We start from the raw sequence: 57671 nt of genomic DNA, 5'->3' as shown, positions 1-57671 counted from the left end.
CCATCAATAAATGGAGATTCACCGTAAGTGTATTCATCACAGTAACTTCTGATGGTTTTGCCCCCACGATCTTACTTAAGGGAGCTGCGAGCCTTTCATGATAATCCCACCATGGTTTTTCAGCTTTAAAATGCCCTTCAACCGCCAGAGATGCCCAGTCATTCATGATCTCATCCACATACTCCTGCGTTCTTTTAGGTTGTAATCCCAGCGAATTTCCAGTAAAATAAAGTGCCTCTTCACCATTTATCACCGGAAAATGAAATGCTTTTCTGTAAACAGCGAGTTCATCTTCCTTATCCATTTTTTGCGCAAAGGCTAATGTATTCTCAAATAACATAAGTCTAGTTTGCCGTAAAAATACGATTTGATTTCGATCACCACCAACCCAAAATGTTAATACCGACACTTGTCAATGCCAACAATTATTACATTTGTAAAAAAATCTGATCATGCATTTTATTTCACCGGAACTGGAGGCTTATGTAAGCGAACATTCACAGTCTGAACCACCCCTATTACAGGAGTTAAGCAGGGAAACACACCTGAAGGTCATACAGCCCAGAATGCTAAGCGGACACTTTCAGGGAAGAGTCTTAAGTATGCTTTCAAAGATCATTCACCCATCCTATATTGTTGAAGTAGGTACCTACACAGGGTATTCTGCACTATGTCTGGCAGAAGGTTTAGCCCCGGAAGGAATCTTACATACGATCGATGTGAATGAAGAACTATATGATTTTCAAAGAAAATATTTTGATAAAAGCGAATACGGATCGCAGATCATTCAACATTGTGGTGACGCTACGGAAATTATCCCGACGCTTAAAGACGGTATCGACCTCGCATTTCTGGATGCCGACAAGATCAACTACCCGAAATATTTTGAAATATTGATCGGTAAGATGAAAAAGGGAGGGATCATACTTTCTGATAATGTACTTTGGAGTGGAAAAGTACTGGAGAGACCGAAGGATAATGACAAACAAACATTGGCGCTACTGGAATACAACCGAATGATCAAAGAGGATGAACGGGTGGAAACAGTCTTATTGCCTATCCGTGACGGACTAACCGTTACCCGGGTAAGGTAGTTCGTTCCTTTTATAATACCCCTTATGGATTCTGAAACCGAAATATGCGAGCATCACTCCTGTTAAAACGCCCATCAATATATCTGATGGATAATGTACCCCTACATAGATTCGGGAAAAACTGAAAAGCAAAGGCCAGATAAATAATAATGCGGCCCATGGAAATTTCCCCCGGCATATCAGAAACACAAACGTAGTCAGTGTAAATGAGTTGGCGGCGTGTCCTGAAAAGAAACTGAATGACTGCGTTTCAAAAAGTACCCGCAACATCGAAGACAGGCCTTCCACGTTACTCGGCCGTATCCTGCCCACAGAAACCTTGACCAGCTGTGTTAACAACAATGACACTGAAACAAGTCCTAATGTCATGGTCATACTGAACCAAAGGCGGTTATCCCGATAGGTTTTCCAGATCATCCAGAAAAAAAGAAGGTACACCGGAACCCAGAATTTTATCTGAGTCAGTGCACCCCACATATAGTCATAATCATTGATACCGAGATTGTTCAGAAAAATAAGGAGTTCCTTATCATATTCGAGTAATTTCTCGAGCATCAAAGTTTGCGTTTAACAGAGCCGGTAAAGTCGTCGATGTTATCCCTAACCTGATCGATCTCCTTTTGAATATCCTTGGCAAAGGTAGTATCTATCCCCTGTTTCTCTGCACTACGCTGAATTTCATTCTTAACTTCGTTCGTCGCATCCTTCAGTTGCCTCATTCCTTTACCGAGCCCTCTGGCGATCTCGGGCAGTTTATCTGCTCCGAATACCATAATTACGATAAACAGAATAAACACAACTTCCGGTCCACTTATAAATAAAAACATAATTTCAACCTGTTAAGCGTTAGTAACCGTGGCAATTTTCGAAAGGTACAAATATAATGAAGAATGCTTCCAATAGCGAAAAAGAATTTTACCAATCATATGCATTATGGTATTCTCTTCCACTAAGAATATCCAGCATATCCTCTTCCATGGTATTGATTGGATATTCGACTATTCGATTAATTTCCTTTCCATTCCTGTAAAAGATGATGGTCGGAACATTCGTAATATTGAGATCCTTTTCAAAATTCTCAGGTGTGGTTTTATCATGAGTCATTGTAATGATCTCGATATCCATCTGATCATAATCGGTCATGTCCAATACTTTAAAGAAATACGGCACCTCTCGCTTAGAATCCGCACACCAGGTACCCATGAACAATTTGAATTTAATTCCCTTCAACAAGGGCTTAATAGAATCAACCACAACGGCATCGGGTTCCGCTTCTTCATAATTCAGCCTGAACCATTCGTCGTAAGGCGCTGCTTCTAGCGTCTTTCGTTGTTGGATTCCTGTCAGCACCGGGGGTGTTTGCTGTTCAGTGGTATCAACCGTTTCGATTTCTGCCTGAACGATCTTATCTGCATTTGCAGGAAGTTCACCACATGACCTCAACAAGATCATGGGTAAAGCAACCGCAACGTAGAAAATCTTCATACAATATTAGTTTTTCAATTTTTAAACAAGTGATTTTTGTGTCATAGCCTCCGGCTGGGGCACTCCCATAAGCTTCAGGATCGTAGGTGCAAGATCACCCAGGATTCCCGGAGAAACGGTCTTTATCTCCTCATCTACGATGATGATCGGTACCGGATTCGTGGTATGTGCAGTATTTGGAGATCCATCAGGATTGATCATACAATCTGAATTCCCATGATCCGCAATGATAATTGCTGTAAACCCACCTTCCTGTGCTGCTTCCACCACATCTTTAGCGCAGGCATCTACTGCTTCACATGCCTTAACCGCGGCTTCGAATACTCCGGTATGTCCTACCATATCGGCATTGGCAAAATTCAGACACACAAAATCGGTTGAGCTTTCCTTTAAACGCGGAACGATCTTATCCCGGATCTCGAATGCACTCATTTCCGGTTGCAGATCATAAGTTGCCACTTTCGGAGAAGCACAAAGTATCCTGTCTTCCCCTTCGAAAGGTTCTTCCTGTCCTCCATTAAAAAAGAAGGTAACATGAGGGTATTTTTCGGTTTCAGCGATTCTAATCTGTTTTTTTCCGGCCTTGGATAGTGTCTCTCCTAAAGTATCATTGAGATTGTCTTTATCATAGATCACTTTAACATTCTGAAAGGTATCATCATAGTTCGTCATGGTAACATAGTACAGATCCAGCTTATGCATATTCTGCTCATGAAAATCCTGCTGAGTTAGTGCCTGTGTGATCTGACGACCGCGATCGGTTCTGAAATTAAAGCAGATCACAACATCCCCGCTTTCGATATTTGCAATAGGTTTACCTGCATCATCGGTAACAACAACAGGTTTTATAAATTCATCGGTAACCCCTTCATCATAACTTTTTTGAATGGCTGCAACCGGATCCTGGGTAGCTGTACCTTCACCGTTAACCATCAAATCGTAGGCGAGCTTTACACGCTCCCAACGTTTATCCCTGTCCATGGCATAATAACGCCCTATGATCGATGCCAGTTCAGCACCTGTTTTTTCACAAGTATTTAAAAGATCTGTAATATAGCCTTTACCACTTTTCGGATCTACATCACGACCGTCGGTAAATGCATGAACATAAACTTTATCGAGACCTGCTGTATGCGTAACCTCCAGTAATCCCTTTAAATGATCGATATGGGAATGTACTCCTCCTCCACTTACCAAACCGATAAAATGCAGTTTCTTATCATGGATTTTAGCATAATTGATCGCTTCCTGAAGAACCGGTTCTTTTTCAAGAGTATTGTTTTTTACCGCAAGATTGATCTTGGTAAAATCCTGATATACGATTCGACCGGCACCGATATTCATATGTCCTACTTCACTATTTCCCATCTGCCCTTCAGGAAGACCTACATTGAGTCCATCAGTACGTAAAGTGGCGTTAGGGTATTTGGTATATAAGGAATCGATAAAGGGAGTATTGGCATTGTCAATTGCAGAAACTTTCGGATCCGGAGAGATGCCCCACCCATCCAGGATCATCAAAATAACTTTTTTATTCATAGTACTTTTTCTTCTCCATCAAAGATACTACTATGTGATCATTATTAAAAGAAAGCAAGGCTTCACTTCCTTCAAAATAAACGTATTTATAACAGTTTTAAGAAATCTGCATGAATCACTCACAATTACGATAAATTATGCAGTCTTAAACCACATTCATTACATTTTGCAGAACGATCTTCACTTGCCGGGTTAAAGTAACCAAAGCCAAGCCTGCATCAGCGTTCTTAGGAAAGTGAAAATTAACAATTTCTCAATATGCTGATTATCAGAACAGATATAACGTTAAACTATCGTTAAAATACTGAGGATAGTGAAACATTCTTCAATCCAGAGCGTCTTTTAGATGTAACCAGTAAACTTATTAATCATGAAGAAGTTAGCATTAATTGCGGCTTTGGTACTATCAGCGACCATGACGTACGCAAACAGCTCGTCTGAAACAGACAAAATCATCGATCCAAAAACAACAGTAACCGCTTACAGTGTTTCGCCTTTTTGTGTGGCCATTGTAAAAGGTGACCTGGAAACTGTAAAAAAACTTATCGAGCTGGGAGCAGATGTCAATGCAAAATCCAAGGGTATGACTCCGGTCATGTACGCTGCCAAATTCAATCGGGTAGAGATCCTTGAATTACTCATTGCAAATGGAGCGAATCTAAAAGCTAAAGACTCAAAATTGGGTTATACCGCTATGGACTTCGCTGAGCTTTCCAATGCCAATGAAGCAAAAGACGTTCTTGAAAAGGCGTTGAATTCCTAACAGGAGTTTTTTTAATTAATTTGGTTTAGCGATCAATAAGAAATCCCGCATTTGCGGGATTTCTTTTTTAGAATTCATAGCCCGTTACCAGACGATATGTAAATGCATAAAACAACATCATCAGGCAGGAAACGCAAAACCAGGTCATGAACTTAAGTAACCATACAAGATACTTATTGTTCAGGTCAGCGAATGAGTCGACATAAATTTCTTTGATTAGTAAAAGTGTTGTCATAAAAAATATTTAAAACTAATTAAACAAAGGGTTTACTAGCTTTAAATAGATTTGTTGCAAAGCAGACAGGGAACAAACGACGAAAACAGATTTCACCGTCATTCAAATCTATCAAAAATTCTGGTTATGAGAAAATTATCTTACAAAGTTCCGATGAATGACAAATATTACAGACAAGATAAAAGCTACTGTACAGTACCGTATTTTCTTATAGCTTCTTTGATGTTTTCAATTCGGTTTTCGGGATCAGGATGCGTACTCTGAAATTCAGGTGCACGATTCGGACCTGAAAGATCCCGCAAAATTTCCTGTACCTGAATCATGCCTTCCGGGTCATATCCGCTGCGAACCATGAATAACACTCCCATATCATCAGAGTCAAGCTCATCCTGTCTGCCGTACTTGAGATTAATGAGATTTGCCACCATCGCAGCCATCTGTGTAGTAGAGGCATCACTACCCACTGCGACACCGCTTAATATTCCTTGCGTAAGGTCCTGTTTTGAGATTTGATCGGCACTATGCCTTCCAACGACATGGCCTATCTCATGCCCTAGAACTCCGGCAAGTTGTGCTTCGGTTTGTAAATGTGAAAAAAGTCCGAAAGTTATAAACACCTGTCCTCCCGGAAGTGCAAAGGCATTGATCGTATTTGGATCTGCAAGCAGGTGAAAATCGAATTGATAAGGAGTTTCTCTGGCTACACTGTTCTGCACTAATTTCTGACCAATGGCATCCACCAAAGCCTGCGCTTTATTATCCGGGTAAAGCCCGCCATATTGAGCCGCCATTTCAGGTGCGCTCTGCAAGCCGAGGGCAATTTCCTGATCGGGAGTGATCGTTATATGTTGTTTCTTTCCCGTATATGGATTTGTATCTGTTGAAGAACAATACTTAACTACCGCAAATAAGATCACCACGGCAGCGATCACCAGTCGAATTCCACTCCTACTACGCATCTTTATAAATTTTAAATTGCAGCAGGCTAGTCAGGGATCACACCTAAGATACAAAAAGTCAGTTTAATAACAACGGATTAATATCCAGTATATTCTCCTTTTCATAGCGCTGAATGAAAGCGTCGGTGAGAAATTGATACCCCATTAATTTCTCTTCTGTAAGTACTTTTTTGACGTCAAGTTTACGGTATTGCTTCAACATTTCGCGAGAAATCGGCGCATAACTATAATGCCAGGGCTCATATTTGAATCCTTTACGATCCGGTTTATTCGTATAGACGATATAAAAACCATAGTCGGCTGCATGAGCCTCCAGCCAAACTCTGAGTTTTCGATAAGGTCCTTCTCCATGAAACTTCTCAGGCACCAGCACATCGCCGGTTGCGGGCTCACTCCCATCGATGATATCGATATCGGTACCCCAGTGGTGGCGGGAAGTACCCGGAATGGTAGACCATTCAATAATCTTATCAATCGCTTCTTCCGGCTTTAACCCTTCGGTGGTATAGGCTTTATACTTTCGCTCCCAGATCCCTTTCTGACGCGCGTAATTTCTATACCCGGAAACAACATTTATATCGATTCCCTCCTTAGCCGCAGCCTCTTTCATCTTCAAAAAAGATTCGTAGGCTTCTTTTCTCAATCCGATTGATTCACCACCATATAACGCTGGATCCCCCTTACCAATAAGTTCATCTCTGGAGAACTTTTGATCGGGAAGAATTATGGACAAAGCCGAAAAAAGGAAAATAAAGGAAGTGATAACAAGATGTTTCATGATTCAGATATTGGATGAAATTTAAAATTATTTGGATTCGCCACTCATAGCTTCCGAGTCTAAGATAACATTTTTTTAAAGCAGACACTGTTCTCCATGTTCGTATAAGGCTCAAAATTAGGAATCACCTCATAACCGCATTTTTGATATAACCGGATCGCTTCCGGTTGTCTTTTCCCGGTTTCCAGGACACAACCTTTATACCCCGATTCAATTGCCCATTCTTCCAAAGCGGTGAGGACTTGCGCTGCCAAACCTTTGCCTCTGTAATCCGGATGGGTAAACATCCGTTTTACCTCAGCAAATTCATCATCAAAAGCTTTTAGAGCTCCACAACTTACCGGCTCTCCCAGAAAATACACCATCACCACCTGATCCAATTGTTGTGTTCCATTGAACTGATCATAAAAGGAATGTTCTTCTCCATCCCTGATCGCAAGATCAGCATTTAACATAGACACCAACGCTAAAAATTCCGGATCCTCATTCGTACTTCGTTTGATCTCGATCATATCTTAAAAATCCTTTTTAACCATTAAAAAATGCGGACCGAAAACCGGCACCTCAAAGCGTTCCCCGACAATCTCATACCCTAGTCGCCTGTAGAAACTAACCGCCTTTTCCCGGGCATTGAGCCAGATAAGACCACACCCACGATTTCTGACCTCCTTTTCGGCGTAGATCACCATTTCCTGACCGACTCCTTTCCGCTGAAAATCGTCAAGTACCGCCATGCCTCTTAACTGGTATTGACCAGCTTCCGGAAACACTTTATTATGATTCTTCACCATGGTAACTGCCCCAGCCATTCTGCCATTGAACGCACTGCCTACATGAACAGTAGTAGCGTCGAAGTCTTCCGGAAAAAAACACGATTCATAAGGCATTCCCTTTCTCAATACCGGATGTCTGACAGTCCTTACTTCATCAGCATTATAGCTACCAGTAACATAGGCAGGGTTTTCGATCTGAAACAAAGCTGCAGGAATACCGTCATAATCAAAATCTTTAACAAAGGTCATCCCTAATCCTTCCAGTATCCTTCTGGATACCAGATTATCCACATGGACATGGGCGTATATACGCGGAAGTTTCATCTCTTGAAAACCATAGGTAAGGGCTGCAAGTGCCGATTCACTGCCATAACCGTTGCCCCAGAATTTACGATAGAAACGGTACCCTAACTCGGTAACACCTTCATCGGGATGATACCGCAATCCGCACCAACCTAAAAATTCATGATCCTCCTTACGGATTACAGCCCAGCGTCCAATTCCGTACTTTCTGTACTCTTCATATTTGTCAAGAAAATCACCTGCCTCCTCCATGCTGGCAAAGGCACTATCACCTGTATATTTGATCACTTCAGGATCATTGTTCATCGAAAAAAAATGTCTGGAATCATCCAGAATGAACTCGCGTAATATTAAATTTTCAGTCTCGGTTACGATTTTCATAGTTCCGAATTATTCAAGGGAATTAAAGTGTTCTAAAGGTACACAATCTAGTCTTTCATCAGATCAGGAAATCACTTTGCCATTAGATTTCCATACATCGAGTTTGTCTGATCTAAATTCATTAAAAAAATCAATTTTCTTTCCTCAAATCTATATTATTTCCACCCAAAACATAAGACGTTGTTAAACAATACTTTACAATACGAAGACAATTCTACGAGCTGACAATGCCTTATTATCTAAGGGCAGTTCCGATTTTTTTTTCAGAAACAGTGATATTTTATTTGGAAAGAATTTCGGAGTTTCTTTATCTTTGCCCCACGAATGCGGGAGTAGCTCAGTTGGTAGAGCGTCAGCCTTCCAAGCTGAATGTCGCGAGTTCGACCCTCGTCTCCCGCTCAACAACCGGTTTAAACAACCGGTTTTTTTATGTCTTATTGTTTGAATATCTTTAACTGCTTGCTAACAATTTGGCTAAATCATATTTATTATCTTTATTAAGATTTCTTATTCCGTCAAATCCGGTCAATGCAATTTTATAATGATATCTAATCGATGAAGCAATTCTACCCAATTACCCTTTTTACCTTAGGAACCCTACTTGTATTTACTTCCTGTGCCAGGAATAAAAGATCGGTAACCAAACAGGAATTAAAGATCGCTTACAATGTTCTTGCTGATCAACTCAATGATAATTTCGAGGTAAATGTCATGAACACGGATGGCAGTGATAATCGGGATATCACTCAATTACCCGGAGTGGAATGGACCTACATGGCTCATGGCAGTGATCTGTACATTATTTCAGACAAGGATACCTGTCAGCGTTGTTTCTTTCTATACCGAACCGATGCATATGGATCACATTATGAAAAAGTAACGGATTTCAGAGTTGCCGACAGCTGGATGAGTACAAATGACAACGGCAACGAAATCATAGTTAAGCCGCATTCCACTGTTGATTCTGTATTCTATATAATCGATTATTCAGGCAAGATCAAACAAAAACTCACCACGGGGCTTCCTTATTCGTCAGACCCATTGTTCATCAATGATGGGAGGCAGGTTATTTTCAGAGGTGGCAAAACTCCCTCAAAGCGTATTGCCGGTTTTGATGAAGAATTATACATGATCGAAAGAAATGGAGAAGGCCTGGAACAAATCACTCACTACCCGGCAACCGACAGTACAGCTGGTCAGTTTGGATATCGCGCAGGACCCCCGCGCCTCCATCCTTCCGGTGAATTTATTTCCTACCAAAGCAAACAAAATGGCACCTACAGCATCTATACCCTGAACCTTGAAGACGGTACCACCAAAAAACTTGACACTATTCAGGAAAATGCAGGATGGCATGACTGGAGTCCGGATGGTAAACTTCTGGCCGTTGAATTATTCGACAGTGAATTCAAACATTTCAATATCGGACTTATGAATTGGGAAACGAAATCGTATAAAATCATCACCGATACCCTCTACCGGTTTCAGCAGGCACCGGTCTTTGTCGTTTCACCACCCCCGATGAAATAGAAGCCTGAGGCACTCTTAAAAAATGACAACACTACCGGCCGGAAGTTCATAGGCAGGTTTACCCTTCTCAAAAATCCGTGCAGACAGATCACCCTTCAGCGTGATAGTTTCTCCTTCTACCTGTAACCAGCTACCTTCACGCAGACCAACCACCGGTTGTGAGTTCAACGTATGAAATTCATTTATCCTGGTCTCACGCGTTTCCCCCATATGCGTATTCCCCTCTATCGGATCCAGGTAATGCGGATTCAGATTAAATGGAATCGCACCAATCGTCTTAAAACTCGACGGATATATGATGGGCATATCATTGGTCGTCTGCATAGTGAGGCCGGTGATATTCGACCCGGCACTACTCCCCAGGTATTTCATACCCGCGAAAATACTTTCACGTAAAGGTTCCATCACCATGAACCTATAAAGTTGAGAAACCAGTAAAAATGTATTTCCTCCACCGGTAAATACGGCTTCTGCTTTACGAATCGCATCGACCGGATCATCAAATTCATGCAACCCCTTTACAGCAATACCGATCTTTTCAAAAACAGAAGCAGCACGCGCTGTATAATCATCATGGGTAATTCCGGAAGGCCGTGCATACGGTATGAAGATCAATTCGCTGGTACCTTTAAAAAATACCTTAAGCTCATCCAGTAAATATTCCAGATATCCGCTGCCATGTACTGTAGATGTACTGGCGATGATCATTTTACGATTATTCATAACGCTCGGGTGTTTTACAGTACAAAGATGCCCCGAAAATCGTGGAAATAAAAACAGTGCCTCAGATATTTAACAAAACTTATCTTATAGCAGTCGGGCTATTTTGTAAATTTACTTCCACGATACTTTTAACATAAGTTTATTGCTTCCCATAGGATGAAATCAATTCGTATATGGTTACTTTAGACCCTTATTTTCAACATATGCAGCGAATAATACTGACCATAGTATTGCTTTTTACCGTAAGCCTGACATTCTCACAATCAGATGAGAGAGGTTTGATTCTTGGTAAGGTTATTTACATGAATACCAATGTTCCCAATGAACACGTGATCAATGTCACTTCAGAAGAATCAACCATCACCGATGAAAATGGAGAATTTCAAATCGAAGTCAAGGAAGGTGATGTACTCGCATTTACCGCTTTAAACTACCAGCTGAAAACCGTAACTATAACCGCAGCGATGATCGAAAAGAACCGACTGCTGATCGAGGTGGATGAAAAGGTTACCGAATTGGATGAAGTAGTGGTCACCTCTGCAAATCCGGAAAAATTTCTGGAGCTAAAAGGAGAGGAGTTCAAACAAATCGATTACGAAAAGGACGCATCAACACGACTTAAAAATTATTCACTCTCCACCTCAGAGCGGGGCATGGAAAATGGCTTAAACTTCGTCAATATTTTTAAGGCGATCTTCAACTCGAAGAATAAGCAAGCTGACACGGTTGAAAATCAGATCAAGGTGAGCGAGGTACTAAGACAGGTTTACGATGACGAATTCTTTGTCGTGGACCTCAAAATACCCCAAGACAGGATCAATGAGTTCCTGCTCTATGTCGACCAGCATACACCTCCGAGATCTTTACTCTCGAAAAATAATGAATTTGAACTCATCGATTATCTTGTGAATCAAAGCCGGGATTTCAACAAACTGGAAACCTCTGGAAATTAATCGATCGATGCAACCTGCTTTTTTTGAAGCACCCTAACTATAATTGCTATGAAGAAATTCCTCTTTTTACTGATCATTCCATTAGTATCCTTTACAACCTTTCATAAATATTATGTCAGTGTTACGGATGTAAACTATTCAGAGAAAGACCAGGCAGTACAGGTCATTTCTAAATTCTTTACCGATGATCTGGAAAATATGATGGATAAAAGATATGGCATAAAAGCATCGTTGAACTCTGAATATGAACATACGAACGCCGACAAATTTATCAACCGTTATTTGAAAGATAAACTTAAGATCTATATCAACGGAAAAGAGATGGATTACAAATTTTTAGGTAAGGAATATGACCTGGATCTGACTAAGTGTTACCTGGAGATACCGGGAATAAAACCGGAATCGCTGAAGTCTATTACCATAACCAACACCGCTTTGTCGGAATTATTTGAAGATCAACAGAATATAATTCACATAGATATAAAGGACCAGCGCAAAAGTTTTCTGTTGCACACGGAAAATGATAAAGCTATGTTAAAATTTTGAATGCATTAAAAGTAAACTTCTGAAAATTTATATTTTCAGCCCTTAATTTCATTAATATAATCATGAACAATTTGAAGTATCTATTACTGGCGGTTTGCCTGTTGGGGTATTCTTTTGGTCAGGCTCAGGAAAAAAAAGCTGAGGAAGCCAAATCCGGACACACCAACACCAGCAAATTCAAACAACTTTACGAAGAATTCGCTTCTCCTAACATGTTCAGAACTGCAGCGGGAGCTCCCGGCCCAGCTTATTATCAGCAACAGGCTGATTACAAGATGGACGTAGAACTGGACGACGAAGTACAGAAGCTTTATGGTAATGAGACTATTACCTACACTAACAATTCACCAGACCAACTGGAATATCTCTGGGTACAACTAGACCAGAATGTTCGCACAAAAAATTCTCCTGCTCTTATCCGTAACGGACAGAACATGAACGAAACTGACAGAGTAGAACGCTTTGCTGACAACTATCTTACAGAGCCTTTCGACGGAGGTTTCCACATTCAGGATGTTAAGGATGCAAAAGGGAAAAAACTACCTTTCACAATCAACCAGACGATGATGCGTATCGATCTTGACAAGCCACTGGCTGCAGGAGAGAAAATGGTATTCAGCATCAAATGGTGGTATAATGTAAACAACCACGTTGTAAACAGAGCAAGAAGTGGATACGAAGAATTTGAAGATGGTAACAAATCTTATGTTATGGCTCAGTTTTTCCCTAGAATGGCTGTATACAATGATGTTGAAGGATGGCAAAACCACCAGTTCTGGGGAAGTGGTGAGTTCGCACTTACTTTCGGTAACTACGAAGTAAACATCACCGTTCCTGCAGACCATATCATGGAAGCAACCGGAGAACTTCAAAACGCTAAAGACGTTCTTTCAAAAGAGCAGTTCGAAAGATTTGAAGATGCTAAGAAATCTTACAAGAAACCAGTTTTCATCGTGACTCAGGACGAAGCAGAAGAAAATGAAAAAGGTTTCGCTAAAGACAAAAAGACATGGACTTTCAAAGCGCAAAACGTAAGAGACTTCGCTTTCGCTACTTCAAGAAAGTTCATTTGGGAAAGACAAGCAGTTAAAATGGGAGATCGTACTGTTATGGCAGTATCTATCTACCCTAAAGAAGGTAACCCATTATGGGAAGAATACTCTACAAAGGCAGTGGTACAAACCCTGACTTCTTATTCAAAACACACATTCAACTATCCTTATCCTAAAGCGGTTTCCGTACACGCCAGAAATCAGGGAATGGAATATCCTATGATCTGCTGGAACTACGGTCGTCCTAATGAAAAAGGAGAATACAGTGACCGTGTTAAATTCGGTATGATCAGTGTGATCATTCACGAGGTAGGTCACAACTTCTTCCCGATGATCGTTAACTCTGACGAGCGTCAGTGGGGATGGATGGATGAAGGTCTTGATACCTTTATGCAATATCTTGCAGAGCAGGATTTCGGTGAATCACATCCAGAAGCGATCAAAGGATATGATAAATATCCATCGCGCCGTGGAGATCCAGCAGGAATTACCGAATACATGAAAGGTGATCAGGATTTCATAGCACCTATTATGTCAAATCCAGAGAACGTATACCAATTAGGAGCTAATGCATATGCAAAACCAGCTACTGCTCTTAACATTCTTCGTGAAACGGTAATGGGTAAAGAACTCTTTGATCATGCATTCAAAACCTATGCACAAAGATGGATGTTCAAACACCCGACTCCGGAAGATTTCTTCCGTACTATGGAAGATGCATCTGCAGTTGACCTGGATTGGTACTGGAGAGGATGGTTCTATTCAACTGACTGGGTTGATATAGGCGTTAAAGAAGTTAAAAAATTCCATGTTTCTTCACAACCGACTAAAAAGATGAAACAAGTAATGGAGCAAAGAGGCTATACAGAAGCTGATTTCCCACCACTCGTTTATATGGTTGATGAAAGCAGTGAAGAATATACTGAAGATGTTGCAAAACGTTCTGATGAGGAAAACTATAAAGTCCTTAATGAATATGTAATGGACAATTTCTCAGCTGAGGAAAGAGCTAAACTTAAGCAACCAAAATACTTCTACGAAGTTACTTTCGAAAAACCAGGAGGAATCCCTATGCCGCTAATCGTTGAATACAACTACAAAGACGGTACTAAGGAAACCATCAAATATCCGGTTGAGATCTGGAGAAAGAATGACAAAGAAGTTAAGCGCGTTATGGCAACCGAAAAAGAAATCAGCAGCATCGTAGTGGATCCAAAAGGAGAAACTGCCGACGTTGACACTGAAAACAATCAGTGGCCACGTAAGCAAACTGATTCTGACTTCGATAAATTCAAGCAAAAAGTACAGGGGAACTAATCCTCTTACCCATAAATTCAAAAGCCGCCTGATGTCTATCAGGCGGCTTTTTCTTTTTCCATAAACCCCATTATCTACTACAAAAAATTGAGTCTTTGAAGATCACTTTCACTACAGCACTCTCAAGCTTCATTCTGGAAAAGCACCATGATAGCGACAACCTTAAACACCGCCAGTTACTAAAGACAGGATCATTTCGCTCCTGCATGCAAGCAGACCAACGCACACTTACCAACCCGAATTCCACGCAAACGTTATATGTTAATTTTTCACTAAGACCAGCAAAAAATGATAGTAATACTATTAATTTAGCGAGTTCAAGTTTTAAAACATGGAAGCACTACTAACAAACCTGAAAATCAGAATAAGCGACAAGATCTACATCAAGGATCCTGAATCTTCGGATCTGGGCCGAAAAATACTCAAGAACAGTATCGAACTTCTGGATGAGCTTGGGTTTGAACAGTTCACTTTCAAAAAACTAGGTGCAAGGATTAATTCTCCTGAAAGCTCCGTCTATCGCTACTTTGAAAACAAACACAAGCTACTCCTCTACCTCACGAACTGGTATTGGGGATGGATCGAATACAAATTGGTGATCGAAACCTATGGTATTCCCGAACCAGCTCTCAAACTCAAGAAAGCGATAGAAGTAGTGGCAGATGAAGTGAATATCGATAATCGATTTGACCATATCAATGAGATACTCTTACACAATATCGTCGTATTCGATTCCAGAAAAATTTTCCTTACCAAGGATGTAGATCAGGAGAATACGGAGGGACATTTTATGTTCTATAAACAGCTCGCCAAGCGGCTTACCGATATCGTACAGGATGCAGATCCTGAATATAAATATGCAAAGACGCTGGTCACCATCATATTGGAGGAAACCATGAATCAACAATTCTTAAAAAAACATTTCCCCACTATAACCGATTGTAATGAAAACGTATCCGTTACGGAAGTATTAACACATATGGTATTCAACAACCTCAATATCAATAATGAATAAGAACGAAACTCCAACCCCCTGGAAAAGATTTGTCAATCTGCTAAAACTTGATAAAAAGGATATTTATCAAATATGTTATTATGCGATATTTGCAGGTTTAGTCAACCTGTCGCTTCCCCTTGGAATCCAAGCGATCATCAACCTGCTTCAGAGTGCACAGGTAAGCACCTCATGGGTTGTTCTTGTGGTCGTGGTAACCCTTGGAGTAGCCTTTGCCGGAGTTTTACAGCTTATGCAACTCAGGATCATTGAAGATATTCAACAAAAGATCTTCACGAGATCGGCTTTCGAATTTTCATACCGATTCCCAAAGATCAAAATCAGTGAACTTCAGAACTATTATCCCCCGGAACTTGCAAACCGGTTTTTCGACACCATAACGGTACAGAAAAGCATTTCGAAGATCCTTATCGATATACCCGCAGCTTTATTACAGATCCTTTTCGGACTCATACTGCTGTCATTTTACCATTCGTTCTTCATCATTTATGGGTTACTCCTCATCGTATTCATCTACATAGTTTTCAAGTTTACAATGCGACAGGGACTCGAAACCAGTCTTGATGAATCAAAGCACAAATATCGTGTGATTCACTGGATTCAAGAGGTCGCCAGATCCATTATCAGTTTTAAACTTTCCGGGAAAACCAGTCATGCCATGGATAAATCGGATACTCTGGTCGACCGGTATATCGATGCGCGTGAATCACACTTCAAGATTCTCATGTTACAGTTCGGACAATTGATCGGTTTTAAAGTACTGGTAACCGCCGGACTTCTGGTTATCGGCGGTATGCTGGTGCTCAATCAACAGATGAACATCGGACAGTTTGTGGCAGCTGAGATCATAATCCTTCTGGTGATCAATTCCGTTGAGAAGCTGATCCTGGGGCTAGAGATCGGGTATGATATGCTAACCTCTCTGGAAAAGATCGGACAGGTAGTAGATAAAGAACTGGAGCCACAACCGCAATCTACGGAATTCAAGATCAATGGCGAACTCAGATTACAACTGGAAGATATCATCTTTCGTTACAACAAAAAGGAAAAGCCGCTATTAAATGAACTCTCCCTGGAGATTCCACAAGGTTCAAAGATCATCATCAAGGGGGCTCAAGGTTCCGGTAGGTCGACACTCCTTCATTTGATCGCCGGACTACAGGAACCTGAATCTGGAAATATCTATATCAACAATATGTCTATAGATGGTATAAGTCCTAATTCCTACCGGGGAAATATAGGACAGATCATCGCAGAGGAAACTCCATTCGAAGGAACTATCAAAGACAACATCACCTTTGGATCCAAAAACATAACTGAAGAAGACCTCAAGTGGGCCATTGAAAATACCGGGCTTACTGAATTCATCAAGAAACAACCAAAAGGCTGGAATACGGTGATCTACCCTGAAGGAAGACAAATCCCGTCCACGATCGCTAAAAAGATCGTAATCGCACGTAGTATCGTAAAGCGGCCTAAGTTGTTGATACTCGATAAAGCGCTGGATTCCTTCCAGGAGAAGGAAGCAAGAAGAATCATCGACTTCCTTACCGCCCCGGAACATAATTGGTCCTTAGTGGTCGTGACAGAAGACAACTATTGGAGTACTAAATGTACGATCCAATATAACCTGGAAAACGGAAAATTATTCAGATTCTAAAGAAAACGTATATGCTTAATATATCCTCAAACCAATTAAACAAAACAGTGGACATCAGTCAGTATAAGTCCTCTAAGAAAGTGTTCGGGAAGGTTCATTACAAGATCTTCCGAAAGCTTATCGGAATATTCTTCATATTATGTTTTCTGGGACTATTCCTCCCCTGGACGCAGAATGTGACCGGTTCAGGCTATGTCACCACGCTGAATCCGGATGAAAGACCCCAGACCATTCATTCGATCATTCCGGGACGTGTAGACAAATGGCATGTAAGAGAAGGTGATTTTGTTCAAAAGGGTGACACGATCATGAAGATCACCGAGATCAAAGACGCATACTTCGACCCTAACCTCCTGGAAAGAACCGACCAGCAATTAGAAGCAAAATCACTGAGTATTAATTCCTATAGTCTTAAAATACAATCTCTCGATAATCAGATAGCCGCCCTACAACAGGAGCGCACCCTGAAACTTAAACAGGCAAGGAATAAGCTACTTCAGGCTCACCTGAAAGTGGAGAGCGACAGTATTGAGCTCGAAGCCGCACACACAAACATTCTTATCGCAGAACGACAATTCGAGAGGATCAATACCCTGCAAAAAGAAGGCCTGAAATCGATGACGGATGTTGAAGAAAAAAGGCTGAAACTTCAGGAAGCGAAGGCCAAATTGATCTCTCAGGAGAATAAGCTTTTAGCAAGCCGGAATGAAGTGATCAATACCGAGGTGGAGATAAGCAGGACCAATGCCTCCTATACCGATAAAATTTCGAAAGCTGAAAGTGACAAATTCTCAGCTCTCAGCACCCGTGCAGATGCGGAAGCCAATCTTTCAAAGATGCAAAATCAGCGTACCAATTATGCGATCCGCCGGGACCTGAACTACGTTACAGCACCGCAAAACGGGTATATCAATAAGACCTTGCAACAAGGTATCGGGGAAACCTTTAAAGAAGGGGATCCTCTGGTAAGTATCATGCCGGCACATGCGCAACTTGCAGTCGATAGTTATATCGACCCGTTGAACTTGCCGCTGATACATGTGGGCGAGAAGATCAGGATCGTATTCGACGGATGGCCATCTATAGTTTTCAGCGGATGGCCGAATGCTTCCTACGGAACCTTTAGCGGCGAGATTATCGCAGTTGAAAAGTTCATCAGTCAAAATGGAAAATACCGAATACTGATCGCTCAGGACCCGGATGAAGAACCCTGGCCGGAAGCACTGAGTGCAGGTTCAGGCGCCAGAACTATTGCTCTATTGGAAGATGTACCGATCTGGTATGAGATATGGAGACAGCTGAATGGCTTCCCCCCAAATTACTATACCCCACAAACAGCCCAGGCTGCTGAAAAGAAAAAATAAAGTAGATGAACCCGGGCATTCAGTAATGTACAGAACACCAAATGCATCGGTGTACATCCAAAAAAAGTGTATATGAAAAAAGCAGTGATACTTATAGTCACCTTGTTGATGACCTTATCAGCCTATTGCCAGGAGGAAGGACCAGACAACATGATGACCTTGAACGAATATCTCGGTTTCGTAAAAACCTGGCACCCCGTTGCCCGTCAGGCGAATCTAAAACTCAATTCAGCTCAGGCGAATCTGATGCAGGCAAGAGGAGGATTCGACCCTAAGATACAGGTAGATTACGATACAAAAAATTTCAAAGACTCTGAATATTACTCCATATTAAACTCCAATTTTAAGATACCGACCTGGTATGGAATCGAATTAAAGGCAGGGTATGAGAAAAATGAAGGTTATTACCTGAATCCGGAGAACACGGTACCTGAGGACGGGCTCTACAGTGCAGGTATCAGCATGCAGTTGGGACAGGGACTGTTTATAAATGAACGGATGGCAACCCTGAAAAAAGCCAAAATATTCACTGGCTTAACAGCTGCTGAACGGGAATTACAGATCAACCAGATACTTTTTGATGCGATAACCGTGTACATTGACTGGTACAAAGCACAACTTGAAGTAAGTGTATTAACCGAATTCGTGAATAATGCAGGAGAGCGATTCAAAAGCATAAAGACCAGTGCAGAAAGTGGTGACATTGCAGCGATCGACAGTGTTGAAGCCCGGATTCAATACAAAAGCCAAACACTCAATCTTGAACAGGCAGCATTGAGCCTGGCTAAAGCTCGTTTAAAAGCTTCAAATTTTCTCTGGTTGGAGGAAGGCATCCCACTAGAGTTAAAAGAACAGATAAGGCCCGACACATTGCTACTGGATAATCTTGCTGAAACGCTTAAGATCAATGACATCATCCCCGAAAATTTCGATCTGGACACCCATCCCAAATTACGTATGATGCGGGATAAAATAGAGATCATGGATGTGGACCGTCAGCTCAAAGCCGAAAAACTAAAACCCAGAATCGACCTAACGTACAACTTCCTGACCTCGGATGCCCGTTACCTCAATACGATCAATACAGGAGATTATAAGTTCGGACTCAGCTTTGAATTCCCACTATTCCTCCGCAAGGAACGGGGCGGACTAAAACTCGCAAAATTAAAAATCCAGGATGCAGGTTATGAATATGATCAAACTTCACTGGAGCTGGAGAACAAGATCAAAGCCAATTACCTGGAAGTGATCAATTACAAAGAACAACTATTGATCATGGAGGAAATGGTATCTGATTACAATACCATGCTGAACGCCGAGATCAGAAAGTTCAATTTTGGAGAAAGCTCTGTTTTCCTGGTAAATTCAAGAGAGAAAAGTTATTTGGACGCAAGGCTAAAGGCGATCGAACTGAATTATAAGATAGCAATGTCAAACGCAAAACTATTTCAGTCGATGGCTATTCTGCCGTAATACTTACCAAAGCTGAGATATGTATAAATTATTGACTATTTTTGCAAACTATGAGTAAACCTATTGTGTTTTGCCATTCAGTATTTTAAAACGTTTCAAAATGATATACACAAAGACAGCTGAAGAGATAGAAATTATGCGTGAGAGTGCCCTGATCGTCTCTAAGACATTAGGAATGCTGGCAGCTGAACTAAAGCCGGGTATAACGACTAAACAACTTGACAAACTTGCCGAAGATTTTATTAGAGAACAAGGTGCTGAACCCGGTTTTCTGGGACTGTATGGTTGTCCTTCCACCCTGTTGACCTCAGTTAATTCAGCAGTGGTTCACGGTCTCCCTACTGACACCCCACTTCAGGAAGGCGATATTGTTTCTATAGATTGCGGTGCTTTAAAAAATGGGTATTACGGAGATCACGCCTATACTTTCGAGATCGGAGAGGTTGATCAGGAAACAAAAAAATTACTGGAAGTGACAAAACAATCACTTTATATAGGAATCGAAGAGTTCAAAACCGGAAACCGGGTGGGTGACGTTGGTTTTGCCATTCAGCAATACTGCGAGTCTTTCGGATATGGAGTAGTACGTGAACTTGTAGGTCACGGGCTTGGAAAGAAAATGCATGAAGACCCTGAAATGCCAAACTACGGGAAAAGAGGTCGCGGTAAAAAATTCCAGGAAGGAATGGTAGTTGCTATTGAGCCGATGATCAACATGGGAACCCACCGTATCAAACAACTCAAAGATGGTTGGACGATCGTCACAGCAGACAATAAACCTTCTGCACATTTTGAGCATGATGTTGCCATTGTTAATGGCAAACCTGAAATACTTTCTACTTTTAGCTATATCTATGATGTACTCGGAATAAAAAGTGACGAAGAAGCTCCTTTCAAACAGGCGTTAAGCAGTATAAAAAGCGAATAATTCATCTTGAAAAAACTCTTTAAATTCTTTCTTAATGCCGTCCCAAGGCCCTTACTTATCCGAATCAGCTATCTGGTAAGACCAGTATTTGCATTATTCCTGAAAGGAGACAACCATAAGGATCCCATAGATGGAAATACCTATCGTAAATTTTTACCGTACGGTTATGGAAACCCCAGAGAAAACGTTTTGGCTCCGGGAACCCTTTCACTGGAGAGACACCGACTTCTATGGCTTTTTCTGAAAGATCACACAGATTTTTTCACCGCTTCACATAAAGTACTGCATTTTGCACCGGAGCAAGCGTTCTACCAGCGTTTCCGGAAGCTAGGTAATCTGAATTATACGACAACGGATCTGGATTCACCTCTGGCCGATGTTAAAGCGGATATCTGCGCCCTACCTTTTGAAGACAACACTTATGATGTGATCCTCTGCAATCATGTACTGGAACACATTAAAAATGACAAAAAAGCGATGCAGGAACTGTATCGCGTGATGAAACCAGGAGGATGGGGCATCTTTCAAATCCCTCAGGATACCGAAAGAGCAGAAACCTTCGAAGACGACAGTATCACTGATCCAACAGAACGTGCCCGAATCTTTGGCCAGTACGATCATGTTAGGGTTTACGGAATGGATTTTTTCGACAGATTAAAAGATGTCGGATTTGAAGTAGTTGCAGATGATCTTGCCGGTCAGTTAACCGCAGAAGAGGCTGAATATTATCGCATCAACCCTAAAGAACTGATACCTTTTTGTAAAAAACCAATATAAATTGCCGCAGGCACTGGGTCTACGGCAATTTCTAATGGGTTTATTTCAACAATAGTGATTCGAAACCTGAAGTACGGTACTCATTAAGATCACCATCCTTATCGGCACTGATAATATAAGCTTCGAGCTGTGTCTGAGTCTTAAGCAGAGCTTTAGCTTTATCCAGCGGCATAACCATAAGTGCCGTGGCATAGGCATCAGCCTCCATACAGGTATTGGCGATTACAGAAACACTTAATACATTACTTTTTTGTGGATACCCTGAAATAGGGTCTATGGTATGAACATACATATCACCTGATTCCTTATCCACTCTGAATTTTCTATAATTTCCACTGGTAGCCATCGCCTTGTTATGCAACTTAACCTTGGAAATAAGCACTCTCTTTTCATCCTCCTGCTCTGGACTATCGATAGCCACAACCCATTCCTTAACGCGTTGTGTATTGGTCCCTTTACTCAGGATCTCACCACCCAATTCGATCAGATAGTTCTTTACCCCTTTGCTATCGAACATTCTTCCGATAAGGTCGATGGTATACCCTTTGGCCAAAGCATTGAAGTCTAAATAGACCTTAGGGTTAGACTTAACGATATGATCATCCTCTGAAAGAAAGATCTTATCGAAACCGGTAAATTCAAGAATACTATCCACCTTGGTTGAATCCATATGATTAACAGCCTTTTCAGGACCGAATCCCCATGCATTGACCAACGCACCTACTGTAGGATCAAAACGTCCGTTACTGTTTCTCCAGACCTCCTTTGCTTTCAGATAGACTTCTTTAAAATATTCATCGACAACCACGGTGGTATCACCACGATTAACCTTTGAGATATCTGAGGTTGGAAGGTAGGTAGACATCGAACGATTCACCAAATAGAATACATCCTCGATATCCTGTTTCAGATTAATACTGTCATTATCCACTTCATATTTAATATTATAAGTGGTTCCCAGAGCATAACCCTGTTCATTTTTCATCACCCCGGATTTATCCGATGATTGACAAGAGGTAAGCAGTGCTAAGAGCGCACTAAAAAGTACAAGTTGATAGTTAGATTTCAATGATCCCATTGTAGTTTACAATATAGTCCTGGTTCTTAATTAAAGGTTTTTCTAAGTCAGTAGCATTGGCGAGTCCGACACCTGCATAAAAGGTTCTCGCCTTGAATTTTTGAGCATGCGCCCTCATAGTTTCCATATAGATCACGTCATATTCCTCCGGATTTTCGGGATATGATATCGCCTTCACTACTACAAAGTGAAGTTTTTTATCTTTCAGGCATACGAATTGCGGATCCTTTTTCAGTTTACTGTTCACCGCCATGAACTCAAAGCCCTGCTTCTCCAGGTCCTTTCCTACGATATTCATGGCCAGATTGTGCAATTCCTGTTCCGTTAATTCATTCATCGGGTACAAATTAAAACAAAAAACCGACAACTGATGTGTCGGTTTTTAAATATAATTGAGTGATTATTATCCTCCAAAGTCGTCGAAACGAACATTTTCACGCGGCACGCCGAAATCATCACACATCTGTTCCACTGCCTTATTCATAAGTGGTGGTCCACAGAAATAAAATTCGATATCCTCGGGTGCTTCATGAAGGCTAAGGTAGTTGTCGATAACAACCTGGTGAACGAATCCTACGAATCCATCACCCGCACCATCAAGTCCGTCTTTTACTTTCCAATTATCTTCTTCTAAAGGTTCAGATAATGCTATAAAGAATTTAAAGTTCGGGAACTCTCTTTCAAGTGAACGGAAATGCTCGGTATAGAACAATTCGCGTTTTGAACGACCACCATACCAGTAAGTAACCTTTCTACCGGTTTTAAGGGTTTTGAATAGGTGATACAGGTGCGAACGCATTGGTGCCATACCAGCTCCACCACCAACATATAGCATTTCAGAATCACTAGGATTGATGAAGAATTCACCATAAGGACCTGAAATAACTACTTTATCACCAGCCTTACGACTAAAGATATAAGACGAAGCAATACCAGGATTCACATCCATCCAACCATTCTTATTACGATCCCATGGTGGGGTAGCAATACGAACGTTCAACATGATATCACGTCCTTCTGCAGGATAAGAAGCCATCGAATAAGCGCGTTCAACTGTTTCACTGTTTTTCATTACCAGTGGCCACAGATTAAACTTATCCCATTCCATCTGGAATTTCTTAGGATCTTCATGTTCTTCTGGGTGTGCAGTGATATCGATATCAGCATACTTGATCTCACAAGGTGGGATCTCGATCTGAATATATCCACCTGCCTGATAATCCATATCCTCAGGAATACGTACTACGAATTCCTTGATAAAGGAAGCAACGTTATAATTACGAACCACTTCCGCAGTCCATTTCTTAACACCAAATACCTCCTCAGGAACCTCAATCACCATGTCCTGCTTAACCTTTACCTGACATCCAAGACGCCATCCTTCTGAAATTTCCTTTCTGGTAAAGTGAGGCTCTTCTGTTGGAAGAATTTGTCCTCCACCAGCGGTAACGATACATTTACATTGTATACAGGTTCCACCTCCACCACATGCTGAAGGAAGGAATATTTTTTTATCTCCAAGTGTCGAAAGCAGTGTTCCTCCTGAAGATACTTCTAAATCTTTCTCACCGTTGATCTTTAGCGTCACTGGTCCGGAAGGTACAAGTTTTGCCTTGGCTCCGAGAAGGATCGCTACGAGTACAAATATTAGGAGTAGAAAAACTACTAAACTTGCAATGATTACTGTATAATTCATTCTCTCTGCTAATAAAAATTTATAATTTGATTCCCATGAAACTCATGAATCCTAAAGCCATAAGTCCTGTTATGATAAAGGTAATCCCAAGTCCTCTCAAAGGAGCAGGAACGTTAGAATAAGCAATTTTCTCTCTAATAGCTGCGATGGCGAGGATAGCAAGGAACCAACCGATTCCTGATCCAAGACCATAGGTAGCTGCCTCACCCACATTAGCAAAGTCTTTTTGCTGCATGAACAGAGAACCACCAAGGATCGCACAGTTTACTGCAATAAGTGGAAGGAAAATACCCAATGCACCATAAAGTGCAGGTGCAAATTTCTCCACCACCATTTCCACCAGCTGAACCATAGATGCGATTACCGCAATGAACATGATAAAGCTAAGGAAGGATAGATCAATATCTGCGTATTCCGGACTCAACCATTTGAGTGCACCCGGACGCAATAAATAATTATCGAGCCAGTAGTTTATAGGTACGGTAATCGCAAGTACAAAGATTACCGCTGCACCAAGTCCAACCGCAGTTTTTACAGTTTTGGAAACTGCCAGGTAAGAACACATACCGAGGAAGTATGCGAACACCATGTTCTCAATAAAAATACTTCTTACAAATAGATTTACGTATTCCATTTATCTGAATTTTAATAAGCGCGGGGCTTAGTGTTTTTCGATTAGTTTTCTGTTTCTGGAACGCTGTACCCAGATCAACACCCCTACTGTAAGTAACGCAGCAGGCGAAAGAAGCATGAGTCCGTTGTTTTCATATCCTAACGCATAGAGTCCGGTAGACTCTGCGAGTGTAGCACCTTTATGTCCGAGTACTTCAAAACCGAATAGTTTTCCAGAACCCAGTAATTCTCTGAAGAATGCCACGATCACAAGGATAAGTCCGTATCCGGCTGCATTACCGATTCCATCGAGGAATGATTTCCATACACCGTTACCAAGAGCAAAAGCCTCAAGACGTCCCATCACGATACAGTTCGTAATGATAAGTCCGACAAATACTGAGAGCTGCTTACTAACATCATAAGCAAATGCCTTTAATACCTGGTCAACAAGAATTACCAGTGCAGCAACAACTACCAGCTGAACGATGATACGGATCCGGTTAGGGATCAGGTTACGTATAAGCGAAATGATCATATTACTGAAAGCCAGTACTGCCATTACCGCCAGCGCCATAACTATGGCCGGTTTCAACTGAACGGTGATCGCAAGTGCTGAACAGATACCAAGTACCTGAACGGTGATCGGGTTATCGTCATTCAGCGGATCGGTCAGTAATTTTCTGTTCTTCTTGGAAAACAGCGGCTCCTTTTCTTCAGAAACAAAGAGCACAACAGGCTTATTTTCCTTTTTTTCTTTTAAATCGGCCATAATTATTTATTTAATGCTACGTTAACATTCTGTTTTTCCAGGTAAGGAAGATAGTATTGAATACGGTCATGGATCATTTTAGTAACCCCGTCTCCGGTAATGGTTGCACCTGAAATTGCATCAACTGCATTATCATCCTTATTATTTCCTCCTGAATATCCTTTTTGAACGGTTACCCCGACAAAATTTCCAGACTGATCAAAGATCTTCTCATCTTCGAAACGCTGTTGGAACCAGGACTGAGTGATCTCAGCACCAAGACCCGGAGTCTCTCCTTTATGATCAAAGATCGCTCCCTTAACGGTATTGACATCATTTTTAAGAGAGATATATCCCCAGATAGCATCCCATAGACCGGCACCTCTCAAAGGAATAATGTAATAATGTTCACCATTAACATCCGCAATGAACAAAGGAAAACGTTGCTCTTCGATCGGTTTTTTGATCTCTTTGGTAAGATCGATCTCAAAAGCATTCACATTCGGATCAACATCTCCGGTTGAGGTCAAAGCGACTTGTTCGGTTATATATTTCTCAAATTCTTCACCTGCCTGATCACGCTCGGTTTCAACACCGATTGTATGCAGGATATTTTGCATTTTTTCTTTTCTGATGTTCTCATTTTGCATCGGCTGTAGTGACACTGCTGCAAATGACAGGGCTGCTGCCACGACCAGAACCATGATCGCTGCAAATAAAAACGTATATGCGTTACTGTCTCTGTTCATGATTAAGCTGATTTAACTGTAGCTGAAGCTAAACGTTTTTTTCTCTTTTTAATATTGGCTGAGATCACATAATGATCGATGGTCGGAGCGAATACGTTCATAAGCAGGATCGCCAGCATCACCCCTTCCGGGTAAGCCGGGTTGAAGACCCTGATCACGATACAAAAGAATCCGATAAGGAGTCCGTAAATCCACTTACCTTTTGTGGTTTGCGCAGCAGAAACAGGATCGGTTGCCATGAAAACAAGACCGAAAGCGAATCCACCTACCAGCAGATGCTGATACCAAGGGAAAGCCATAAGTCCGTTAGCACTCCACAGGTTGAATAAAAGACCCGCAATAGCACCTCCGATAACACCGCTCACCATAATTCTCCAGCTCCCGATTCCGGTAAGGATCAGAATAGCTGCACCGACAAGGATCCATAACGTAGAGGTCTCTCCGATAGATCCCGGAATAGAACCTGCAAACATACTCCACATATCATGCTCAACGGGTTTTCCGTGCGCCAGTGTCCCCAGAATGGTTTCCCCGGAAATAGCGTCGATGGTCGATGCATCCGAAACCCATACTTTGTTACCCGACATATAAGTAGGATATGCAAAGAATGCAAAAGCACGGGCCATCAGTGCCGGGTTAAGAATATTCATTCCCGTACCCCCGAAGGCTTCCTTTCCGATAAGAACGGCAAATGCAACAGAAACTGCAACCATCCATAACGGTATATCTACCGGCATGATCATCGGGATAAGTAATCCCGTTACCAGATAACCCTCGTTGACTTCGTGACCGCGATAAATAGCAAAAATAAACTCAATACCCAAACCTACTGCATAGGATACGACGATCATCGGAACGATCTTCCATGCACCGTGCAGGAATGCATCCATAAAAGTGAAGGTTTCACCCAACTGATGAAAATGTTGGTATCCGGTATTGTAGATTCCGTAAATAAGCGCCGGAACCAAAGCCAGTACCACGGTAATCATGGTACGCTTCAGATCGATCGCATCACGGATATGCGCTCCCTTTTTAGTCGTATGGTCTGGAACGAACAAAAAAGTGTCGAACGCATTAAAAGCAGGAGCGAATTTCTCCCACTTTTCTCCTTTATTAAAAGGCTTTTTTATTTGATCTAATTTCTTTCTTAAAAAACTCATAGCTAAATATATTAACCTACCTCTTTAATCATCAGGTCCAGAGCCTCTCTGACAATGGACTGTGCTTCAATTTTTGAAGTATTCGTATAATCGATCAATGCAAAATCTTCGGGAGCGACTTCATAGATCCCCAGATTTTCCATCTTTTCGATATTCTGGGCAAGACATTCCTTCAGCAATTGCATAGGATAAACATCGATCGGCATAACTTTTTCCATCTCTCCGGTTACAACAAGAGCACGCACCTCTCCGTTAAGATTGGTATCCACTTCGTATTTTTTATTTGGAAAAAGGAAAGAAAGAGAGGTTTTCGACATACTAGGAATATGGTTGTCGATAAATGGCATCCAGCCGAACATACGGAAGTTCTTTCCTTCAGGAATAAGGGTCACTGTGTTATCGTAATACCCTAAATAACCATGATTGCTCACTTGATTACCGGTTAATACATCTCCGCTAATGATTCGTGTACTCACCGGAATTTCTCCCAGAAGATCGCTCATTCCTGAACCGATCTTAACACGGAAATATTGTTGTTTTGGTGCAGCAGTTCCGGCAACGGCAACCACTCTTGTCTGATCCATTTTCCCGGTATTGAACAGGGAACCTATGATCGCCACATCCTCAGGACCAACAACCCACACACGTTCTCCGGCATTGATCGGATCAACATGATGAATTTGCACTCCGACATTACCCGCAGGATGAGGACCGCTTACACGGTGAACCTCGACCCCTTTAACGCCGCTGATCGCAGAAGATCCTGCTTCAACAGACACATGGGTTTTACCAGAGGTCAGCTTTGACAAGGCATCGATTCCGGCCTGAAAGTCCTCCAGACGATTCTGCAGGATAAATTCAACATCCGCAGTTAGCGGAGCTGTGTTCAGTGCGGAAACGAAAATAGCCTTTGGCTGATCTTCAGGGTTCGCAATAATGTCGTAAGGTCTTTGTTTGATGAATGGCCAGCAACCACTTTCTAATAAGAATTCCTTAACCTCTTCAGGCGACATCGCAGCAGCATTCTTTTTACCGAACTCCTTATAGGTATCGGTAGCATCTGCTTCAATTATCACCTCCAAAATTTTACGTTTGGCTCCCCTTCTGATCTCAGCCAGCTTTCCACTAACAGGAGAAACAAACTTCACCTTGTCACTGTACTTGGAAAAAAAGAGGATATCACCGGCTTTTACAGTTTCGCCTTCCTTGACTACCATCTTAGGGGTAACTCCGTGAAAATCGGTAGGTTTAATAGCGAAATTCTTAGATCTGGGCGCATCAGAAATAGTTTTTTCTGCTTCACCTTTCAGCTTAATATCTAAGCCTTTTCTAATCTTAATGTCGTTTGACATGCTATCTATGTAAATGAAAGTTATTTAACTTAAAAATTCGTGCAAATTTAATAATTAAACCACAGCTGACATAATTATTAGATTTATTTTTACCGTGTCTGAATAAGGGTGTTTCAGCGTATTTTCTTATGTTTACTTTTGTTAAATTTACGAAATCATATGAAATTAAATCGTTGGTTTACAGCCTTTTTCAGTTTAACCGTATTTTTCACACAGGCACAGATACAGGAAGAGATCGCTCCGCCGGAAAATATAAAAAGCGTAATTTTTACGGGAAGTTCAAATTATGCACAGTTTCCAATTGTTAAAATCGGCGAGCAAATCACCCTTACTTTTGATGACCTCTATGCCGACGAAGCCAACTACTATTACCGTATCGAGCACTGCAATTATGACTGGACCCCCTCTAAGATCATGAAAACACAGTACCTCAACGGTTTAGACAACCAGCGCATCATCACTTACAGAAATTCTCTGGCAACACTGCAGCCGTACACACACTATACCCTTGAGATCCCGAACAGATCAACACGATTGAAGATCACAGGAAATCATATTCTTAAGATATTCGACTCCCAGGACAATCTCGTGTTCTCCAGAAGATTCATCGTATATTCAGATGCCGTCGCTGCGGGAATCGCACTAAAAAGAACACGTGATTTTAATTACATAAATACACATCAACGGCTTGAAATAACTATAAACAGTGGAGACTTTCAACTTATCAATCCTCAAAACGAAGTAAAGCTCTGCCTTTTACAGAACAGCAATTTTAAAACAGCCATTTACAATATAGCACCGCAATTCATCTCCGGAGAACAACTCCTTTATAAATATGATATGGCCACTGCATTTCCGGGAGGCAATGAATATTACTTTTTTGACACAAAAGAAGTCCGCGTTGCCCAGAATAGTATCGCGAAAGTAGAACTCAAAAACAGATACAATCACTACCTCTACACCAACGAGATCCGCCAATATAAAGATTACACCTATTTCAGTGACATCAATGGCGATTATTCGATTCAGACCTTCGATACTTTCGAAAGTGATGGCAGCAATGAGGCTGATTATACGTTCGTAAGATTCTCACTGGCGTACGAACCCACACTGGATCTGAACGAAGTATATGTTTACGGCAAGTTCAATAACTATGAATTACAGGAAGAGAATAAACTCACCTATAATCCCGATACCGGAACACTCAATACCGCTATCCTGTTAAAGCAAGGGGTATACAATTACAAGTTCGTAACCCGCGACAGGAACGGCATCGTAAATACAGGCCGGATATCAGGCGATCACTGGGAAACCGAGAATGAATACCTGGTTGTTGTATATTATCGCAAATTCGGCGATCTTTACGACAGTGTAATCGGGTTAGGCAGCGCGTCTTCCCTGAACATTTCTAACTAAGCCAACCACTATAATGTCTGAAAAGAACCCCAGGAAAATTGAGGAAACACTCCCTGCAATACCGCAAAGCAAATCTAATTTTTGCCTGAACTGTGAACACCCTCTTGATCCTGAGGACAAATTTTGCCGCATCTGCGGTCAAAAGACCGAGCCGACCCGGCTATCCTTCAAAGATATGCTGGATGAGTTATTTTCCAGCCTGATTTCTTACGACTCAAAACTCCACCGAACCCTGCTGGCGCTATGTCTGAAGCCCGGAAAGATCACCGAAGAATACATAAGAGGCAAAAGAGCCCGCTATACCAATCCATTTCGCTTCCTCTTAAGTCTTTCTATATTGTACTTTTTGATTTTCACCTCACAGAACAACCTCTCAAACCTGGATTACAACCTCCGATTAGACAAAAAGCTTTCAGAACAAGAACAGCGGGTCATTGACTCGATCAATAAATCTGAAAATCTGAAATTGCCGATGTCATTCACAGGAAAAGAAACAGCATTGGTTTTTCCGGATACGATCAATAAGTCTAGAATGGAACGCATCTCAGCAAAGTCGAAATATTTCTACAAAGCGATGATGCGAGGAAAACATTTTGACTACACCCAGACAAAGGACTCTTTACAACTGGCTTCAAATTGGGAAAATAGATTCTCCTACAACCTTGGTCAAAGTTTTTTCCATGTGGTAAAACAACCCGGCACCTTTATGAACCAGGTCATTTCAAGAGTTCCGTTTTTACTCTTTCTTTTCATGCCTTGCTTCGCCCTCTTCATATGGCTGTTCTACATCCGGCATGATTTTAATTACATGGACCACCTCATTTTCGGATTCCATACCTTAACCATGTTATTTCTGCTGCTGCTCATCGGGTCGCTGATAGAATTAATCATCAACATTGATTTTGAATTCTTTATGATCCTGGGGTTTGGATTTTACCTTTACAAGGCTATGCGACGGTTTTACGGCCAGGGCAGATTGAAAACTATTGTTAAATTTACCGCTTTAAACACTATTTTTTTTATTTTAGCATCGATAATTATCACCGCCTATCTCGTCGGAAGCGTCGCAATGTATTAAACTGATGATCACACAAATAACCAAAGGCATTAAGGTTTCTGTTGACACTAGTTTTGAAGGAACCTTCTTCAAGAACTACAAGATGCATTTTGCCTTCGGTTATCAGATTACAATCGAAAATCAAAGCAAAGATTCCGTTCAACTTACTTCAAGACACTGGCAGATATTCGACGCCCTCAACAATACAGAGATTATTGATGGTGAGGGAGTTATCGGAAAGAAGCCGGTTTTAAAGCCTGGAGAATCCCACACTTATACCAGCGGATGTCTCCTGACATCACCCATAGGAGCCATGAGAGGTCATTATAACATGATCAATTTCACCTCAACCCGAAAGTTCAAGGTCTTTATTCCGACTTTTAAATTATGTGCTCCATTTGCAGTAAACTAGGCACTTTCTGTATCGCTCTTTAATCTCTGTCAGACACTTCTTTACCCACTTTATTCAACTACTCAGCGTTAACACCTTTTTATGGGTCACAACCTTTCTAAACCGTTTGCGATTTAGTACATTTGCTCGAAATTAAAAAATACAGTACCATGGCAAAAGGTTTTTTCAACGTACCAACGGCTATAAACGAACCTGTAAAGTCTTATGTACCGGGATCTCCGGAAAGAGAGGAAGTTTTAGCACAGTACAAGGCCTATTATAACGGCAATGTTGATGTACCACTTTATATCGGAAGCGAAGAAGTTCGCACCGGTAATACCAGAACTATGTCACCTCCACATGACCATAAACATGTCGTAGGAACGTATCACCTGGCCGAAAAGAAACATGTAGAAGAGGCGATTGCCAATTGTCTTGAATCGAGAAAGAAATGGGCCGCCATGCGTTGGGAACACCGTGCCGCGATCTTTATGAAGGCTGCCGATCTTATCGCAGGACCCTATCGTCAGAAAATGAATGCTTCAACAATGATCGCACAATCGAAGAACATTCATCAGGCAGAGATCGATGCTGCTTGTGAGATCATCGATTTCCTGAGATTCAATGTTGAGTACATGACACAAATTTATCAGGATCAACCGGATTCAGATGAAGGAATGTGGAACAGAGTTGAATACCGTCCATTGGAAGGCTTTGTATACGCTATCACCCCATTTAACTTTACAGCTATCGCAGGTAACTTACCTACCAGTGCTGCTATGATGGGTAATGTAGTTGTATGGAAACCCAGTGACCACCAGATTTTCTCAGCAAAAGTGATCGTTGATGTACTTAAGGAAGCAGGACTTCCTGATGGTGTGATCAATGTCGTTTACGGAGACCCGGTTATGATCACCGACACCGTTCTGGCAAGTCCCGATTTCTCCGGCATCCATTACACAGGATCTACCGCTGTATTTAAAGATCTTTGGAAAAAGATCGGAAACAATATCGACCGTTATAAAACCTATCCGAGAATCGTTGGAGAAACCGGTGGTAAGGATTTCATTATCGCCCACCCAAGCAGCAACACAAAACAAGTTGCTACCGCAATCTCAAGGGGTGCTTTTGAATTCCAGGGACAAAAATGTAGTGCGGCCTCAAGAGTTTATCTACCAAAGTCAAAGGCTTCAGAAATACTTGATTTCGTAAAAGAGGATATCGAATCCTTTAAAATGGGGTCTCCAGAAGATATGAGCAACTTCATCACGGCTGTTATTCACGAAGGATCTTTCGATAAACTCGCAAGCTTCATCGATCAGGCCAAAGAAGACAAGGAAGCTGAGATCTTTGCAGGAGGAACCTATGATAAATCTAAAGGGTATTTCGTATCTCCTACTGTTATCGTAACCACAGACCCACAATATAAAACGATGACCACTGAACTTTTCGGACCAGTTGTGACCGTTTACGTATACGAAGACAGCAAATGGAGCGAAACTCTTAAACTGGTTGATACAACTTCAGAATATGCATTGACCGGTGCCGTATTCTCTGCAGATCGTTACACGCTTGAAGAAGCTGCTGTGGCCCTGGAGAATGCTGCCGGTAACTTCTACATCAACGACAAACCTACCGGTGCTGTCGTAGGTCAACAGCCATTTGGTGGTGCACGTGCTTCTGGTACCAACGACAAAGCAGGATCGATGCAGAACCTATTGAGATGGGTATCTCCAAGGCTGATCAAAGAAACTTTTGTTTCTCCGGTTAATTACAGATATCCTTTTCTCGGGTAACAACGCCTGAAGAACCATAAATTTTAGCCCTCATTCGCATGAATGAGGGCTTTTTTTATGAACATTAAACCCCTCACTATCTGGGTCTAAAACAATCTAATGTTAAGTTAATGTTACCAAATTGTTTCTTTTATGTAAAAATTATTATTACATTTGAGAGTTAACCTTAAGCCCCTTTATTATGAAAAGTGAAAAGGATTTTTGCATTTTAAGCGTTAAATACGAGATCATCGATGCTTCCGGAACGTCTGAAAAAACCGTGGAGACCACCGAAATGGAGCACGTATTTGTCGCAAAAAAGAAATCAAGAGTATTAAAGAAGATCAGAAAGTTTGAAGAGAAACTGCACGGTACTGAAATGAAACAGTCCACGTATCCAGGATCTGCATTGATCGAGAGATGCCGTCATTTCGTCAATAATTACAGAAGTAGTTATAACCGTTTACTTCGATTGTGATCAAGGCTTATATTTCATGGGCAAGTGCACCACCATCTTGGTTTCGAAGAACGCATCCGTAAAATAATCGGAGAGCGCATAGAGTTTTACGGACCTATAATCCGATAGTTCTTCGGAAAGATCACCCCCTTTGAGGTATAAGATACCGTTCTTAATTTCATGAACGCTTTCCTTCTTCACCTTCCCCTTAACCCATTTTACGAAATCAGGCATACGGGTAACGGCACGACTCACAATAAAATCATACTGATCTTTTACTTTTTCAGCACGTCCATGCGTTGCTTTCACATTCGTTAAACCGAGCTCGTTTGCAACCGCTTCTACCACTTTTATTTTCTTACCGATCGCATCGATCAGGTGAAAATGAACTTCAGGAAAAAGAATAGCCAAAGGAATACCTGGAAATCCGCCTCCGGTACCCACATCGAGAACGGCAGCGCCATCCTTAAATTGAACAACTTTTGCTATTCCCAATGAATGTAGTACATGACGGACGTATAACTCATCGATATCCTTTCGGCTGATCACATTGATCCGGGAATTCCATTCCTTATACAATTCTCCGAGCTTACTAAATTGTTCTTTCTGACGCTCAGTGAGATCAGGAAAATAAGAATCGATGATACTACTATTCATTACACACTATTAATTTCCTGCAAAAATAAACAATACCGGTGAAGTAACATATCTAACCTCAATATCGAATTTCAATTAATTTTAGTTACGGGGTTACTTGTTACGCTGTTACATTGAATAACAGTTATGCTGATAACGGGAAATAGAAAACAGTGATGCAGAAAACAGTAAATTGCTTTTGCTTTTCAATTCTCAATTCTTAACTCATAATTCTTAACTCCTAATTATTAGTTCTTAAACCATTAATTCCTATTTTTGCTGTTTTGACACGAACAAATGTCTGTTTTGAATATGAAGCAATAAACAAATTACAACTATGAACGAAACTACTGAAACGATCCGATTTTCAAGAAAGGATCCTGCAAAATTCTTTAAAACGGTAAATAGCCGTGTAAATGAATACTTCAAGGAGAACGGCATCAAAAAAACAGGAAACCTGCAACTGTACCTAAAGACTGCAATAATGTTCCTGATCTTCCTTACCCCTTACTTTTTAATCCTTACACTGGATATGAATCAATGGTTACAACTATTACTGACCATTGTGATTGGAGTTGGTATGGCCGGAGTCGGAATGAATGTGATGCATGACGGAAACCACGGATCATATTCTTCTAAGAAATGGATCAATCAGGTAATGGGTGCCAGCATCTACATCCTGGCAGGAAACGTATACAACTGGAAGGTACAGCACAATGTACTACACCATACTTATACAAATATCCATGGACATGATGAAGATCTGGATGCAGGAAGGATCATACGTTTTTCTGAACATGCACAATGGAGACGCTTTCACAGGTTTCAACATTATTATTCTGTATTTCTTTACGGACTACTAACCCTGAATTGGGCGATCACAACAGACTTCAAGCAAATGAGACGTTACATGAAACGTAAGCTCTCCTATGGTAAATTCCCTAACCCTACCCGTGAATGGAGCGTACTTATCATGACCAAAGTGATCTACCTGACCATTTGGGTGATCCTTCCCATGTTGATTCTGGATATCGCCTGGTGGAAAGTTTTGATCGGATTTTTTGCCATGCATTATACAGCAGGACTAATCCTTAGCATCGTATTTCAGCTTGCACACATCGTGGAAAAGACTGAAACCGTAGTACCAGACAAAACAGGATCCATCAAAAACACCTGGATGATCCACCAGTTATTCACCACCTCTAACTTCTCTACTCGAAATAAGATCGTAAACTGGTTTACCGGAGGACTGAATCATCAGGTAGAACATCATATGTTCCCTAACATTAGCCATATACATTACACAAAAATTGCCAAAATTGTTAGACAAACAGCACAAGAATATAATTTACCTTATTACGAATACAAAACTACCAGAAAAGCGATAATTTCGCACTTTAAACACTTAAAGGCACTCGGTAGAAACCCCGGTTTTGCTTAAAAATTAAAAATCACTAATATGTCATCACAATTATCTGAAAGGATCCTTAACATGTCGACCTCTGCGACCCTGGCGATGGCAGCCAAGGCTCGTGAACTCAGAGCTGAAGGAAAGGACATTATCGGACTAAGTCTGGGAGAACCTGACTTTAATACCCCTGATTTCATCAAAGACGCGGCTAAAGAAGCTATCGATCAGAATTACAACAGTTATTCTCCGGTTGATGGTTATGCCGACCTGAAGGACGCTATCATCAAAAAATTCAAAAGAGATAACAACCTTACTTACACACCTTCTCAGATCGTAGTGTCGACAGGAGCCAAACAGTCTTTGGCGAATGTTGCACTTGCAGTGATCAATCCGGGAGATGAAGTGATTCTACCCGCTCCTTATTGGGTAAGTTATTCTGAGATCGTTAAACTCGCTGAAGGGGTACCGGTTGAGGTAACCACGAATATTGAGAACGACTTCAAAATGACTGCGGAACAACTGGAAGCAGCTATCACTCCAAAAACAAAAATGCTTTGGTACAGTTCTCCATGTAATCCTAGTGGATCAGTGTATACCAAGGAAGAATTGGAAGCACTCGCAGTGGTACTTAGAAAACACCCACAGATCATAATCGTTTCTGATGAGATCTATGAGCATATCAACTTTATAGGTGGCCATTACAGTATCGCTGAAATCGATGGAATGTACGATCGCACTGTAACGGTAAATGGAGTATCAAAGGCCTTTGCAATGACAGGATGGAGAATTGGATACATCGGCGCTCCGGAATGGATCGCAAAAGCTTGTAACAAGATACAGGGTCAGATAACCAGTGGAGCAAACTGTATCGCACAGCGCGCTACCATCGCTGCTCTTGAAGCTCCGGTAAGCTCGATCAATTATATGATCGAAAAATTCCATGAAAGAAGAGACCTTGTGCTTGAACTTCTTGGAGAGATCGAAGGTTTTCAATTGAACGTACCAGGAGGCGCATTCTATGTATTCCCAAACGTTTCCTCATTCTTCGGCAAAACCATTAAAGGTAAGAAGATCGAAAATGCCTCTGACCTTTCGCTGTTTCTTCTCGAAGAAGCTAATGTTGCAACAGTAACGGGGGAAGCTTTCGGCAATCCTAACTGTATCAGAATCTCCTATGCTGCTTCTGAAGAGCAACTAAGAGAAGCGATCAGCAGAATCAAAACTGCACTTTCTTAATAAGAAGTAACCTATAATATCTCATAAAAAAAGTGAAGCTGAAAGCTTCACTTTTTTTTATATCTTTTTCCAATAGAATGGCGTAAATAAGATCAGAACGGTAAAAAGTTCCAGACGCCCGAGCAGCATCAAAAAGGAACACCACCATTTACCAAGTATCGGCAAGGAATCAAAATTCGCCAGAGGATATAGGGTTCCGAACGCAGGACCTACATTACCTAAAGAAGAAGCCGCCCCACCGATTGCAGATTCAAAATCGAGTCCGAGAAAACCGAGAACCATCGATCCAATAATGAACATTAGCATATACAGAATAAAGAATCCAAGAATATTAAAGATAATACTCTCCGAAACCATACGTTGATTATATCGCACTGGAATGATAGCACTAGGATGTAGAGAACGCTTAAATTCGAGTAACCCGTTCTTGATCATCAACAAGTGACGAACCACCTTAACGCCTCCAGAAGTTGAACCGGCAGACCCTCCTACGAACATCAATCCGAAAAACAAAACCGTTAGAAACTGTGTCCAATTGGTAAAGTCAGCGGAGACGAATCCGGTTGTGGTGATCACCGAGACCACCTGAAAAAGAGAATGACGAAAAGCGCTTTCCGCTTCTCCCCAAACCATAGGATGATAATCACTTACTGGCACATCAGCCTTTAGATAGATAACTACCGCTGCAACGATCGAAACCAATAACGTCAGAAGTCCGTAAAAACGGAATTCGTAATCCTTAAATACTTTTTGAAATTTTCCTTTAAAAGCGAAATAACTCAATACAAAGTTAGTTCCAGCCAGGAACATGAACAGAATCACGATATACTGAATCAAAGGATTATCGTTCCAGTAGGCTATACTAGCATTCTTAGTGGAGAATCCACCCGTTGATAGGGTAGCCATCGCATGATTCACCGCGTCGAAAAAATTCATACCGGCCAACATCAGTAAAACCGTCTCGGCAGCGGTATAACCAACATAGATAAACCAAAGACGCTTAGCGGTATCTGTGATCCTGGGATGTAATTTATCTGCGCTGGGACCTGGCGCTTCCGCTGCGAACAACTGCATACCTCCGATCCCTAATAAAGGAAGAATCGCAATCGCAAGTACGATAATCCCCATTCCACCTATCCAATGTGTCGTACTTCTCCAGAACAATACGCCTTCAGGAAGTATCTCGATGTCATTTAAAATGGACGCGCCCGTAGTTGTATAACCACTCATCGTTTCAAAAAAGGCATTTGTTACCTGAGGAATCGCTCCGGTAAACAAATAAGGTAACATCCCTGATAAGGACATTACTACCCAGCCAAGGGTAACGATCATATAACCGTCACGTTTTTTGAGTTCTTTTGTATGATCACGGGTGGCAAACATCATCAACACACCCAGGAACAGAGTTAAAATCCCTGCAAAACTGATCTCCAGTGTTGCGCCATCATTATAGATTCCACTGATAAGAGCCGCCAGTAACATGAACCCACCATTGAAAAGCAACAGCAAACCCATCAAATGCAGAATGATCTTGGTATTTAAACGCTTCATCAAAATCAGAAGAATAGTTTTTCTACGCGTTTTATCGCACTTGGCAGACAACAAACAACCACACGGTCTCCCGCCTGAATACGAAAATCACCCAGAGCGATAATCCCCTGTCCGTCACGGATCACACCGCCGATAATTGCGGATCTTGGAAAATCCAGATCCTTGATGATCTTTCCGTTAACCTCAGAGGAAGGCTTCACGATGAATTCCAGCATTTCGGCATTTAGATTATTCAGCCTGGTGAGGGCTACCACCTCTCCCTTTCGGATATGGCGGAAGATATTATTCGCAGCCAGCAGTTTTTTATTGATCAGTGTATCGATACCGATGGAATGCGATAACTGAAAATAGTCCATGTTCTCAACCAGGGCAATGGTCTTTTTTATATTCTTGGACTTAGCCACAAGACAAGACATGATATTGGTCTCAGAATTTCCGGTCACGGAAATAAATGCATCCATCGAAGAGATATCCTCTTCTTCCAACAGTTCAACATTTCTCCCATCTCCGTTGATGATCAACGCATTCGGTAGTTCATCGGCCAGATCAAACGCCTTGGATTTATCTTTTTCAATCAGTTTCACCCTGAATTTGGAACTACAGAGATCACGAGCGGTTTTAAACCCTATCTTACTTCCGCCGAGAATCATAACATTCCTGATAGCCTCTTTGGTCTTACCGGTTAGTTTATACAACTCCCCCACACCTTCTTTTGCGGTCACAAAATAAACCTGATCACCTTCTTTAAAAACGGTATCCCCTCTGGGTATCAGTGTATACTGCGTCCCGAATCGCTGAACAGCGATCGGAACAAAGTTCAATTCAGGAAATACCCTCGCTGCCTCTTTAACCGATTTCCCGATAAATGGAGCGGTACGTTGCAAACTGGTTCCCACCATGATCAATGCACCGTTCTCAAACTCATAACTATCATTGAAAGCAGACTGATCCAGTAACAACTGAATCTCTTCAGAAGCGAGTTCTTCCGGAGAAATAAGCTCATCAATTCCCATATTGTAGAACTTTATCTCATCCTTATTATCGATGAACTCTGTATTAGAAATACGGGCTATAGTTCGTTTACACCCCAATTGCTTTGCCAGAAGACATAATGTGATATTCGTCGTTTCAGAGGCCGTAACCCCGATCACGAGGTCACATGAACTTACTTTGGCTTCCTTAAGTACAGACACGGAAGTAGCATCACCTTTAAATACTTTAATATCGAGATGGGTATCGGCGTAGTTAAGACTTTCCTTGTCAATGTCTATAAGTGTGATGTCCTGGGATTCAAAAGACAGTAATTTAGCCAAATGAAACCCTACCTCACCAGCACCAGCAATAATTATTTTCATTGAAGTATACGTGCTATTAAGCTGCAAATATATATTAAATATAAGTTTCCTACGAAGTTTAGCGATGATATTCAAAACTGCCCCGACCAAATGGAAACAAACTTCAGAACAGGAGGTACAAACAACAATCATTTTCAACGAAGATTTTAGGTTACGAGGTGTTACGTGTTACGGGTTACGATGTCACATTGTAACTTCTTTACATAAAAACAGTAATACAGTAAACCGTATTCCGTTTTCTGTTTACTGACTTCTAGCGTCGATTTAATTGAGAATTGAAAATTAAGAATTGATGGGGTATGCGCTAGGCAGTGAAGACGTGAAGTGGTAAAAACTAACCCAGTAAACTGTTTTCCGTTCTTTGTCTTCTGACACCCGTAACTTTGTAACTTCGTAACATAAAAACAGTAATGCAGTAAACCGTATTCCGTTTTCTGCTTACTGACTTCTAGCGTCGATTTAATTGAGAATTGAAAATTAAGAATTGATGGGGTATGCACTAGGCAGTGAAGACGTGAAGTGGTAAAAACTAACCCAGTAAACTGTTTTCCGTTCTTTGTCTTCTGACACCCGTTACTTTGTAACTTCGTAACATAAAAACGGTAATACAGTAAACCGTATTCCGTTTTCTGTTTACTGACTTCTAGCGTCGATTTAATTGAGAATTGAAAATTAAGAATTGATGGGGTATGCACTAGGCAGTGAAGACGTGAAGTGGTAAAAACTAACCCAGTAAACTGTTTTCCGTTCTTTGTCTTCTGACACCCGTCACTTTGTAACTTCGTAACATAAAAACAGCAATACAGTAAACCGTATTCCGTTTTCTGTTTTCTATTTTCGATGCGATACGGTTTAAAACTTATCTGTTAAATTTGAAGTCGAATGGGAACATCAGTGTTTTCGAAATAGTATCTTTGCCAAAAAATTTTTCATGAGCAAAAAAGTAACTCCATATAAGGATTCTGAACTGGGTAAAAAACAGCAGGTAACGCAGATGTTCGATAACATCTCTGAGACTTATGACGGGTTAAACCGGGTTATTTCCTTTGGAATTGATACTACATGGAGAAAAAAAGTGGTTAAGATGGTCCGCGATCACGGGGCAAAAAGCATTCTTGATATCGCGACCGGAACCGGAGATCTGGCTATCAGTTTTGCAGAAAAAACCGAAGCCACGGATATTACCGGACTGGATATATCTCCGGGAATGCTGGAAATTGCCCGCCAAAAAATCACTAAAAAAGATCTGACCGATAAAATAAATACAGTTACCGGTGACAGTGAAGCATTACCATTTGAAGACAATTCCTTTGATGCTATCAGTGTTGCCTTTGGGGTAAGAAATTTTGAAAATCTGGAAAAAGGACTTTCAGAGATCTATCGCGTGCTTAAACCTGGTGGTCTTTTTGTGGTTCTGGAAACCTCTGTACCTACCGCCAGCCCTTTTAAACAGGGATATCAGCTCTATACCAGACATATACTTCCTGCGATTGGCAGGGTATTCTCCAAAGATCGTTCCGCATATGCCTATTTATCGGAATCTGCGTCCGTTTTTCCTTTTGGTGAGGATTTCAACAATATTTTGCGTAAAATTGGGTTTATAAATGTTAACGATAGACCGCAAACTTTTGGTGTTGCTTCTATTTATTCGGGATCAAAGAAATGATAATCCCTTAAGTAAAAAGTGATTATATTCGTCCCTACCATGATAAAACCGACTAACTCGTGAAAAAACTTGTATTCTTAGGTATACTGATATGCGGAGGAATATTTTCCGCCTACTCACAATTCAACGAAAACCCCATTCTTAACCTCGAAAATGAGGACAAAAAGCTTGTTAACTGGGGATATTATCTCGGATTTAACCAATATGGTTTTAAAGTAGACTATATTGAAGATGATGGCATCTATATTCTGGACGGGAAATCAACCGGATTTAATGTGGGGCTTATTGGTGAATTACGCTTAAACGACTATTTTGACCTCAGATTAGAGCCCGGACTCTTTTACACCCAGAGAAATATCGGCTTCCCTAATTTCTCGAATGTTGATGATTACTTAAGAGAGACCAAATCCACTTACATACACATCCCTTTATTACTTAAGGCCAGTACCAAACGTCTGGGAAATTTTAAACCTTATATCGTTGGAGGATTATCAACCTCCCTGAACCTTAGCAGTGAACAGGATAATAAATCTGATAACTCAAGAGGACAGTTCCGGATGAAAAAGAACACCTATTATTATGAGCTTGGATTTGGAATCGACTTCTACCTGCATTATTTCAAGTTTTCACCTTCGATCCGAGGAGTATTTGCCATGAGTGACGAATTGGTAAGGGATGCCGACCCTAATAGTCCATGGACAGGAAACATCGACGGCCTCTATACCCGTGCAGTATTTATAAACTTTACTTTTGAATAGGCTTCCAGGCTGCTAACATTACATTTTCCAGCTATTGATACGTTCCGTTCTATGCAGAAATTCGGATGATAATGCCTTGAATCGAGCTTTCAATAATATTTTACGCCCTTCAAGGTTTCTGGTATAGATAAGATTGCATCTACCGACATTTTTCACCCATTCTTTTCGGAATATTTCAGCTTTACGCTTGTGACTACCGATTGATTCCGGGACCGCATGAAAGTCTTCTTGCCCATACAATTCAAAAAAAGAACTTTTTCGAATGATGACATACCGAGGATTTCGAACACCGTCCAGAATCTCCTGCATCGCATCTACGAACAATGACTTCTCATAGGTAGTTCCCCCTTTCAGATTACAGAAGATCACACCATTGCCATCAGATTGTGTCACAACCTCCAATGAACTCGGGGGTGATGAAATAGCCCCTGTTTGCACAAGGGTTTCCTTCAACGCAATACCTATGGCATTAAAATCTCTGGAGATATCCCTATATTTTAAAAACATTATTAACGATTTTAATGTTGCCCTTCCAAAAAGCAATGTTGCAAAACCACCAGCAATCCAAAATAGTATGGAAAGCTCGAATTGAGAGCGCATCAATCCCGAAAACTTTCTGATCACCTGTAAAGCATCCGCAACAAAGGCAAACAATGCCGATCCGGTTGTCCATGCGACATATTTAATCGTCTTCCGAAAATAAAAGGAAGTAACCGCGCCATAGGACTCTTCATCTCGAAACGGCACTTTAATTTCTTCCACCATCCGCACACCGCCTTTCAATCCAATATCCCAGGATTTCGCCAGACGGGTTCGATCTCCGGCATTGGAAAGTGTCCTTTTATTCAAATCCGGAATAGCTTCCAAATCGATCCCTTCTGTAGTAATTCCCAACCTGCCAATTCCGTTCTCTATCCTGCAATTCCCATCATCCGACACTCCGGAAAAAGTTTTGAACCGTCTGTTTAGCATTTTAAAATCTTCTCCGCCATCTCGTTTTTCCGGATCCAAACAAACCAGATGCCAGATATTGCTTACTTTGTATGGCGCCTTCAAATCTGTACGAATGGCTCTTCCCCGCATCTGATTTGACATAACAAACGAACCTACCGTGCTTGCCATGATCAAAGAATTGATAGCAGGTGCATCCCATCCTTCACCCAGTAGTGATTTGGTTCCCACTAAAACTTCAATCTGACCTTGCTGAAAGATCTGTGTAACCAAATTTACCACGCTATGCCGTACTCCGTCATTCAAGGCCAGAACACAATACGAATTATCATACGGCAAGGGATCAAACGTTAAGGCATCGATACCATAAGACCTGGCTAAAAATTCAAATGATGCAATTGCAGACACAGGTAATATCACCAGAGACCCACAAAGCACCCCTAATTTAATAGCATTATGATGATCACGTCTTAGTTTTTCAAAGACTGGCACTACCCCCATCTTTTCTAAAGGCAGATCATTAACCGGAGCTTCACTCAAAAATTCGCTGCGGATATAATCGGTCAGAATCACCATTCTAAGATCCCGCCCCATGGAATCATATTCAAAGTTCGTGATCTCCGAAACACTTTCCAGCTTACTCCTGCTTCTACTGAGATAACCAACCAACTTTTCATCCACGCTGAACTTCACCCTGCGATGTTTCAGTATCCCGTGATGTTTCAGTTTACGCGACAGGGTTTCCCGGTGTTCGATCAGTACCGGGTCCTGCCTTTCATCGTGAAACAAATAAAAGACCAGCAATAGTTCCAACCACTCATCATTCAGCAATGGAATCTCTAAAGATTTATCTCCAATGACTTCCCTATGATACGCTGTTGGCGGAAAACCCTGATAGTTCATAAAGATCAATATTGCAGAATAGAACTCCAGATTGGTGTATATCCATTCCAGCTTCTCACCGGGTACAGCATATACAGGATGACTTTGAAGAGCGTTGATCAACTGGTCGTCAGAAAAAATTTCGTAACGCAGTTTTTGCATTCTATTGCGGTAAGAGTTGATCTTTTCCAATTCCGAGGAAGTAGGAAGAGAAAAGTATACATAATCCTGATGAGGACACAGATCTCCTTCTCCAACCAGTTCGGGAATGGTAATCTCGGCATCCACGGGACCGTTAAGTTCAATATAGCGCTCCCATTCCAACCCGGTCACATCATAAGGTGGTGTCGCTGTGAGTCCGACCACTATAGGATCGAGTTCGAGTTTAACCCTATCCAGCGTTTTCCACCATGCATTCTTCAGATGATGCGCCTCATCTACCACCAACACCTTTACCCCGGCTTTCTTTAAAGAAAGTATAACACTTTGTTCTTCTTCACCTTTTGCATCTTCTCCGTTTGACAGTACTTCATATTGTTCCTCCTCGTCGAAATCTGGTTCATTTTCTCCGGTGATTGCAGCGTGCAAAGCCTGATATGTGGATACGGTTAAAAAACCAGGATCCCTCACATCAACAGAGATCCAATCCGGACGTTCTTTACAACCCAGAAAAAGTTCGCAAAACCTGTTTATCCATTGATTTCTTATGGCAATAGTAGGCGCCAATATGAGAGTCGGCTTATTCAGTCGTAAGACTACTTCAAGTCCAAGTACCGTTTTACCGGATCCTGGTGGAGCTACTATATGCAGATGCTGATCATCTAAATGCGTATTCAATTCATCGAGCACCCGCTGCTGATATGACCTCCAGGGAAATTTAAAGGAAGTCCATTCCGGAAAAGAGAATGGGCTTGTGTGTTGCAGACAATTATTATTTGGTTCCGGGTTTGATTGGTTCATCGTCTTTGGCTATGAAGAGGTTACATATTCTGCCTGTCAATGTCATCAGTACGAATATAGAACACCTCTAAAGCCCAATATATAAAAATTTAATAAAGTAGGACAATTCCTTAATGCTATTTACCATTTATACTTCTGCGTCGGTATTCACTTAACAATATAGCTGTCGCTGTTGCTACGTTGAGACTTTCGGTCTCCTGTAGTTTTCCGAACCTTGGAATAGAGAGCGATCCTGAAGCGATCTTCATCATGGTTTCTGAAACTCCATTGGCCTCATTCCCCATAACAAGTAAAACATTCTCCTCCAGGTCAGCCCGGTATACATTCTCTCCTTCCATCCTGGTAACGACTACGGGGCGTCCATCATTTTTTACAAATTCCGGAAGATCAACATAGACTATATTCACTCTTGATAAAGAACCCATGGTTGACATCACCACCTTAGGGTTATACATATCAACAGTCTCCCGGCTACATACAAGATCATCAACACCAAACCAATCACACAATCTGATGATGGTCCCAAAATTACCGGGATCACGAACATCATCCAGCAAAAGACAAATGCCGTGAGGATCAACCTTGGCAGAAGGCCGCATTTTAAATACCGCCAGAACTTTATTAGGTGTTTTCAAACCACTGATCTGAGAGAGCTGCGCCTCGGACACCTTCGTTGAAAATGCTTCGGAAACCCCAAGAATACCCGGAGTGGTCGTGTATAACTTCTGCAATTCAAAATCCGAATCCAGCAATTCCCGGATCACCTTTTCACCTTCTGCAATAAAGCATTGATTTAAAATCCGGTATTTTTTTTGATGCAGACTTTTTATAAATTTTATTTCACTTTTTCCAACCATACAAATAGTGTATTTTTGACCATATTTAAAATTTAACAATCCGGTTGAAGTATTATCATTTAACTATATCGGTCCTATTGATTGCTCTGCTTCTTGCCTCCTGTAATCCTGTAAAAAGGGTTAAAGAAGATGAGCTGTTACTTCGCAAAAATACCATATTATTAAATGAAAATCGGGTTAATGACGCGGTTGTTGAAGGTATTCTTATACAACGCCCCAACAGCAAAACAAGATTATACATTTACAATCTTGCCAAGAAAAATTCAGATTCCTTTTATGACGCCCGGCTTCAGGAACAGTTAGAACATATAAATTTTCTGGAAAGGACAATCTCTGAAAAGCAGCTGGCTCAGATTGCTGATTATAAAAAAGGGTTTGCAAACTGGCTCAGAACGACAGGGGAAGCACCGGTGATCATCGACCCGAAGAAAGCTGAAAAAACCGCGGGTCAGTTACAACGATATTATGACAATCAGGGATATTTCAACAACGAAGTAACCTATGAGGTCGACACAGCAGGTTTTAAAGAAAGGCGGGCCGGACTCGTCTATAAAATAAATTCAGGCAGACCCTATTTTCTTGATTCGATCTCAAGAGACATCTCTTCCGCCGAACTCGATTCCATCTATATGAGATTTCAGCGAAGGTCCAGAATTCGCAAGGGACAACGATTTGACCTCGATAATTTCAATGCGGAACGCGAACGACTGAACAATCTTTTTATCAATCACGGTGTTTATAAGTTTCAACCTTCTTCAATCACCTTCGACATCAAAGCGGACACTATCCCAGAAAATGATGATTTCTTCATGCCCGTACAACTCAACGTTACGAACATGGTACAGCGGGAAGGTGATTCCGTCAATGAAATCCCCTATCGGGTACATCAAATCAATGATGTAAACATTTATGCAGATTTCAAATTCAGCGATGGCACAGAAGAACTGGACAGTATTCATCATGACGGCTATATCATCTGGTACAAGGACTATCTCAAATACAAACCAAAAGCACTCACGAATGCAGTAGCCATCAACCCGGGAGACATCTACAAAGACAATGACCGATCACTGACTACAAAACAGCTCAACAACCTGATGACGTTCAAATATCCGAACATCACCTATCAGTATGCTGACAGTACCGATGCCCTGCTTAATACCAATATTTACCTGACCGCAAGACCGCGATTCTCCCTCGGTTTCAATGCAGATGTATCCCATTCAAATATTCAGGATATCGGAATGTCTTTTAGCACATCGCTGGTCAGCAGAAATGTTTTCAGAGGAGCAGAAACCCTCGAACTGGCATTGAGAGGAACTATTGGATCTTCATCAGAACTCAATAAAACAAGTACAGCATTCTTTAATATCGCTGAATTCGGTGGTGATCTGCGATTGAATTTCCCCAGGATCGTCGCTCCGATCAATACGAACCGTTTCATTCCAAAATCGATGTCCCCGTCAACAAGAATGTCTGTGGGTACAATTTTTCAGAAAAACATCGGACTTGATAAGCAAAGTCTCAACGGGAACTATCGTTACAGCTGGAGTCCGACCAACTGGAGAAAGAACATCTTCGATCTTTTTAATATTGAATACATCCGAAATCTGAATCCTGAAAGGTATTATGATGTTTACGGTAACAGCTACAGCGATCTTAACGGAATTGCAGATGATAACAGAAACGAGATCAATCCCGATTATTTTGATGAAAACGGTAATCTGATTATCCCGGAAGGTACTTCCGGATTCACGAATGACGCTTTGAATAATACTATAGATCTTACCAATGATGAACTGGAAGAAGTAAACCGTATTGAAGAGCGCAGAAAACGACTTACGGCCAACAACCTGATCTTCTCTGCCAGTTTCACCTGGTCAAAAAATAATCGAAGAGGATTTCAGGACAACAACTTTTATTCGATCCGAACAAAACTGGAATTGGCCGGCAACACCTTGCAGGCGCTCGCAGGCATAATCAATTTCGATAAGAATGAAGACGGCAAGAATCTTGTATTTGGAGTACAGTACTCTCAGTATGTTAAAACAGAGTTCGATTATATAAAGTACTGGCAGGTATCACGGAACAATGTACTGGCATTCCGTACGTTCTTCGGAATAGCCATCCCCTATGGAAACTCGAATAACATACCATTCCTGCGCAGTTATTTCGGAGGTGGATCTAATGACAACAGGGCTTGGGAAGCCTACTCCCTGGGACCTGGATCTACGAATAATCTGAATGATTTCAATGAAGCCAACTTAAAGATCGCCATGAACCTGGAGTATCGGTTTCCTTTGATCGGAGACCTTAAGGGAGCTCTTTTTGCTGATGCCGGAAATATCTGGAATGTGCTTGACGACATCACACTGGAAGAGGCTAAATTCGACAGTTTAAATTCACTTGCAGACATCGCATTGGGAACAGGAGTCGGATTCCGCTACGATTTCAATTTCTTTGTTTTCAGATTTGACATTGGATTTAAAACCTACAACCCGGCATACGATTGGAACAAACGTTGGTTCAATGATTACAATTTTGGAAACGCAGTCTACAATATTGGTATCAATTATCCTTTTTAAGCCGTCTAAATTTATTATTTTTGCAGCTAACAATGTTCATACAGAGAATAACTTAGAAATAAAAATTATATGAGTCACAACATCAAAGCAGGTGTCGCCACTGGTGACGAAGTTCAAGCTATATTTGAACACGCAAAAGCCAATGGATATGCACTTCCGGCAGTTAATACCATCGGTACAAACAGCATTAACGGAGTACTTGAAACTGCAGCTGCATTAAACGCTCCTGTAATCATCCAGTTTTCGAACGGTGGCGCCCAGTTCATCGCTGGTAAAGGACTTTCCAATGAAAATCAAAGAGCTGCTGTTGCAGGTAGCGTGGCTGGCGCTAAGCACGTTCACACGCTTGCAGAACAATACGGAGCTACTGTGATTCTTCACACCGACCACTGCGCTAAAAAACTTTTACCATGGATCGACGGTCTTCTTGACGCGAGTGAAGAGCACTTCGAAAAAACCGGAAAACCATTATTCAGTTCACACATGATCGACCTTTCTGAAGAGCCGATCGAAGAAAATATCGAGATCTGTAAGCAATACCTTGCCAGAATGGATAAAATGGGTATGACCCTTGAAATCGAACTCGGTATCACAGGAGGTGAAGAAGACGGTGTTGACAACTCAGATGTAGATGATTCCAAACTTTATACACAACCTGAGGAAGTTGCTTATGCATACGAAGAACTTTTAAAAGTTAGTCCTCGATTTACTATCGCTGCTGCTTTCGGTAACGTACATGGTGTATATAAGCCTGGAAACGTAAAATTAACTCCGAAGATCCTTAAAAATTCTCAAGAGTATATTTCAGAAAAATACAATGTACCACACAACACGATCAATTTTGTATTCCACGGAGGATCAGGTTCTACCGTAGAAGAAATCAGAGAAGCGATCGGATACGGTGTTATTAAAATGAATATCGATACCGATCTTCAGTATGCTTATCTTGAAGGAATTCGTGATTATATGGCAGACAAGAAAGATTATCTTCAAGGACAGATCGGTAACCCGGAAGGTGAGGATTCTCCGAACAAGAAATATTATGATCCAAGAGTATGGTTAAGAGAAGGTGAAAAAACTTTCATTACCAGACTTAAAAAGGCTTTCGAAGACCTTAACAATGTAAACACCCTCTAATAAATAATCCGCCGGAACCTTTGGTTCCGGCGTCATTTAATAAATCCTACATAAATGGCTTGGTTTAAAAGAAAAGAAAAAGGGATTCAAACCGCTACAGAAGAAAAAAAGGACACCCCCAAGGGATTATGGTATAAATCTCCTACAGGAAAGATTGTAGAGGCAGACGAACTTGCCAAAAATCACTACGTAAGTCCGGAAGATGATTACCACGTAAGAATCGGTAGTAAAGAATATTTTTCAATTTTATTTGACAACAATAAGTTCAAAGAACTGGATCCTGACCTGGAGTCAAAGGATCCATTGCATTTTGTTGATACAAAAAAATATGTCGACCGACTCAAACAAGCTCAGGAGAAAACCAAATTAAAGGATGCTGTACGTACTGCAGTAGGTAAATCCAAAGGCAAGGACCTCGTTATCGCATGTATGGACTTCGCTTTTATCGGAGGTTCCATGGGAAGTGTGGTAGGTGAGAAAATTGCCAGAGCCATTAATTATTCCATTGAAAATAAGGTTCCATTCCTAATGATCTCCAAATCAGGAGGAGCTCGTATGATGGAAGCTGCACTATCGCTTATGCAGCTGGCAAAAACTTCTGCCAAGCTGGCTCAGCTTTCAGAGATCGGTATACCCTACATCTCATTATGTACCGACCCAACTACCGGAGGAACTACTGCATCCTATGCGATGCTGGGTGATATCAATATCGCCGAACCCGGAGCTCTTATCGGTTTCGCAGGTCCGCGTGTTGTAAAAGAAGCAACCGGTAAAGATCTGCCGGATAATTTCCAGACTTCAGAATTTCTTCTTGAACACGGATTTCTGGATTTTATTTCCCACAGAAAAGAATTAAAGAATAAAGTGAATCTTTATATAGACCTGATCCAGAATCAGACAGTTCGAGCTTAGGTTCTAATTCACTAACGATAAAGAAACTGCATAAAAAAACGATTCCGGTTCAGCCGGAATCGTTTTTTTTATACCATTGATTACGTCTTTAAACTAGCGGCTTAATTCCACATTTTTCGTTAAACCTGAAGGCAGGATGATCGTTGCCTTGCTATCGCAATATCCATCTCCAAAATCGAGTGCTGCCGAATAATCCTCATTCGAAATTACCAAAATTCCGGAAATGATATAACGACATGACAGGTCCCTGATAAGCGGGGTTTCAGTACTAAAAGTATAAGTGATCGCCTCTTCATTTTTAAAGTTGCGCGTACCGGTAACAGAGAAGACATTATCTTCCCAGTTATAACTCTCATATCCTTCTTCCCAAACACGGGTCACCGTACCGGTAGATTCGTAATAATTTTCTTCCGGCCAGGTCATCTTGATATTGGTCTCCACATCTGCCTGCGGTTTCCCATCTGCATTTTCGGTAACATATACCAGATTCTTCGAGCCGATAACCGTCACCCCATTGACGGCAAAATCTTCAAAAACAACCAAACCGGTAATTTCAGAATAAGATTCATCAACCACATATTCCATCAAAAGTTTACCAGAAATAACATCACCGGAATAAATGGTACACCCTTCCCCGAAATCAACGATACGAGCTACACCATCACTGGTAAATTCTGTGGTAAAACTAACACATTCGGGTACATATCCCTTACCGGATACTTCATTGGGTTTAGAAGCCAAAACTTCCTGAACGACTATGATCTCGATCAGATCATCTATTTGAAGAGAGATTTCATCAGCCTGCATACGACCGGTCACGGCTTCACTTTTGAAATCCGCCGATTCCTCCTCGGGTGCCGGATTATCTTTTTCACACGACAGGAAAATAACTGAAGACAACAGTAATCCTGTCATGAACTTAGTGGGGCTACTTATCATAACATTTTACTTTGAGGTTAAATTTATACTAAGATAGATTAATATTTAGAAAAAACGTAAATCGACACAAAATATTGTTATCTTTGCGGCCGTGATAGAAAGTCTATCCAGTACATAAAAATCATTTAAACAATATTGGCATGTATTTGACTAAAGAAGTAAAAGCCGAGATTTTCAAGAAACATGGTGGTAGCGAAGGCAACACCGGTTCTGCAGAAGGACAGATCGCTCTGTTCACTCACAGAATTAACCATTTAACTGAGCACCTGAAAAGAAATCGTAAAGATTTCAACACAGAGCGTTCATTGGTGAAACTGGTAGGTAAAAGAAGAAGTCTTCTTGATTATCTTAAGAAAAAGGATATTGAAAGATATCGTGCGATCCTTAAAGAACTAGGATTAAGAAAATAAAGAACACAGGGGGCATTTCGCCCCCTTTTCTTATATTCCTATCGAGGATATCACGTAAGATCCCGCCTTTTTTCATAGCTTTCGACTAATTAGTTTAAAAAGCTCTCATCAACAGTTTTTCATTGGGTAACACAACAACAACTACAACAACACAACAACAGCTGCCCTATGTTGCAGCGACCCATTGTTTAACATGCCCACACCGGTGGGTTAATTGAAAAACTTTATGATTCCAGAAGTAAAAAAAGAAATTATTGATTTAGGAGATGGTAGAACCATTTCCATTGAAACAGGTAAATTGGCCAAGCAGGCTGATGGTTCTGTTGTCGTACAAATGGGTGACGCCATGTTACTGGCAACCGTAGTTTCGGCAAGGACATCCAATCCGGATATCGACTTCCTTCCCCTAACTGTGGATTACAGAGAAAAATTCGCTGCTGCCGGACGTTTTCCGGGAGGATTCTTTAAAAGAGAAGCAAGACCAAGTGACCAGGAAGTATTGACCATGCGTTTGGTTGACCGCGTTCTTCGTCCTCTTTTCCCTAAAGATTATCATGCAGAAACTCAGGTGATGATTCAGTTGATGTCTCATGATGACGAAGTAATGCCGGATGCGCTTGCAGGGCTGGCAGCTTCAGCTTGTATTCAGCTATCCGATATTCCCTTTGAATATCCGATTTCAGAAGCTAGAGTAGCACGTATCAACGGTGAATTCGTCATCAACCCAAGCAGAACTCAACTCGATGAAGCAGACATGGATATCATGGTTGGAGCATCTGAAGATTCTGTTGCCATGGTGGAAGGAGAAATGAAAGAAGTATCTGAAAAGGAAATGGCAGACGCTATTCGTTTCGCTCACGAAGCGATCAAAGTTCAGATCGAAGCTCAGAAAAGACTCGTTGCTCAGGTAGGCAAAAAAGAAACCCGTGAATACGAGCCTGAAAAGGAAAATGCAGAAATGCAGGAGAAGATTCAGGCATATGCATACGATAAATGTTATGCGATCGCTAAAGAAGACACCTCCAAACAAGAACGCGGTGAAAAATTCGCAGCAGTTATGGAAGAATGCCAGGCTCTTTTCTCAGAAGAGGAACTGGAAGAAAACGGTGATCTTGTCGGAAAATATTTCAGTAAATCTCAGAAAGAAGCGGTTAGAAATCTTATCCTGGATTCTAACATCCGTCTTGACGGAAGAACTACTTCTGAGATACGTCCGATCTGGTGTGAAGTAGATTATTTACCATCTACGCACGGATCTTCGATCTTCACACGTGGAGAAACTCAGGCATTGGCAACAGTTACCCTGGGAACATCAAAACAGGCGAATGTTATCGACCTTCCAACGGAACAAGGAGAAGAGAAATTCTACCTGCATTATAACTTCCCTCCATTCTCAACTGGTGAGGCTCGTCCATTAAGAGGAACCTCCCGTAGAGAAGTAGGACATGGTAACCTCGCACAACGTGCATTGAAAGGAATGATTCCTGCAGACTGCCCATATACGGTGCGTGTAGTATCTGAAGTTCTTGAATCGAATGGTTCATCTTCGATGGCTACTGTTTGTGCCGGTACTATGGCATTGATGGATGCAGGGGTACAACTTACACGTCCGGTTTCCGGTATCGCTATGGGACTTATCACCGATGGTGAAAAGTATGCGGTACTTTCGGATATTCTTGGAGACGAAGATCACTTAGGTGATATGGACTTTAAGGTTACCGGTACTGAAGCTGGTATTACCGCTTGTCAAATGGATATCAAGATCAAAGGACTTTCATATGAAATTCTGGAGAAAGCACTTGACCAGGCAAGAGATGGTCGTATGCACATTTTAGGAAAAATTACGGATACAATCTCTACTGCTAAGGAGAACGTTAAAGCACACGCTCCTAAGATCATCAAAACAAGTATTCCTTCTGACTTCATCGGAGCCCTTATCGGACCTGGTGGAAAAGTTATTCAGGAGCTTCAGAAAGAAACCAACACAGAGATTGTTATCGAAGAGGTTGACAACAAAGGTATCGTTGAAATTCTAGGAACCGATCAAAGCGGAATCGACAAGGTTCTGGCTAAGATCGCAGCAATCACATTCAAACCAGAAGTTGGAGAGACTTATAAGGTAAAAGTGATCAAGGTTCTTGAATTTGGTGCCGTAGTAGAATATATGAATGCTCCGGGTAATGAAGTACTTCTTCATATCTCAGAACTTGCATGGGATCGTACAGATAATGTAACCGATGTTGTAAATATCGGTGATGAATTCGAAGTTAAATACTTCGGAATCGATCCTAAGACCCGTAAAGATAAGGTATCGCGTAAAGCGTTACTGCCAAAGCCGGAAGGTTATAAGGAGCGTCCACCTAGAAACTCAGGAGGTCGTGACAATAACAATCGTGGCAGAGATAACCGAGGTAGAGACAACCGAGGTGGCGACAGAGATCGCGGAGACAGAAAGCCAAGACAGAACAGAGACTAAACTGTAATCGTCTTACTAAATAATAAGCCCGGCAAAATGCCGGGCTTTTTTATTGTCATAATATTAACTGATAGTTTTATCCACAATAAGCGCTCCAACCAATATATTTCTGATTTTAAGGATATTCAGCTACAAAATGTAGCATATTTATTGTTAAATATATTTTTTCCCTCTATTTTATTTTGTTTATTTCACTTTTATTAACCTATTCTACTATAAAAATGCCTAAAAACTACTTAAAAGTCGTGATTTTAAGCTGTCTGCTTATTGCATGCTCAAAAGATACAGCAGAAGCCCCTGATGTCACTCCACCGGAAATAAGTTTCACTATTGATGGAATAAGTGAAGAGCCGGACGAAATTGCAATTGTAAGTTCAAAGATCGATATCTCGATCGATGCTAAAGATGAAAAAGGTATCAGTAAAATCGAAGCCTTTATTAATGGAGATCTGGTAGGAGAAGACAACACTGCACCCTATAGCATTTCTGTTGATCTATCCTCTTACGCTTATAAGACTGCCAAAAAAGTGGAACGCAAAACACTCTACACGCTTACGGTAACAGCAACCGATAATTCGGGAAATACCTCTTCACAGGAAACGCAAATCATTGTTGACAATGAACTTCCTGTAATTTCGGAAGTAAGTATTACAAACGATACGATCATCGCGGGAAATGGGAATCTTCTCTCCTTTAAAGCGACTGACAATGACGGTATCAGTATCCTTGAACTTACGATCAATGATATACTTGCCGAGACAACACTTATCGATGGTGTTTATACATACAACCTGAATACCCTGGAACTTCAGGACGGACAAAATTCATTTATGATAAAGGCATTCGACGGTGCAGGAAATTCAACAGAATATAAAGCAAATTTTATAGTTGACAATACTGCCCCCAAAATAACTCTGAACGGAATTTCAAATGGAGAGCTCCTCGATGGCTTACGAAACCTAACTCCTACTATGGAGGACACCTATTCATCATTGGATTCCATCACACTCATGATAAATGATAGTATTTTAATAAAGAGCAAATACACCTCCGGAATTGAAATTGAAATCGATCCTGAGGATTTCAAGACGGGTGAAACGATCGTTACTGTAATTGGATCAGATAATCTGGGGAATAAAGACACATTAACCGTTTCTACAGAAATAAAAAGACTACTCTTTACCATGAACATTCCGGAAGGATTTTTAAGATCATCCTGGACATCCTTTTGGGTCATACTTTCTGAAATGGATGGTTCCTCTATTATGAACCGCACCTTGGAATTAGGTGATAAAACCGTTAAGATCCATGCGCCTGATGAATTTGAAAAAGACCATAAATACATGGTGACATTTCTATCTGAATCCAATAACGGGTACACCATGGCGAGCAACATTCAGTACCTGGATCGCAATAACTTCAGTGAAATGAATTTTAGACTTGCACCCAATGTCACGATCAACAAATCGACTACCTTCGGCGTGGAAGGATTTTCAACCACAGCGCCAGACATAGAATATTTCAGTGGAAATGGAAATGGATACTACCTGTACCATGATTCTAATTCAAATCCTCCTTACGGTCTGATACATGAATCTACCTTAAGCCCGGGTTATGAAGAGTATTATGCTTATTCAACCAATCTGGACATCGCACCATACGCCTATAAAATACTACCGTCAACGGTTGACCAAAATTACACAATAAACAAATCGGAATTTATCACCGATGGAGTAGAGACAAAAGATTTCACGATCTCCAATGACCCTCTTCTCAACAATAGAATACTTGAGATCCATGGATACACCAGTGCAGCAAATTACGAAGACGGTAGATACCACCAAATCTACTTCTCAGGACTTGAGAGAGTCTTTGGTGAGAAATATCAGTATCAATTGAACACAAACTTTGAGCAATACAACCATTTTATACTTTTAGGAGATTATTACACACAACGGGAAGGGCCTCCTTTGAGTAACTATACAATGAAGGATTGGACGGTATCATACTCGGAAAACGGCACAGATATATCATTGAACCTTACCGGAACAGAGCACCACACCGGTCGTGCATTGATACGCAGATTTAACAGTGGAGATTATGACATGACCATAATCTTTCCAACTCAGGAACTCAGTGAATTACATTTCCCTAACCTGCCTGAAGAATTAAGCCATCTTCCATTATACCAGGACTATATAGCTGGTGCTACAGACGTAGAGGTTATGACGGTCTCTTCCTATGAAATCCTGCCCACTTACAATGATTACATAGAACAAGTAGTTTCAAATCAAAAAGAAGACAAGGAGATTTCGGGTACATTAGAAGCTAAGTTAAGTACTCCTGATAATTATTATAACTTCTATAATTTCTTCAATTTCTAAGTACAAATAACCCAGCAGTACCAACAATACTAAATGCCATACAATTACACTGTATGGCATTTTATTTTTAATGACACAGAACAATAAGCTCATTACATCTTAGTTGAATACAGTAAATAGTGAAGCAGATAACTGTTACTTGTGACGTTGTGACTTGTAACGGTTTTACATAGTTAAGTACTGAAGCAGTAATGCAGTGAAGCAGTGATCCGTCTTCTGTCTTGTGTTACGATGTTACTTGTTACGATGTTACTTGTTACGTTGTAATGTGTCACCTTGTAACGTGTAACATTTCGCGTGCTAGCGCTATACAAACAAAAAACCCTCATCAATAACTGATGAGGGTTTTCAAAGAAGGCAGTGACCTACTCTCCCACTTTCGTAGTACCATCGGCGCTGACGGGCTTAACTGCTCTGTTCGGA

52 protein-coding genes, 1 tRNA gene and 1 rRNA gene (1 of these 54 running past the window's edge) are annotated in these 57671 nt (G+C 41.2%); 28 read left to right on the top strand and 26 right to left on the bottom strand.

Annotated features, from left to right (window positions below; translation table 11 throughout):
- Positions 1-340: the beginning of a kynureninase gene (gene kynU / locus DMZ48_RS17085; protein WP_143956391.1), read on the bottom strand. The gene continues 932 nt to the left of window position 1, outside the view; 340 of the gene's 1272 nt are visible here — the first part of the coding sequence; its start codon is at positions 338-340; the stop codon falls past the left edge of the window.
- A gap of 112 nt (positions 341-452) precedes the next feature.
- On the opposite strand from kynU, the gene DMZ48_RS17080 reads away from it, so the two are divergent.
- Positions 453-1094, top strand: coding sequence for an O-methyltransferase (locus tag DMZ48_RS17080; protein ID WP_143956390.1), 642 nt, complete (start codon positions 453-455; stop codon positions 1092-1094).
- On the opposite strand, the gene DMZ48_RS17075 is transcribed toward DMZ48_RS17080, so the two are convergent.
- The 4 genes from DMZ48_RS17075 to gpmI form a co-directional block, all read right to left on the bottom strand.
- Entirely contained in the window at positions 1071-1649 is a 579-nt protein-coding gene (locus tag DMZ48_RS17075) for a phosphatase PAP2 family protein (protein WP_143956389.1), read from the bottom strand. The genes DMZ48_RS17080 and DMZ48_RS17075 overlap by 24 nt on opposite strands.
- On the bottom strand, positions 1649-1921 hold the full coding sequence (locus DMZ48_RS17070; RefSeq protein WP_199288016.1) for a Sec-independent protein translocase subunit TatA/TatB: 273 nt from the start codon (positions 1919-1921) through the stop codon (positions 1649-1651). Before DMZ48_RS17070 ends, DMZ48_RS17075 begins: the two co-directional genes overlap by 1 nt.
- 88 nt (positions 1922-2009) lie before the next feature.
- Complete coding sequence (locus tag DMZ48_RS17065) at positions 2010-2579, bottom strand: thioredoxin family protein (protein ID WP_143956387.1); 570 nt, start codon at positions 2577-2579, stop codon at positions 2010-2012.
- Positions 2580-2600: 21 nt separating this feature from the next.
- Positions 2601-4118, bottom strand: a complete 1518-nt coding sequence (gene gpmI / locus DMZ48_RS17060) for a 2,3-bisphosphoglycerate-independent phosphoglycerate mutase (protein ID WP_143956386.1) — start codon at positions 4116-4118, stop codon at positions 2601-2603.
- A 370-nt stretch (positions 4119-4488) separates the two neighbouring features.
- Here gpmI and DMZ48_RS17055 point away from each other — a divergent pair, with 370 nt between their 5' ends.
- Positions 4489-4881, top strand: a complete 393-nt coding sequence (locus DMZ48_RS17055) for an ankyrin repeat domain-containing protein (protein WP_143956385.1) — start codon at positions 4489-4491, stop codon at positions 4879-4881.
- Between the two features lie 67 nt (positions 4882-4948).
- Here DMZ48_RS17055 and DMZ48_RS18695 read toward each other — a convergent pair whose 3' ends face one another.
- The 5 genes from DMZ48_RS18695 to DMZ48_RS17035 form a co-directional block, all read right to left on the bottom strand.
- On the bottom strand, positions 4949-5116 hold the full coding sequence (locus DMZ48_RS18695; protein ID WP_199288014.1) for a DUF6747 family protein: 168 nt from the start codon (positions 5114-5116) through the stop codon (positions 4949-4951).
- Between the two features lie 185 nt (positions 5117-5301).
- Positions 5302-6075 (bottom strand): M48 family metalloprotease, encoded by a 774-nt coding sequence (locus DMZ48_RS17050; RefSeq protein WP_143956384.1) that lies wholly within the window; start codon positions 6073-6075, stop codon positions 5302-5304.
- Positions 6076-6133: 58 nt separating this feature from the next.
- The gene (locus DMZ48_RS17045) at positions 6134-6853 is read right to left on the bottom strand and encodes a M15 family metallopeptidase (protein ID WP_143956383.1); all 720 of its coding nucleotides are present in this window, start codon (positions 6851-6853) and stop codon (positions 6134-6136) included.
- Between the two features lie 59 nt (positions 6854-6912).
- Positions 6913-7365, bottom strand: a complete 453-nt coding sequence (locus DMZ48_RS17040; RefSeq protein WP_143956382.1) for a GNAT family N-acetyltransferase — start codon at positions 7363-7365, stop codon at positions 6913-6915.
- A gap of 3 nt (positions 7366-7368) precedes the next feature.
- Positions 7369-8310 carry a GNAT family N-acetyltransferase gene (locus DMZ48_RS17035; RefSeq protein WP_143956381.1) on the bottom strand — a complete coding sequence of 314 codons (942 nt, stop codon included), beginning with the start codon at positions 8308-8310 and terminating at the stop codon, positions 7369-7371.
- Between the two features lie 326 nt (positions 8311-8636).
- Here DMZ48_RS17035 and DMZ48_RS17030 point away from each other — a divergent pair.
- A tRNA-Gly gene (locus tag DMZ48_RS17030) sits at positions 8637-8709 on the top strand.
- Between the two features lie 156 nt (positions 8710-8865).
- The gene (locus tag DMZ48_RS17025; RefSeq protein ID WP_143956380.1) at positions 8866-9840 is read left to right on the top strand and encodes a TolB family protein; all 975 of its coding nucleotides are present in this window, start codon (positions 8866-8868) and stop codon (positions 9838-9840) included.
- A 15-nt stretch (positions 9841-9855) separates the two neighbouring features.
- Here the strand turns inward: DMZ48_RS17025 and pepE are convergent, their stop codons facing one another.
- On the bottom strand, positions 9856-10563 hold the full coding sequence (gene pepE, locus DMZ48_RS17020) for a dipeptidase PepE (RefSeq protein ID WP_143956379.1): 708 nt from the start codon (positions 10561-10563) through the stop codon (positions 9856-9858).
- A gap of 203 nt (positions 10564-10766) precedes the next feature.
- Here pepE and DMZ48_RS17015 point away from each other — a divergent pair, with 203 nt between their 5' ends.
- From DMZ48_RS17015 to DMZ48_RS16975, 9 genes are all read left to right on the top strand, one after another.
- On the top strand, positions 10767-11516 hold the full coding sequence (locus DMZ48_RS17015) for a carboxypeptidase-like regulatory domain-containing protein (protein ID WP_143956378.1): 750 nt from the start codon (positions 10767-10769) through the stop codon (positions 11514-11516).
- Between the two features lie 48 nt (positions 11517-11564).
- A complete protein-coding gene (locus DMZ48_RS17010) occupies positions 11565-12062 on the top strand; it encodes a DUF6702 family protein (RefSeq protein WP_143956377.1) in 498 nt (165 codons plus the stop codon).
- A gap of 62 nt (positions 12063-12124) precedes the next feature.
- The gene (locus tag DMZ48_RS17005; protein ID WP_143956376.1) at positions 12125-14431 is read left to right on the top strand and encodes a M1 family metallopeptidase; all 2307 of its coding nucleotides are present in this window, start codon (positions 12125-12127) and stop codon (positions 14429-14431) included.
- 331 nt (positions 14432-14762) lie between these two features.
- Positions 14763-15446: a TetR/AcrR family transcriptional regulator gene (locus DMZ48_RS17000; protein ID WP_143956375.1), complete on the top strand. Its 684-nt coding sequence runs from the start codon at positions 14763-14765 to the stop codon at positions 15444-15446.
- Positions 15439-17106: a peptidase domain-containing ABC transporter gene (locus tag DMZ48_RS16995; RefSeq protein WP_143956374.1), complete on the top strand. Its 1668-nt coding sequence runs from the start codon at positions 15439-15441 to the stop codon at positions 17104-17106. The genes DMZ48_RS17000 and DMZ48_RS16995 overlap by 8 nt, the downstream gene beginning before the upstream one ends.
- A gap of 11 nt (positions 17107-17117) precedes the next feature.
- Entirely contained in the window at positions 17118-18470 is a 1353-nt protein-coding gene (locus tag DMZ48_RS16990; protein ID WP_143956373.1) for an HlyD family secretion protein, read from the top strand.
- Positions 18471-18542: 72 nt separating this feature from the next.
- Positions 18543-19943, top strand: a complete 1401-nt coding sequence (locus tag DMZ48_RS16985) for a TolC family protein (protein ID WP_143956372.1) — start codon at positions 18543-18545, stop codon at positions 19941-19943.
- Positions 19944-20043: 100 nt separating this feature from the next.
- Positions 20044-20871: a type I methionyl aminopeptidase gene (map, locus tag DMZ48_RS16980; protein ID WP_143956371.1), complete on the top strand. Its 828-nt coding sequence runs from the start codon at positions 20044-20046 to the stop codon at positions 20869-20871.
- 6 nt (positions 20872-20877) lie between these two features.
- On the top strand, positions 20878-21648 hold the full coding sequence (locus tag DMZ48_RS16975; protein ID WP_143956370.1) for a class I SAM-dependent methyltransferase: 771 nt from the start codon (positions 20878-20880) through the stop codon (positions 21646-21648).
- A gap of 40 nt (positions 21649-21688) precedes the next feature.
- On the opposite strand, the gene DMZ48_RS16970 is transcribed toward DMZ48_RS16975, so the two are convergent.
- The 8 genes from DMZ48_RS16970 to DMZ48_RS16935 form a co-directional block, all read right to left on the bottom strand.
- Positions 21689-22633 carry an FAD:protein FMN transferase gene (locus DMZ48_RS16970; RefSeq protein ID WP_242009245.1) on the bottom strand — a complete coding sequence of 315 codons (945 nt, stop codon included), beginning with the start codon at positions 22631-22633 and terminating at the stop codon, positions 21689-21691.
- 73 nt (positions 22634-22706) lie between these two features.
- Positions 22707-23063, bottom strand: a complete 357-nt coding sequence (locus tag DMZ48_RS16965; protein WP_143956368.1) for a Na(+)-translocating NADH-quinone reductase subunit F — start codon at positions 23061-23063, stop codon at positions 22707-22709.
- Positions 23064-23129: 66 nt separating this feature from the next.
- On the bottom strand, positions 23130-24422 hold the full coding sequence (nqrF, locus tag DMZ48_RS16960) for an NADH:ubiquinone reductase (Na(+)-transporting) subunit F (protein WP_143956367.1): 1293 nt from the start codon (positions 24420-24422) through the stop codon (positions 23130-23132).
- A 19-nt stretch (positions 24423-24441) separates the two neighbouring features.
- Positions 24442-25056 (bottom strand): NADH:ubiquinone reductase (Na(+)-transporting) subunit E, encoded by a 615-nt coding sequence (nqrE, locus tag DMZ48_RS16955; protein ID WP_143956366.1) that lies wholly within the window; start codon positions 25054-25056, stop codon positions 24442-24444.
- A gap of 27 nt (positions 25057-25083) precedes the next feature.
- Positions 25084-25806: an NADH:ubiquinone reductase (Na(+)-transporting) subunit D gene (locus DMZ48_RS16950; protein ID WP_143956365.1), complete on the bottom strand. Its 723-nt coding sequence runs from the start codon at positions 25804-25806 to the stop codon at positions 25084-25086.
- Positions 25807-25808: 2 nt separating this feature from the next.
- Entirely contained in the window at positions 25809-26534 is a 726-nt protein-coding gene (gene nqrC, locus DMZ48_RS16945) for an NADH:ubiquinone reductase (Na(+)-transporting) subunit C (protein WP_143956364.1), read from the bottom strand.
- A 2-nt stretch (positions 26535-26536) separates the two neighbouring features.
- A complete protein-coding gene (locus DMZ48_RS16940; RefSeq protein WP_143956363.1) occupies positions 26537-27694 on the bottom strand; it encodes an NADH:ubiquinone reductase (Na(+)-transporting) subunit B in 1158 nt (385 codons plus the stop codon).
- An 11-nt stretch (positions 27695-27705) separates the two neighbouring features.
- The gene (locus DMZ48_RS16935; RefSeq protein WP_143956362.1) at positions 27706-29046 is read right to left on the bottom strand and encodes a Na(+)-translocating NADH-quinone reductase subunit A; all 1341 of its coding nucleotides are present in this window, start codon (positions 29044-29046) and stop codon (positions 27706-27708) included.
- A gap of 159 nt (positions 29047-29205) precedes the next feature.
- Between DMZ48_RS16935 and DMZ48_RS16930 the strand changes: the two genes are divergently transcribed.
- From DMZ48_RS16930 to DMZ48_RS16910, 5 genes are all read left to right on the top strand, one after another.
- On the top strand, positions 29206-30462 hold the full coding sequence (locus DMZ48_RS16930; RefSeq protein ID WP_143956361.1) for a type IX secretion system plug protein: 1257 nt from the start codon (positions 29206-29208) through the stop codon (positions 30460-30462).
- A gap of 13 nt (positions 30463-30475) precedes the next feature.
- Entirely contained in the window at positions 30476-31540 is a 1065-nt protein-coding gene (locus tag DMZ48_RS16925; RefSeq protein WP_143956360.1) for a DUF3667 domain-containing protein, read from the top strand.
- Between the two features lie 4 nt (positions 31541-31544).
- On the top strand, positions 31545-31931 hold the full coding sequence (gene apaG, locus DMZ48_RS16920; RefSeq protein WP_143956359.1) for a Co2+/Mg2+ efflux protein ApaG: 387 nt from the start codon (positions 31545-31547) through the stop codon (positions 31929-31931).
- Positions 31932-32080: 149 nt separating this feature from the next.
- Complete coding sequence (pruA, locus tag DMZ48_RS16915) at positions 32081-33706, top strand: L-glutamate gamma-semialdehyde dehydrogenase (protein WP_143956358.1); 1626 nt, start codon at positions 32081-32083, stop codon at positions 33704-33706.
- Positions 33707-33887: 181 nt separating this feature from the next.
- A complete protein-coding gene (locus DMZ48_RS16910; protein WP_143956357.1) occupies positions 33888-34163 on the top strand; it encodes a hypothetical protein in 276 nt (91 codons plus the stop codon).
- On the opposite strand, the gene rsmG is transcribed toward DMZ48_RS16910, so the two are convergent.
- On the bottom strand, positions 34164-34799 hold the full coding sequence (rsmG, locus tag DMZ48_RS16905) for a 16S rRNA (guanine(527)-N(7))-methyltransferase RsmG (protein WP_143956356.1): 636 nt from the start codon (positions 34797-34799) through the stop codon (positions 34164-34166). It abuts the gene before it with no gap.
- A 316-nt stretch (positions 34800-35115) separates the two neighbouring features.
- Between rsmG and DMZ48_RS16900 the strand changes: the two genes are divergently transcribed.
- Both DMZ48_RS16900 and DMZ48_RS16895 read left to right on the top strand, forming a co-directional pair.
- Entirely contained in the window at positions 35116-36219 is a 1104-nt protein-coding gene (locus DMZ48_RS16900) for a fatty acid desaturase family protein (RefSeq protein ID WP_143956355.1), read from the top strand.
- An 18-nt stretch (positions 36220-36237) separates the two neighbouring features.
- Entirely contained in the window at positions 36238-37425 is a 1188-nt protein-coding gene (locus DMZ48_RS16895; protein ID WP_143956354.1) for a pyridoxal phosphate-dependent aminotransferase, read from the top strand.
- Between the two features lie 57 nt (positions 37426-37482).
- Here the strand turns inward: DMZ48_RS16895 and DMZ48_RS16890 are convergent, their stop codons facing one another.
- Positions 37483-38976, bottom strand: a complete 1494-nt coding sequence (locus DMZ48_RS16890) for a TrkH family potassium uptake protein (protein WP_242009244.1) — start codon at positions 38974-38976, stop codon at positions 37483-37485.
- Positions 38977-38981: 5 nt separating this feature from the next.
- Entirely contained in the window at positions 38982-40331 is a 1350-nt protein-coding gene (trkA, locus tag DMZ48_RS16885; RefSeq protein WP_143956353.1) for a Trk system potassium transporter TrkA, read from the bottom strand.
- A gap of 931 nt (positions 40332-41262) precedes the next feature.
- On the opposite strand from trkA, the gene ubiE reads away from it, so the two are divergent.
- Positions 41263-41997, top strand: a complete 735-nt coding sequence (gene ubiE, locus DMZ48_RS16880) for a bifunctional demethylmenaquinone methyltransferase/2-methoxy-6-polyprenyl-1,4-benzoquinol methylase UbiE (protein WP_143956352.1) — start codon at positions 41263-41265, stop codon at positions 41995-41997.
- Between the two features lie 59 nt (positions 41998-42056).
- Positions 42057-42755 (top strand): type IX secretion/gliding motility protein PorT/SprT, encoded by a 699-nt coding sequence (porT, locus tag DMZ48_RS16875; protein ID WP_143956351.1) that lies wholly within the window; start codon positions 42057-42059, stop codon positions 42753-42755.
- An 18-nt stretch (positions 42756-42773) separates the two neighbouring features.
- Here porT and DMZ48_RS16870 read toward each other — a convergent pair whose 3' ends face one another.
- Both DMZ48_RS16870 and DMZ48_RS16865 read right to left on the bottom strand, forming a co-directional pair.
- Positions 42774-45548 carry a DEAD/DEAH box helicase family protein gene (locus DMZ48_RS16870; protein WP_143956350.1) on the bottom strand — a complete coding sequence of 925 codons (2775 nt, stop codon included), beginning with the start codon at positions 45546-45548 and terminating at the stop codon, positions 42774-42776.
- 116 nt (positions 45549-45664) lie between these two features.
- Positions 45665-46405, bottom strand: a complete 741-nt coding sequence (locus tag DMZ48_RS16865) for a TrmH family RNA methyltransferase (protein WP_143956349.1) — start codon at positions 46403-46405, stop codon at positions 45665-45667.
- Positions 46406-46482: 77 nt separating this feature from the next.
- On the opposite strand from DMZ48_RS16865, the gene tamL reads away from it, so the two are divergent.
- From tamL to accD, 3 genes are all read left to right on the top strand, one after another.
- Positions 46483-48990, top strand: a complete 2508-nt coding sequence (gene tamL, locus DMZ48_RS16860; RefSeq protein ID WP_242009243.1) for a translocation and assembly module lipoprotein TamL — start codon at positions 46483-46485, stop codon at positions 48988-48990.
- Between the two features lie 69 nt (positions 48991-49059).
- The gene (gene fbaA / locus DMZ48_RS16855; RefSeq protein ID WP_143956347.1) at positions 49060-50127 is read left to right on the top strand and encodes a class II fructose-bisphosphate aldolase; all 1068 of its coding nucleotides are present in this window, start codon (positions 49060-49062) and stop codon (positions 50125-50127) included.
- Positions 50128-50181: 54 nt separating this feature from the next.
- The gene (accD, locus tag DMZ48_RS16850) at positions 50182-51039 is read left to right on the top strand and encodes an acetyl-CoA carboxylase, carboxyltransferase subunit beta (protein WP_143956346.1); all 858 of its coding nucleotides are present in this window, start codon (positions 50182-50184) and stop codon (positions 51037-51039) included.
- 93 nt (positions 51040-51132) lie between these two features.
- On the opposite strand, the gene DMZ48_RS16845 is transcribed toward accD, so the two are convergent.
- Positions 51133-51978, bottom strand: a complete 846-nt coding sequence (locus DMZ48_RS16845) for a hypothetical protein (protein ID WP_143956345.1) — start codon at positions 51976-51978, stop codon at positions 51133-51135.
- A 140-nt stretch (positions 51979-52118) separates the two neighbouring features.
- Here DMZ48_RS16845 and rpsO point away from each other — a divergent pair, with 140 nt between their 5' ends.
- From rpsO to DMZ48_RS16830, 3 genes are all read left to right on the top strand, one after another.
- Positions 52119-52388 carry a 30S ribosomal protein S15 gene (gene rpsO / locus DMZ48_RS16840; RefSeq protein ID WP_143956344.1) on the top strand — a complete coding sequence of 90 codons (270 nt, stop codon included), beginning with the start codon at positions 52119-52121 and terminating at the stop codon, positions 52386-52388.
- A 226-nt stretch (positions 52389-52614) separates the two neighbouring features.
- A complete protein-coding gene (locus DMZ48_RS16835; protein ID WP_143956343.1) occupies positions 52615-54864 on the top strand; it encodes a polyribonucleotide nucleotidyltransferase in 2250 nt (749 codons plus the stop codon).
- A gap of 221 nt (positions 54865-55085) precedes the next feature.
- Positions 55086-57248 (top strand): Ig-like domain-containing protein, encoded by a 2163-nt coding sequence (locus DMZ48_RS16830; RefSeq protein ID WP_143956342.1) that lies wholly within the window; start codon positions 55086-55088, stop codon positions 57246-57248.
- Positions 57249-57600: 352 nt separating this feature from the next.
- Here DMZ48_RS16830 and rrf read toward each other — a convergent pair.
- Positions 57601-57671 (bottom strand): 5S ribosomal RNA (gene rrf / locus DMZ48_RS18945); the annotation flags it as partial.

The sequence above is a fragment of the Robertkochia solimangrovi genome, assembly GCF_007279655.1.
GTDB lineage: Bacteria > Bacteroidota > Bacteroidia > Flavobacteriales > Flavobacteriaceae > Robertkochia > Robertkochia solimangrovi.
This window is presented reverse-complemented; position numbering and strand designations above follow the sequence as displayed.

What these genes read in the sequence shown, in the direction of transcription:
- DMZ48_RS17080 (WP_143956390.1), top strand. Translation starts at nt 453, where the DNA reads ATGCATTTTATTTCACCGGAACTGGAGGCTTATGTAAGCGAACATTCA.
- DMZ48_RS17075 (WP_143956389.1), bottom strand. Translation starts at nt 1,649, where the DNA reads ATGCTCGAGAAATTACTCGAATATGATAAGGAACTCCTTATTTTTCTG.
- DMZ48_RS17070 (WP_199288016.1), bottom strand. Translation starts at nt 1,921, where the DNA reads ATGTTTTTATTTATAAGTGGACCGGAAGTTGTGTTTATTCTGTTTATC.
- DMZ48_RS17065 (WP_143956387.1), bottom strand. Translation starts at nt 2,579, where the DNA reads ATGAAGATTTTCTACGTTGCGGTTGCTTTACCCATGATCTTGTTGAGG.
- gpmI (WP_143956386.1), bottom strand. Translation starts at nt 4,118, where the DNA reads ATGAATAAAAAAGTTATTTTGATGATCCTGGATGGGTGGGGCATCTCT.
- DMZ48_RS17055 (WP_143956385.1), top strand. Translation starts at nt 4,489, where the DNA reads ATGAAGAAGTTAGCATTAATTGCGGCTTTGGTACTATCAGCGACCATG.
- DMZ48_RS18695 (WP_199288014.1), bottom strand. Translation starts at nt 5,116, where the DNA reads ATGACAACACTTTTACTAATCAAAGAAATTTATGTCGACTCATTCGCT.
- DMZ48_RS17050 (WP_143956384.1), bottom strand. Translation starts at nt 6,075, where the DNA reads ATGCGTAGTAGGAGTGGAATTCGACTGGTGATCGCTGCCGTGGTGATC.
- DMZ48_RS17045 (WP_143956383.1), bottom strand. Translation starts at nt 6,853, where the DNA reads ATGAAACATCTTGTTATCACTTCCTTTATTTTCCTTTTTTCGGCTTTG.
- DMZ48_RS17040 (WP_143956382.1), bottom strand. Translation starts at nt 7,365, where the DNA reads ATGATCGAGATCAAACGAAGTACGAATGAGGATCCGGAATTTTTAGCG.
- DMZ48_RS17035 (WP_143956381.1), bottom strand. Translation starts at nt 8,310, where the DNA reads ATGAAAATCGTAACCGAGACTGAAAATTTAATATTACGCGAGTTCATT.
- DMZ48_RS17025 (WP_143956380.1), top strand. Translation starts at nt 8,866, where the DNA reads ATGAAGCAATTCTACCCAATTACCCTTTTTACCTTAGGAACCCTACTT.
- pepE (WP_143956379.1), bottom strand. Translation starts at nt 10,563, where the DNA reads ATGAATAATCGTAAAATGATCATCGCCAGTACATCTACAGTACATGGC.
- DMZ48_RS17015 (WP_143956378.1), top strand. Translation starts at nt 10,767, where the DNA reads ATGCAGCGAATAATACTGACCATAGTATTGCTTTTTACCGTAAGCCTG.
- DMZ48_RS17010 (WP_143956377.1), top strand. Translation starts at nt 11,565, where the DNA reads ATGAAGAAATTCCTCTTTTTACTGATCATTCCATTAGTATCCTTTACA.
- DMZ48_RS17005 (WP_143956376.1), top strand. Translation starts at nt 12,125, where the DNA reads ATGAACAATTTGAAGTATCTATTACTGGCGGTTTGCCTGTTGGGGTAT.
- DMZ48_RS17000 (WP_143956375.1), top strand. Translation starts at nt 14,763, where the DNA reads ATGGAAGCACTACTAACAAACCTGAAAATCAGAATAAGCGACAAGATC.
- DMZ48_RS16995 (WP_143956374.1), top strand. Translation starts at nt 15,439, where the DNA reads ATGAATAAGAACGAAACTCCAACCCCCTGGAAAAGATTTGTCAATCTG.
- DMZ48_RS16990 (WP_143956373.1), top strand. Translation starts at nt 17,118, where the DNA reads ATGCTTAATATATCCTCAAACCAATTAAACAAAACAGTGGACATCAGT.
- DMZ48_RS16985 (WP_143956372.1), top strand. Translation starts at nt 18,543, where the DNA reads ATGAAAAAAGCAGTGATACTTATAGTCACCTTGTTGATGACCTTATCA.
- map (WP_143956371.1), top strand. Translation starts at nt 20,044, where the DNA reads ATGATATACACAAAGACAGCTGAAGAGATAGAAATTATGCGTGAGAGT.
- DMZ48_RS16970 (WP_242009245.1), bottom strand. Translation starts at nt 22,633, where the DNA reads ATGAAAAATGAACAGGGTTATGCTCTGGGAACCACTTATAATATTAAA.
- DMZ48_RS16965 (WP_143956368.1), bottom strand. Translation starts at nt 23,063, where the DNA reads ATGAATGAATTAACGGAACAGGAATTGCACAATCTGGCCATGAATATC.
- nqrF (WP_143956367.1), bottom strand. Translation starts at nt 24,422, where the DNA reads ATGAATTATACAGTAATCATTGCAAGTTTAGTAGTTTTTCTACTCCTA.
- nqrE (WP_143956366.1), bottom strand. Translation starts at nt 25,056, where the DNA reads ATGGAATACGTAAATCTATTTGTAAGAAGTATTTTTATTGAGAACATG.
- DMZ48_RS16950 (WP_143956365.1), bottom strand. Translation starts at nt 25,806, where the DNA reads ATGGCCGATTTAAAAGAAAAAAAGGAAAATAAGCCTGTTGTGCTCTTT.
- nqrC (WP_143956364.1), bottom strand. Translation starts at nt 26,534, where the DNA reads ATGAACAGAGACAGTAACGCATATACGTTTTTATTTGCAGCGATCATG.
- DMZ48_RS16940 (WP_143956363.1), bottom strand. Translation starts at nt 27,694, where the DNA reads ATGAGTTTTTTAAGAAAGAAATTAGATCAAATAAAAAAGCCTTTTAAT.
- DMZ48_RS16935 (WP_143956362.1), bottom strand. Translation starts at nt 29,046, where the DNA reads ATGTCAAACGACATTAAGATTAGAAAAGGCTTAGATATTAAGCTGAAA.
- DMZ48_RS16930 (WP_143956361.1), top strand. Translation starts at nt 29,206, where the DNA reads ATGAAATTAAATCGTTGGTTTACAGCCTTTTTCAGTTTAACCGTATTT.
- DMZ48_RS16925 (WP_143956360.1), top strand. Translation starts at nt 30,476, where the DNA reads ATGTCTGAAAAGAACCCCAGGAAAATTGAGGAAACACTCCCTGCAATA.
- apaG (WP_143956359.1), top strand. Translation starts at nt 31,545, where the DNA reads ATGATCACACAAATAACCAAAGGCATTAAGGTTTCTGTTGACACTAGT.
- pruA (WP_143956358.1), top strand. Translation starts at nt 32,081, where the DNA reads ATGGCAAAAGGTTTTTTCAACGTACCAACGGCTATAAACGAACCTGTA.
- DMZ48_RS16910 (WP_143956357.1), top strand. Translation starts at nt 33,888, where the DNA reads ATGAAAAGTGAAAAGGATTTTTGCATTTTAAGCGTTAAATACGAGATC.
- rsmG (WP_143956356.1), bottom strand. Translation starts at nt 34,799, where the DNA reads ATGAATAGTAGTATCATCGATTCTTATTTTCCTGATCTCACTGAGCGT.
- DMZ48_RS16900 (WP_143956355.1), top strand. Translation starts at nt 35,116, where the DNA reads ATGAACGAAACTACTGAAACGATCCGATTTTCAAGAAAGGATCCTGCA.
- DMZ48_RS16895 (WP_143956354.1), top strand. Translation starts at nt 36,238, where the DNA reads ATGTCATCACAATTATCTGAAAGGATCCTTAACATGTCGACCTCTGCG.
- DMZ48_RS16890 (WP_242009244.1), bottom strand. Translation starts at nt 38,976, where the DNA reads ATGAAGCGTTTAAATACCAAGATCATTCTGCATTTGATGGGTTTGCTG.
- trkA (WP_143956353.1), bottom strand. Translation starts at nt 40,331, where the DNA reads ATGAAAATAATTATTGCTGGTGCTGGTGAGGTAGGGTTTCATTTGGCT.
- ubiE (WP_143956352.1), top strand. Translation starts at nt 41,263, where the DNA reads ATGAGCAAAAAAGTAACTCCATATAAGGATTCTGAACTGGGTAAAAAA.
- DMZ48_RS16870 (WP_143956350.1), bottom strand. Translation starts at nt 45,548, where the DNA reads ATGAACCAATCAAACCCGGAACCAAATAATAATTGTCTGCAACACACA.
- DMZ48_RS16865 (WP_143956349.1), bottom strand. Translation starts at nt 46,405, where the DNA reads ATGGTTGGAAAAAGTGAAATAAAATTTATAAAAAGTCTGCATCAAAAA.
- fbaA (WP_143956347.1), top strand. Translation starts at nt 49,060, where the DNA reads ATGAGTCACAACATCAAAGCAGGTGTCGCCACTGGTGACGAAGTTCAA.
- accD (WP_143956346.1), top strand. Translation starts at nt 50,182, where the DNA reads ATGGCTTGGTTTAAAAGAAAAGAAAAAGGGATTCAAACCGCTACAGAA.
- DMZ48_RS16845 (WP_143956345.1), bottom strand. Translation starts at nt 51,978, where the DNA reads ATGATAAGTAGCCCCACTAAGTTCATGACAGGATTACTGTTGTCTTCA.
- rpsO (WP_143956344.1), top strand. Translation starts at nt 52,119, where the DNA reads ATGTATTTGACTAAAGAAGTAAAAGCCGAGATTTTCAAGAAACATGGT.
- DMZ48_RS16835 (WP_143956343.1), top strand. Translation starts at nt 52,615, where the DNA reads ATGATTCCAGAAGTAAAAAAAGAAATTATTGATTTAGGAGATGGTAGA.
- DMZ48_RS16830 (WP_143956342.1), top strand. Translation starts at nt 55,086, where the DNA reads ATGCCTAAAAACTACTTAAAAGTCGTGATTTTAAGCTGTCTGCTTATT.